At 71.5% G+C, this 57671-nt stretch carries 48 protein-coding genes and 1 pseudogene (2 of these 49 running past the window's edge); 20 read left to right on the forward strand and 29 right to left on the reverse strand.

Annotated elements, in window-relative coordinates:
• The 4 genes from PGH47_RS15565 to PGH47_RS15580 form a co-directional block, all read right to left on the reverse strand.
• Positions 1–148, reverse strand: the beginning of a protein-coding gene (locus PGH47_RS15565; protein WP_271663936.1) for an AMP-dependent synthetase/ligase. 1778 nt of this gene lie to the left of the window's left edge; the window shows 148 of its 1926 coding nt (coding positions 1–148); the start codon lies at positions 146–148; the stop codon falls past the left edge of the window.
• Positions 149–245: 97 nt separating this feature from the next.
• Positions 246–1808, reverse strand: a complete 1563-nt coding sequence (locus PGH47_RS15570; RefSeq protein WP_271663937.1) for a vWA domain-containing protein — start codon at positions 1806–1808, stop codon at positions 246–248.
• A gap of 148 nt (positions 1809–1956) precedes the next feature.
• A complete protein-coding gene (locus PGH47_RS15575) occupies positions 1957–2820 on the reverse strand; it encodes an ABC transporter permease (protein WP_269645904.1) in 864 nt (287 codons plus the stop codon).
• Complete coding sequence (locus PGH47_RS15580; RefSeq protein ID WP_271663938.1) at positions 2817–5468, reverse strand: CocE/NonD family hydrolase; 2652 nt, start codon at positions 5466–5468, stop codon at positions 2817–2819. Before PGH47_RS15580 ends, PGH47_RS15575 begins: the two co-directional genes overlap by 4 nt.
• A 116-nt stretch (positions 5469–5584) precedes the next feature.
• Between PGH47_RS15580 and PGH47_RS15585 the strand changes: the two genes are divergently transcribed.
• Positions 5585–5995, forward strand: a complete 411-nt coding sequence (locus tag PGH47_RS15585) for a GNAT family N-acetyltransferase (RefSeq protein WP_271663939.1) — start codon at positions 5585–5587, stop codon at positions 5993–5995.
• A 13-nt stretch (positions 5996–6008) separates the two neighbouring features.
• Here the strand turns inward: PGH47_RS15585 and PGH47_RS15590 are convergent, their stop codons facing one another.
• The 7 genes and pseudogenes from PGH47_RS15590 to iolC form a co-directional block, all read right to left on the reverse strand.
• On the reverse strand, positions 6009–7406 hold the full coding sequence (locus PGH47_RS15590) for an APC family permease (RefSeq protein ID WP_271663940.1): 1398 nt from the start codon (positions 7404–7406) through the stop codon (positions 6009–6011).
• 200 nt (positions 7407–7606) lie between these two features.
• Positions 7607–8152: a hypothetical protein gene (locus PGH47_RS15595; RefSeq protein ID WP_271663941.1), complete on the reverse strand. Its 546-nt coding sequence runs from the start codon at positions 8150–8152 to the stop codon at positions 7607–7609.
• A 73-nt stretch (positions 8153–8225) separates the two neighbouring features.
• Positions 8226–9728, reverse strand: a complete 1503-nt coding sequence (gene mmsA, locus PGH47_RS15600; protein WP_271663942.1) for a CoA-acylating methylmalonate-semialdehyde dehydrogenase — start codon at positions 9726–9728, stop codon at positions 8226–8228.
• On the reverse strand, positions 9725–11626 hold the full coding sequence (iolD, locus tag PGH47_RS15605) for a 3D-(3,5/4)-trihydroxycyclohexane-1,2-dione acylhydrolase (decyclizing) (RefSeq protein WP_271663943.1): 1902 nt from the start codon (positions 11624–11626) through the stop codon (positions 9725–9727). The genes mmsA and iolD overlap by 4 nt, the downstream gene beginning before the upstream one ends.
• 106 nt (positions 11627–11732) lie before the next feature.
• Positions 11733–11978: pseudogene (locus PGH47_RS15610) on the reverse strand (5-deoxy-glucuronate isomerase); the annotation flags it as partial.
• A gap of 4 nt (positions 11979–11982) precedes the next feature.
• Positions 11983–12864: a Cgl0159 family (beta/alpha)8-fold protein gene (locus tag PGH47_RS15615; protein WP_271663944.1), complete on the reverse strand. Its 882-nt coding sequence runs from the start codon at positions 12862–12864 to the stop codon at positions 11983–11985.
• Positions 12861–13811 carry a 5-dehydro-2-deoxygluconokinase gene (gene iolC, locus PGH47_RS15620; protein WP_271663945.1) on the reverse strand — a complete coding sequence of 317 codons (951 nt, stop codon included), beginning with the start codon at positions 13809–13811 and terminating at the stop codon, positions 12861–12863. Before iolC ends, PGH47_RS15615 begins: the two co-directional genes overlap by 4 nt.
• A gap of 513 nt (positions 13812–14324) precedes the next feature.
• Here iolC and PGH47_RS15625 point away from each other — a divergent pair.
• Positions 14325–14525 carry a helix-turn-helix transcriptional regulator gene (locus PGH47_RS15625; protein WP_030959066.1) on the forward strand — a complete coding sequence of 67 codons (201 nt, stop codon included), beginning with the start codon at positions 14325–14327 and terminating at the stop codon, positions 14523–14525.
• Between the two features lie 67 nt (positions 14526–14592).
• Complete coding sequence (locus PGH47_RS15630) at positions 14593–15186, forward strand: GNAT family N-acetyltransferase (RefSeq protein WP_271663946.1); 594 nt, start codon at positions 14593–14595, stop codon at positions 15184–15186.
• Here the strand turns inward: PGH47_RS15630 and PGH47_RS15635 are convergent.
• On the reverse strand, positions 15167–16210 hold the full coding sequence (locus PGH47_RS15635) for a zinc-dependent alcohol dehydrogenase family protein (protein ID WP_271663947.1): 1044 nt from the start codon (positions 16208–16210) through the stop codon (positions 15167–15169). The two genes, PGH47_RS15630 and PGH47_RS15635, sit on opposite strands and share 20 nt — an antisense overlap.
• A 101-nt stretch (positions 16211–16311) precedes the next feature.
• Positions 16312–18531 carry an MMPL family transporter gene (locus tag PGH47_RS15640; RefSeq protein WP_271663948.1) on the reverse strand — a complete coding sequence of 740 codons (2220 nt, stop codon included), beginning with the start codon at positions 18529–18531 and terminating at the stop codon, positions 16312–16314.
• A 160-nt stretch (positions 18532–18691) separates the two neighbouring features.
• Here PGH47_RS15640 and PGH47_RS15645 point away from each other — a divergent pair, with 160 nt between their 5' ends.
• From PGH47_RS15645 to PGH47_RS15655, 3 genes are all read left to right on the forward strand, one after another.
• The gene (locus PGH47_RS15645) at positions 18692–19375 is read left to right on the forward strand and encodes a TetR/AcrR family transcriptional regulator (RefSeq protein WP_271663949.1); all 684 of its coding nucleotides are present in this window, start codon (positions 18692–18694) and stop codon (positions 19373–19375) included.
• A 239-nt stretch (positions 19376–19614) separates the two neighbouring features.
• A complete protein-coding gene (locus PGH47_RS15650; protein ID WP_030955126.1) occupies positions 19615–19854 on the forward strand; it encodes a heavy-metal-associated domain-containing protein in 240 nt (79 codons plus the stop codon).
• 8 nt (positions 19855–19862) lie between these two features.
• The gene (locus tag PGH47_RS15655; protein ID WP_271663950.1) at positions 19863–22160 is read left to right on the forward strand and encodes a heavy metal translocating P-type ATPase; all 2298 of its coding nucleotides are present in this window, start codon (positions 19863–19865) and stop codon (positions 22158–22160) included.
• A 577-nt stretch (positions 22161–22737) separates the two neighbouring features.
• Here PGH47_RS15655 and PGH47_RS15660 read toward each other — a convergent pair.
• The 4 genes from PGH47_RS15660 to PGH47_RS15675 form a co-directional block, all read right to left on the reverse strand.
• A complete protein-coding gene (locus PGH47_RS15660; RefSeq protein ID WP_126899815.1) occupies positions 22738–24027 on the reverse strand; it encodes a citrate synthase in 1290 nt (429 codons plus the stop codon).
• Between the two features lie 266 nt (positions 24028–24293).
• The gene (recD2, locus tag PGH47_RS15665) at positions 24294–26543 is read right to left on the reverse strand and encodes an SF1B family DNA helicase RecD2 (RefSeq protein WP_271663951.1); all 2250 of its coding nucleotides are present in this window, start codon (positions 26541–26543) and stop codon (positions 24294–24296) included.
• A gap of 64 nt (positions 26544–26607) precedes the next feature.
• Positions 26608–26973 carry a hypothetical protein gene (locus PGH47_RS15670; RefSeq protein WP_271663952.1) on the reverse strand — a complete coding sequence of 122 codons (366 nt, stop codon included), beginning with the start codon at positions 26971–26973 and terminating at the stop codon, positions 26608–26610.
• Positions 26974–27096: 123 nt separating this feature from the next.
• On the reverse strand, positions 27097–27687 hold the full coding sequence (locus PGH47_RS15675) for a TetR/AcrR family transcriptional regulator (RefSeq protein ID WP_271663953.1): 591 nt from the start codon (positions 27685–27687) through the stop codon (positions 27097–27099).
• Between the two features lie 116 nt (positions 27688–27803).
• Here PGH47_RS15675 and PGH47_RS15680 point away from each other — a divergent pair, with 116 nt between their 5' ends.
• The 6 genes from PGH47_RS15680 to rbsD all read left to right on the forward strand — a co-directional run bounded on the left by PGH47_RS15680 (position 27804) and on the right by rbsD (position 34517).
• A complete protein-coding gene (locus PGH47_RS15680) occupies positions 27804–28367 on the forward strand; it encodes a hypothetical protein (protein ID WP_271663954.1) in 564 nt (187 codons plus the stop codon).
• 161 nt (positions 28368–28528) lie between these two features.
• Entirely contained in the window at positions 28529–29548 is a 1020-nt protein-coding gene (locus PGH47_RS15685) for a LacI family DNA-binding transcriptional regulator (RefSeq protein ID WP_271663955.1), read from the forward strand.
• Positions 29545–31077, forward strand: coding sequence for a sugar ABC transporter ATP-binding protein (locus tag PGH47_RS15690; protein WP_271663956.1), 1533 nt, complete (start codon positions 29545–29547; stop codon positions 31075–31077). Before PGH47_RS15685 ends, PGH47_RS15690 begins: the two co-directional genes overlap by 4 nt.
• The gene (locus tag PGH47_RS15695) at positions 31067–33019 is read left to right on the forward strand and encodes an ABC transporter permease/substrate-binding protein (RefSeq protein ID WP_271663957.1); all 1953 of its coding nucleotides are present in this window, start codon (positions 31067–31069) and stop codon (positions 33017–33019) included. The genes PGH47_RS15690 and PGH47_RS15695 overlap by 11 nt, the downstream gene beginning before the upstream one ends.
• A gap of 122 nt (positions 33020–33141) precedes the next feature.
• Complete coding sequence (locus PGH47_RS15700) at positions 33142–34131, forward strand: ribokinase (RefSeq protein ID WP_271663958.1); 990 nt, start codon at positions 33142–33144, stop codon at positions 34129–34131.
• Positions 34128–34517 carry a D-ribose pyranase gene (gene rbsD / locus PGH47_RS15705; protein WP_126899806.1) on the forward strand — a complete coding sequence of 130 codons (390 nt, stop codon included), beginning with the start codon at positions 34128–34130 and terminating at the stop codon, positions 34515–34517. The genes PGH47_RS15700 and rbsD overlap by 4 nt, the downstream gene beginning before the upstream one ends.
• A 206-nt stretch (positions 34518–34723) precedes the next feature.
• Here the strand turns inward: rbsD and PGH47_RS15710 are convergent, their stop codons facing one another.
• The 3 genes from PGH47_RS15710 to PGH47_RS15720 are packed head-to-tail and all read right to left on the reverse strand — an operon-like array spanning position 34724 to position 37865.
• A complete protein-coding gene (locus PGH47_RS15710; protein ID WP_443048612.1) occupies positions 34724–35524 on the reverse strand; it encodes a sugar phosphate isomerase/epimerase family protein in 801 nt (266 codons plus the stop codon).
• A gap of 35 nt (positions 35525–35559) precedes the next feature.
• A complete protein-coding gene (locus PGH47_RS15715; protein ID WP_271663960.1) occupies positions 35560–36711 on the reverse strand; it encodes a dihydrodipicolinate synthase family protein in 1152 nt (383 codons plus the stop codon).
• Complete coding sequence (locus tag PGH47_RS15720; protein WP_271663961.1) at positions 36708–37865, reverse strand: Gfo/Idh/MocA family protein; 1158 nt, start codon at positions 37863–37865, stop codon at positions 36708–36710. Before PGH47_RS15720 ends, PGH47_RS15715 begins: the two co-directional genes overlap by 4 nt.
• A gap of 335 nt (positions 37866–38200) precedes the next feature.
• Here PGH47_RS15720 and PGH47_RS15725 point away from each other — a divergent pair, with 335 nt between their 5' ends.
• Positions 38201–39247 (forward strand): LacI family DNA-binding transcriptional regulator, encoded by a 1047-nt coding sequence (locus PGH47_RS15725; protein WP_271663962.1) that lies wholly within the window; start codon positions 38201–38203, stop codon positions 39245–39247.
• A 30-nt stretch (positions 39248–39277) separates the two neighbouring features.
• Here the strand turns inward: PGH47_RS15725 and PGH47_RS15730 are convergent, their stop codons facing one another.
• Positions 39278–40345, reverse strand: a complete 1068-nt coding sequence (locus PGH47_RS15730) for a hypothetical protein (protein WP_271663963.1) — start codon at positions 40343–40345, stop codon at positions 39278–39280.
• A 252-nt stretch (positions 40346–40597) separates the two neighbouring features.
• On the opposite strand from PGH47_RS15730, the gene PGH47_RS15735 reads away from it, so the two are divergent.
• The 3 genes from PGH47_RS15735 to PGH47_RS15745 all read left to right on the forward strand — a co-directional run bounded on the left by PGH47_RS15735 (position 40598) and on the right by PGH47_RS15745 (position 43154).
• Positions 40598–41194: a dihydrofolate reductase family protein gene (locus PGH47_RS15735; protein ID WP_271663964.1), complete on the forward strand. Its 597-nt coding sequence runs from the start codon at positions 40598–40600 to the stop codon at positions 41192–41194.
• A gap of 148 nt (positions 41195–41342) precedes the next feature.
• Positions 41343–42275, forward strand: coding sequence for a bifunctional helix-turn-helix transcriptional regulator/GNAT family N-acetyltransferase (locus PGH47_RS15740; protein ID WP_271663965.1), 933 nt, complete (start codon positions 41343–41345; stop codon positions 42273–42275).
• 78 nt (positions 42276–42353) lie between these two features.
• Positions 42354–43154 carry a sugar phosphate isomerase/epimerase family protein gene (locus PGH47_RS15745; protein ID WP_271663966.1) on the forward strand — a complete coding sequence of 267 codons (801 nt, stop codon included), beginning with the start codon at positions 42354–42356 and terminating at the stop codon, positions 43152–43154.
• Here the strand turns inward: PGH47_RS15745 and PGH47_RS15750 are convergent.
• Complete coding sequence (locus tag PGH47_RS15750; RefSeq protein ID WP_271663967.1) at positions 43151–43582, reverse strand: hypothetical protein; 432 nt, start codon at positions 43580–43582, stop codon at positions 43151–43153. The two genes, PGH47_RS15745 and PGH47_RS15750, sit on opposite strands and share 4 nt — an antisense overlap.
• Positions 43572–44042: a copper-binding protein gene (locus PGH47_RS15755; protein WP_269644273.1), complete on the reverse strand. Its 471-nt coding sequence runs from the start codon at positions 44040–44042 to the stop codon at positions 43572–43574. Before PGH47_RS15755 ends, PGH47_RS15750 begins: the two co-directional genes overlap by 11 nt.
• A 153-nt stretch (positions 44043–44195) precedes the next feature.
• Here PGH47_RS15755 and PGH47_RS15760 point away from each other — a divergent pair, with 153 nt between their 5' ends.
• Positions 44196–44771 carry an RNA polymerase sigma factor gene (locus tag PGH47_RS15760; protein ID WP_271668069.1) on the forward strand — a complete coding sequence of 192 codons (576 nt, stop codon included), beginning with the start codon at positions 44196–44198 and terminating at the stop codon, positions 44769–44771.
• A gap of 5 nt (positions 44772–44776) precedes the next feature.
• Complete coding sequence (locus PGH47_RS15765; RefSeq protein ID WP_271668070.1) at positions 44777–45439, forward strand: hypothetical protein; 663 nt, start codon at positions 44777–44779, stop codon at positions 45437–45439.
• Here the strand turns inward: PGH47_RS15765 and aroA are convergent.
• On the reverse strand, positions 45436–46680 hold the full coding sequence (gene aroA, locus PGH47_RS15770) for a 3-phosphoshikimate 1-carboxyvinyltransferase (RefSeq protein WP_271663968.1): 1245 nt from the start codon (positions 46678–46680) through the stop codon (positions 45436–45438). The genes PGH47_RS15765 and aroA overlap by 4 nt on opposite strands.
• 435 nt (positions 46681–47115) lie before the next feature.
• Between aroA and PGH47_RS15775 the strand changes: the two genes are divergently transcribed.
• Complete coding sequence (locus tag PGH47_RS15775; protein WP_271663969.1) at positions 47116–48960, forward strand: glycoside hydrolase family 3 protein; 1845 nt, start codon at positions 47116–47118, stop codon at positions 48958–48960.
• A 234-nt stretch (positions 48961–49194) separates the two neighbouring features.
• Positions 49195–49857, forward strand: coding sequence for a hypothetical protein (locus tag PGH47_RS15780; RefSeq protein WP_271663970.1), 663 nt, complete (start codon positions 49195–49197; stop codon positions 49855–49857).
• 34 nt (positions 49858–49891) lie between these two features.
• Here the strand turns inward: PGH47_RS15780 and PGH47_RS15785 are convergent, their stop codons facing one another.
• The 5 genes from PGH47_RS15785 to PGH47_RS15805 all read right to left on the reverse strand — a co-directional run.
• Entirely contained in the window at positions 49892–51301 is a 1410-nt protein-coding gene (locus PGH47_RS15785; RefSeq protein WP_271663971.1) for a S28 family serine protease, read from the reverse strand.
• Positions 51302–51416: 115 nt separating this feature from the next.
• The gene (locus PGH47_RS15790; protein WP_271668071.1) at positions 51417–51809 is read right to left on the reverse strand and encodes a hypothetical protein; all 393 of its coding nucleotides are present in this window, start codon (positions 51807–51809) and stop codon (positions 51417–51419) included.
• Between the two features lie 102 nt (positions 51810–51911).
• Positions 51912–55631: an ABC transporter ATP-binding protein gene (locus PGH47_RS15795; protein ID WP_271663972.1), complete on the reverse strand. Its 3720-nt coding sequence runs from the start codon at positions 55629–55631 to the stop codon at positions 51912–51914.
• Positions 55632–55802: 171 nt separating this feature from the next.
• A complete protein-coding gene (locus PGH47_RS15800; RefSeq protein WP_271663973.1) occupies positions 55803–56840 on the reverse strand; it encodes an esterase-like activity of phytase family protein in 1038 nt (345 codons plus the stop codon).
• 75 nt (positions 56841–56915) lie between these two features.
• Positions 56916–57671, reverse strand: partial view of a serine hydrolase gene (locus PGH47_RS15805; protein ID WP_271663974.1) — the 3' portion only. The gene runs 114 nt beyond the window's last position; only the last 756 of its 870 coding nucleotides appear in the window; its start codon lies off the right edge, out of view; it ends in the stop codon at positions 56916–56918.

Genomic DNA, 57671 nt, shown 5'->3' on the forward strand with positions numbered 1-57671 from the left:
CGGCGGTGCTCCCGGAGGCCGGCGGCGTGAGCGGCGGCGTACGGGCCTCGCGGACGACTCCCCGCTCGTCCTTGACGACCTCGACCGCGGCCCGTGCCATCAGGTCGCCCCGCCGCTTCGCCCGCTTCAGGTCCTTGCGTACGCCCATGTCGGCTCCCGGTGCCCGTCGGACTTACCGGGGAGTCAACTTACTCACGCGTAGCCGAAGGTCAATGCTTGTGACACCGCCCGGGACCGCGGCCCGGCTAGTCCCGCCCCGTCAGCCTGCTCGCCTGATGGATGGCGTCGGCCAGGCCGCGTACGTCCTTGTCCTCCGTCCTGCTCGCCAACCCGTCGGCGCGCTCGGCCAGTTCGCCGAGGTGCGCCGAGCCGGGCAGGGCGCTCCAGCGGTCGTCCCCCAGCCGCAGCGCGTCGGCGAAGTACGCGGCCGTGGCCGTGACCTGGAAGCGGGTGCTCGCGCTCCAGACGGAGTCCTTGAGGGACCCGCTCTCCAGCCGCCCGGACTCCTCGTGCGGGGCCCGCGACTTCGGGTCCAGCCAGCGGACGCTCGCCGTGGCGAGGTGCCCCTCGGTCCCGGGCTTGGTGCGGACGGCGTACAGGGCCGTCACCGTGTGGCCGGGACCGACCTCGCCGCCGTCGACACTGTCGTCGCGGAAGTCCTCGTCGGCGACCTGCCGGTTGTCGTAGCCGATGAGCCGGAACTCGGAGACCGTCGCCGGGTCGAAGGCGATCTGGGCCTTTGCGTCACGGGCGGTGAGGTCGATGTTGCGCGGGAGGTCCTCGCAGAAGACCTCGCGGCCGTCCTCGGAGGAGGAGACGTAGGCCGTGTGCCCGTCGCCCTTGTCGGCGAGGCGCTCCATCAGGGCGTCGCCGTAGTCGCTGCCGACGCCCACGCCGAACAGGGTGATGCCGTGCTCGCGGCGCTCGGAGCCGATGCGTTCGAGGATGGTGTCCGCGTCGGTGTCGCCCGTGTTGGCCAGTGCGTCGGAGACCAGGACGACACGGTTGGTGGCGCCCTCGCGCAGGCCGTCCTGCGCCGTTTCGTAGCCCGTCTCCACGCCCGCGCCGAGGTTGGTGGAGTCCGTGGGTTCCAGGCTGTCGATCGCGTCGTGGATCTCTTCCCGGTTGTCGCCCAGGCGCGTCATCGGCAGCACCCGCTCCGCCTCGTCGCTGAAGGTGACGATCGCGACCGAGTCGTCGTCGCGCAGCCGGTCCGTCATCACGCCGAGGGACTCCTTGGCGAGGTCGAGGCGGCCGGGCTCGGCCATGGAACCGGAGATGTCGATGACGAAGGTCAGCGCGGCGGGCGGGCGTTCGCCGCGGTCGGCGGCGGGCCGGGTGGCCAGGCCCACACGGACCAGCGACCAGTCCTCGCGGTCGGCGCGGGCGCCGTCGACGCTCACCGAGAAGCCGTTGCCGTCGGGACGGTCGTAGTCCTGGCGGAAGCTGTTGACGAACTCCTCGGGGCGGACCGTCGTCGGGTCGGGCAGATGGCCGTCGGCGAGGGTGCGGCGGGCGTAGCCGTAGGAGGCGGTGTCGACGTCCAGGGCGAACGTGGAGAGGTAGTCGGGGGCCGGCGCGAACTCCCGGGACTCCGAGTCGTCGCCGTTCTTCTGCTCGCCCGTGCCGCCGGTGCTGCCGCCGTCGGTGTAGCCGGGGGCGGGGGCCGGGCGGCCGGTGGGGTAGCTGCTGTTGTCCGCGGAGGAGTTGTCGCCGTCGCCCGCGCCGCAGCCGGTGAGCAGCAGACCGGCCGCCGCGGTCAGCGCGAGGAGGGTGCCCCGCAGGTCTCGTATTCGGTGACGCTCCATCTTCCGTGCCCCCTGGGTCCGTTGACGTCGACTTTCTGTGACTGTGACGGGCCAGGGGGCCGGAACGTGCGCTACGGAGCGTTGCGGATGAGTCTCGAATGGGGCACGGGGGACGCCTGTCGAGACCGGTGGGTGATCTTCCGTTGACCTAGGACACGACGTCCTTGCGGGCGAAACCGCGGAAGGCCAGCGCGAACAGCACCAGGGCGTACGTTATGGAAATGGCCGTGCCCTGGATCATGCCGGACCACTCGGGAGTGGGCTGTACGGCGTCCGCCCAGGCGAACTGCCAGTGCGCGGGCAGGAAGTGCCGCCAGTCGCCGAGCGCGGTCACCGCGTCCAGGACGTTGCCGACGATGGTCAGGCCGACCGCGCCGCCGACCGCGCCGAGCGCGGCGTCCGTCTTGGTGGACAGCCAGAACGCAAGGCCCGCGGTGACCAGTTGGGACACGAAGATGAAGGCCACTATCACCACCAGGCGCTGCGCGGCCGTGCCCGTGTCGATCGAACCGCCGGTGGGGATCTGGAGAGGGCCCCAGCCGTAGGCCGCCGTGCCGACGGCCAGCGCGACCACGGGCAGCAGGATCATCGCCGCCAGGCTGAGCCCGAGGCCCACCACCAGTTTGGACCACAGCAGCCGGGCCCTGGGCACGGGCGCCGCGAGCAGATAGCGCAGCGAGGACCAGCCGGCCTCCGAGGCGACCGTGTCCCCGCAGAACAGGGCGACAGGGATGACCAGCAGGAAGCCCGCGGAGACGAACAGGTTCACGGCGGCGAAGTTGGCGCCGGACGCGGTGGCCGTGTCCATCAGGGTGATCCGGTTGCCGCCGCCGTCCGGCTCGCCGCCGATCGCGAACGCGGCGACCAGCACGAAGGGCAGCACGGCCAGGATGCCGAACATGACGAGCGTGCGGCGTCGCTTCAGCTGGCGGATCAGCTCGACCCGCAGCGGCAGCGTGCGGCCCGCCCGGTAGCCGGAGGCGACCTCGGTGCGCTCGGTGAGCGTGCTCATGCGGAGCCTCCGATCAGGGTGAGGAAGGCGTCTTCCAGCCGGCGGTGCGGGCCGACCGACTGGACGGGCACTTCGAGGCGGACGAGTTCGGCGACCAGGCGCGTCGCGCTGCCGTCGGTGTCGAGGCGGACGAGCAGCCCGTCGTCGGTGCGTACGGCCGAGGCCACGCCCGGCAGGGCGGCGACCTTCTCGACGATCGGCTCCTCCACGGCTGCGGGCGTGCCCACGAGCAGCGTGTCGCCGGAGCCGATGATCTCGCTGACCGGACCGGCCTGCACGAGGCGGCCGCGGTCCATCACCACGAGGTGGGTGCAGGACTGCTCGACCTCCGCGAGGAGATGGCTGGAGACGATGACCGTGCGGCCGGCCGCCGCGTAGCGGATCATCACCTGGCGCATCTCGCGGATCTGCGGCGGGTCGAGGCCGTTGGTCGGCTCGTCCAGGATCAGCAGGTCCGGCAGGCCGAGCATGGCCTGCGCGATGGCCAGGCGCTGGCGCATGCCCTGGGAGTACGTGCGCACCGCACGGGCCAGGGCGTCGCCGAGACCGGCGATCTCCAGGGCCTCGTCGAGGTGGGCGTCCTCGGCCGGGCGGCCGGTGGCCCGCCAGTACAGCTCCAGGTTCTCCCGGCCCGACAGGTGCGGCAGGAAGCCCGCGCCCTCGACGAAGGCGCCGACCCGGGACAGGACGGGCGCGCCGGGGCGGATGGCGTGGCCGAAGACCCGGATCTCACCGGCGTCCGGCTTGATCAGGCCCATCAGCATGCGCAGGGTCGTCGTCTTGCCGGCGCCGTTCGGCCCGAGCAGACCGAGGACCTGGCCCTTCTCCACGCGGAACGACAGGTCCCGTACCGCGTACCGGTCCTGGGAGCCGGCGTATCGCTTGCTCAGGTCGGTGATCTGGAGCGGGACCTCGGCCAGCGCGGGGTCGGGCGCGGGGGTGGCGGTGCGGCGGCGGGCGGTCAGCAGCAGGGCGAGGGCGACGCCCGCACCCGCGAGCGGCAGCCACCACACCCAGGACGGCAGCGGGGCGGCGGCGGTGTCCACGCCGGGCGCCGTCGGGACCGTCAGATCGCCCTTCAGGGACACGGTGTACGTCGCCGGGGAGAGAGGCGATGCGTAGCCGAGGTCCGTGGAGGAGACGACCAGGCGCAGCCGGTGGCCGCTCTCGATGTCGTGGTCGATGGCGGGGAGCGTGATCGTCACGTCCTTGCCGGCCTCGGCGTCCTCGACGCGCAGGGGCGTGACCAGCTGGGACGGCAGCACCTGCTGCCTGCCGCCGGGGCCGACGTCGTAGACCTTGGCGAAGAGGACCGCGTCCTCGCTGGTCGACTTCACGTGCACGGTCGCCTTCGGGGAGCCGGTGATGCGCAGGTCGCCGGTGACCGGTGCCGACTCGAAGGCGGCGAACTGGCCCGGGAAGTCCAGGGACACCCCGACGCCGAGCGAGGACAGCTGGGAGAGACCACCCGAGCCGCCGAGGCCCGGCAGGGCGGAGACGGCGGGCGGGCTGGCGCCGGCCGGGTTGGCGAAGCTCTGCTCGCCGCCGCTGAGGCGGAAGGACTTCGGGCCGCTCTCCAGGCCGGGGTAGGAGTCGGCGCTCGCGCCCCGCAGCAGGGCCTGGCCGTCGGTGGAGTCGACGCCTCCGGTGCGGGTGACGCGGAAGGCCGGGCCGGTGTCGGCTCCCTTGTCGTCCTTGAGGTAGCGGTCGAACCAGGACTGGACGCGGGCCTGGACGCGGCCGGTCTCCATGTCGCCGCCGTCGTGGCCGCCGGAGATCCAGTCGACGTCGACGGGGGCGCCGTTGGCCTTGATCGCCTTGGCGGCCTGGTCGGCCTGGCCGAGCGGGAAGAGGGAGTCGGACTGGCCCTGCATCAGCAGGGTCGGCACCTTGATGCGGTCGCCGACGGCCGACGGCGAGCGTTCTTCGAGCATGCTGCGGGCCTGCGCGTCCGGGACGCCGGACTCGGCGACCCGGTCGTACATCTCGCAGACCTGCTTCTCGAACTTCTCGCAGCCGCCCGCCGAGTTGACGAAGATGCCGGCCCAGAGCTTCTTGAACACGCCGTTCGGGAACAGCGCGTCCGCGAGGTTCCAGTAGGTGATCGCCGGGGCGATGGCGTCCACGCGGTCGTCGTGTCCTGCGGCCAGCAGGGAGATCGCGCCGCCGTAGGAGCCGCCCGCCATGCCGACGCGCGGGTCGCCGGTCTTGTCGAGCTCGACCTGCGGCTGCTTCGCCAGCCAGTCGAGCAGCCGGGAGACGTCGGCGACCTCGCCCTTCGGATCGTTCAGCCCGACCTTGCCGGTGGACTTGCCGAAGCCGCGGGCGGACCAGGTCAGCACGGCGTATCCGTCGCGGGCGAGGTTCTCGGCCTGCTGCCGTACGTCGTCCTTGCTGCCGCCGAAGCCGTGCGCGAGGAGGACGGCGGGGCGACGGCCGCTCTCGGCGGCCGTGAAGTACGAGGTGTCGACCCGCACCCCGTCGCCCATGTCCATGACCCGGTCGGCGCGGCGCACCGCGGGCGCGTCGTCGTCGGCCGACGCGACAGTCCACGTACCGGCACCGGCTATGACGACGACAGCGGCCGCGGCGGCGAACAGCCGCCGCGGCCCCCGTAGCGCGCGGAGCCCGGGCAATCGAAGATCCATGGTTCAACGGTACGGGGCGAACCTGTCGGCAAGTTATCTACCGGAGGCCGAACCGCCACCCCTCCCACGGAAGTACGAGCCCCCTCCCGCGTACACCAGCCGTGGTACGAAGGCACATGGACATCCGCCGGGCCACGACCCCCGCCGAAGTCGCCGCCGCAGAGCACCTTTTCGATCACCCGGTGCGCCCCGAGTGGGCCGAGCGCTTCCTCGGGACCGGGGGCCACCACCTCCTCGTGGCCTACGTCGACGGCGAACCGGTGGGTTTCGTCAGCGGCGTCGAGACCGTGCACCCCGACAAGGGCGCCGAGATGTTCCTGTACGAGCTGGGGGTGGCCGGGCCCTACCGGCGGCGGGGCATCGGGCGGGCGCTGGTGCTGCGGCTCGACGCGCTGGGCCGGCGGCTGGGGTGCTACGGGATGTGGGTGCTGATCGAGGCCGGGGACGAGGTCGCCCTCGCCACCTACCGCAGTGCGGGTGGCAAGGGCGACGGGGCGTGCTCGGTGATCACGTGGGACTTCGGCTGAGGTCGGGCGGCGGTCAGTCCCGCTCGTCCTCCGGGAGGGTCACCAGCCAGCGGGTGTCGCGGCGCGGGCGCAGGTACAGGGCCCAGTAGAGGGTGGCGGCGGCGGTGATGCCGCCGGTCCACAGCAGATGCGCGGTCTCCTGCTGGGTGAGGATGTAGCCGAGGACCACGATCAGCAGGACCGGCATCGCGGGCCACAGCGGCATCCGCCAGGCACGGGTGTGCCGGTGCGAGCCGCGCCGGGCGAGCAGCGCGGCGACCGCGACGAGCAGGTACATGCCGGTCACCGAGACGCCCGTGACGCCGTACAGGGTGTCGAGGTTGACGAAGCACAGGGCCGCGCCGGGCACGCCGACCGCGAGGGTGGCGACCCATGGGGAGCCGAAGCGGCCGAGCCTGGCGAGGACGTCGTTGACCGGCTGGGGCCAGGCCTTGTCGCGGGCGGAGGCGAACAGCACGCGGGAGTTCTGGATGACCATGACGATGCCCGCGTTGATGATCGCGAGGGCCACGCAGAGGCTGACGAAGGTGCCGACCGCGGAGTTGGACCAGGCGGTGACCATGGCGGAGAGGTCGCCGCCGGTCAGCTCCTTGAGGTCCGAGGCGCCGAGGGTGATGGCGACGACCGGGACCAGGATGATCACGGCGGAGATGCCGAGGGTGGCCAGCACCGTGCGGGCGACGTTGCGGCGCGGGTTCTCCAGCTCCTCGGAGAGGTAGACGGCGGTGGAGAAGCCCTGGGTGACGAACAGGGCGATGGCGAGCCCGGAGACGACCAGCAGGGCCGTCACGGTGTCGGCGTGCCCGTCGGCGCCGGCCACCTCCATCGAGACCAGGCTCGCGGGGCCGCGCTCGGCGTGGGCGAAGCCCAGCACCGCCACGACGGCCGCGGCGATGACCTCCAGGACCAGGAAGACGCCGGTGATCCAGGCGTTCGCGCGCAGGTCCAGCAGGCCGGCGAGGGTGGCGAGCAGCATGACGCCGGCGCCGGTCATCGCGGGGTCGAGGTGGACGATCGGGGCGAGGTAGTCGGCGGTGCCCATCGCGATCACCGGCGGGACGACCATGACGACCAGCAGGGAGAGCACGAACACGAGCCAGCCGGCGAGCCGTCCGGCCAGCGTGGAGACCATCGCGTACTCGCCGCCCGCGCTGGGGATGAGGGTGCCCAGCTCCGAGTAGCAGAACGCCACGGCGATGCAGAGCAGCGAGCCGATGGCGATGGTGAGGGCGGTGGCGGTGCCGAGCGAGCCGAACAGGTCGGGGACGACCACGAAGAGGGTGGAGGCCGGGGTCACGCAGGAAAGCGTGAGCAGGGTGCCGCCGACCACGCCGATGGAGCGCTTGAGCTTCTGGGGGCCGTCCGGCGCCTCGACTGCGGCGCCCTCGACGGGGGTGAGGGTGTCGGTCACGAGGGGGATGCAACATCGACGGAAACCATCGCGTCAATGGCTGTTCACCTACGGAATCCGTGGCCCCGGCGCCCTCTTTCGCGCGTTAACGTCGCGTCAAGGCCGCATATAGGGCGGCTTCCACGGGTGCGGGAACCGCAGCACGGGGGCACAAAAAAGTGGGGCCGTCCGCGATGCGGACGGCCCCGTAACAGCGGGTGTCAGTGGTTGCGCGGGATCTCCGGACCGTCCGTGCTCGGTGGGGAGACCCGGCGAGTCGCTTGCCCGAGCCTCCGCTCCAGCCACACTTCTGCCAGTGGGCCGAGGGGCGAGTACATCACGCGGACGATCGGCACCGCAGCGACGACGACGGCACCGGCGGCCACGATCCCGACCAGCGCCCTGGCTATCCCGACGTCCTTCGGCCCCTCCGGGTCCGCCAGCCAAAGCAGGCACATGAGGATCGCCACGGCCTGCGCGACCATGAGCACACCCCAAAGGAGGCCGAGAGCCAGGAAGAAGAGCGACTTCGCGGCCCCCAAGCCGTACTTCGGCAGCCATTCGGCCTTGAACGCCCGCGAGGCCACCTGGCGTTCCGCCGGCGTCATGGCCGCCAGTTCCACGCCCTTGTCCACGAAGTTGTCGACCGCTGTGCGTGTCCAGCCCTGAACTGCCTTGCCGAAGGCGGCTGCCTCCAACGTGCCGGCGATGAGAATCGCCGACGACACAGAGGCAACGGTCGTCGCGAAGGCTTCTGTCATCTGCACGCGGACAGACTGCCACCTCACCATTCCCGCTGAACAGGAACCGACAGCTCAGCGGGCATGGTGAGGGGTGTGCTCAGTGGTTGCGCGGGAAGCCCAGGTCGACGCCGGTGGGGGCGTCGGCCGGGTCGGGCCAGCGGGTGGTGACGACCTTGCCGCGGGTGTAGAAGTGCGTGCCGTCGTTGCCGTAGATGTGGTGGTCGCCGAAGAGCGAGTCCTTCCAGCCGCCGAAGCTGTGGTAGCCGACGGGGACCGGGATCGGGACGTTCACGCCGACCATGCCGGCCTCGATCTCCAGCTGGAAGCGGCGGGCGGCGCCGCCGTCCCGGGTGAAGATCGCGGTGCCGTTGCCGAACGGCGAGGCGTTGATGAGGGCCACGCCCTCCTCGTACGTCTCGGCGCGCAGTACGCACAGGACGGGGCCGAAGATCTCGTCCTGGTACGCCTTCGCAGACGTGGGCACCTTGTCGAGCAGCGAGATGCCGATCCAGTGGCCGTCCTCGAAGCCGTCGACCGTGTAGCCGGTGCCGTCGAGGACCACCTCGGCGCCCTCGGCCGCGGCGCCGGTGACGTAGGAGGCCACCTTGTCGCGGTGGACCGCGGTGATCAGCGGGCCCATCTCGGAGGTCGGGTCGTTGCCGGGGCCGATCTTGATCTTCTCGGCGCGCTCGCGGATCTTCTCCACCAGCTCGTCGCCGATCGCCCCGACCGCGACGACCGCGGAGATGGCCATGCAGCGCTCGCCCGCGGAGCCGTAGGCCGCGCTCACGGCGGCGTCGGCGGCCGCGTCCAGGTCGGCGTCCGGCAGGACCAGCATGTGGTTCTTGGCGCCGCCGAGCGCCTGGACGCGCTTGTGGTTGGCGGAGGCGGTGGTGTGGATGTAGCGGGCGATCGGCGTCGAGCCGACGAACGAGATCGCCTTGACGTCCGGGTGCTCCAGGAGGCGGTCGACGGCCACCTTGTCGCCGTGCACGACGTTGAAGACGCCGCCCGGCAGGCCGGCCTCCGCCAGCAGCTCGGCGATCCTGATCGACGCCGACGGGTCCTTCTCGGACGGCTTGAGCACGAAGGTGTTGCCGCACGCGATGGCGATCGGGAACATCCACATCGGCACCATCGCCGGGAAGTTGAACGGCGTGATGCCCGCGACGACACCCAGCGGCTGCCGGATCGACGACACGTCGACGCGGCTGGCGACCTGCGTCGACAGCTCGCCCTTCAGCTGCACGCTGATGCCGCACGCCAGGTCGACGATCTCCAGGCCGCGCGCGACCTCGCCGAGGGCGTCGGAGTGCACCTTGCCGTGCTCGGCGGTGATCAGCTCGGCGATCTCGTCGCGGTGGGCGTCCAGCAGGGCGCGGAACTTGAACAGGATCGAGGTGCGCTGGGCCAGCGAGGACTGGCCCCAGGTCAGGTACGCCTCCTTGGCGGCCGCGACGGCCGCGTCCACCTCGTCCACCGAGGCGAAGGCGACGTTCGTGGTGACCGCGCCGGTGGCCGGGTCGGTGACCGGCCCGTACGTGCCCGACGCGCCTTCGGCGGTCTTGCCGCCGATCCAGTGGTTGACGATCTTCGTCATGACCGGTTACTCCTTCGCAGATGGCGGCGTCGGGTCGAGACGTGCCGTTCGTACAGCTCACGTGCCTTGACCGCCGACGGTCGGGTCGCGGTCTCGGCCACGGGAACATCCCACCAGGCCTGCGCGGGCGGCGGGCCCGACACTGTGTCTGCCGTTTGGGTCTCGACGTAGACACATGTGGGAGTGTCGGCGTCACGGGCCTCGGCGAGCGCCTCACGAAGATCGCTGACGGTCTTCGCGCGCAGCACCCGCATGCCCAGGCTCGCGGCGTTGGCGGCCAGGTCGACGGGGAGCGGGGCACCGGTGAAGGTGCCGTCGGCCGCCCGGTGGCGGTAGGCGGTGCCGAAGCGCTCGGCGCCCGTCTCCTCCGACAGTCCGCCGATGGACGCGTACCCGTGGTTCTGCACGAGCAACACCTTGATCGCGACACCTTCCTGCACGGCGGTCACGATCTCCGTCGGCATCATCAGATACGTGCCGTCGCCGACCAGCGCCCAGACGCGGCGCTCCGGCGCGGCCAGCTTCACGCCGATCGCTGCCGGGATCTCGTAGCCCATGCAGGAGTAGCCGTACTCCAGGTGGTACTGGTCCCGGGAGCGTGCCCGCCACAGTTTGTGCAGGTCCCCGGGGAGGGAGCCGGCCGCGTTGATGATCACGTCCGACTCGTCGACGAGCGTGTCCAGGACACCGAGCACCTGCGGCTGCGTCGGCCGTACGTCGGGCTCGTCGGCCTCGTAGCAGGCGTCGACGCGCTGCTCCCAGCGCTCCTTGTCCTCGGTGTACTCGGCGACGTACGAGGCGCCGACCCGGTAGGCGTGCATGTCGAGGGCCGCGGTCAGCTCCGTCAGGCCGCTGCGGGCATCCGCGATCAGCGGCATCCCGGCGAGCTTGTGGCCGTCGTAGGGCGCGATGTTGAGGTTGAGGAAGCGGACGTCCGGGTGCGCGAAGAGGGTGCCGGAGGCGGTGGTGAAGTCGGTGTAGCGGGTGCCGACGCCGATCACCAGGTCTGCGGTGCGGGCGAGCTCGTCGGCGGTGGCGGTGCCGGTGTGGCCGACGCCGCCGACGTCCTGGGGGTGGTCGAAGCGCAGGGAGCCCTTGCCGGCCTGGGTGGAGGCGACGGGGATGCGGGTGACCGCGGCGAACTCTGCGAGGGCCTCCTCGGCGCGGCTGTGGTGGACGCCGCCGCCCGCGACGAGCAGGGGACGGCGGGCGCCGCGGATCGCCCGTACTGCCTCGGCGAGTTCGGTCGGGTCGGCGCCCGGCCGGCGTACCACCCAGGTGCGCTCGGCGAAGAACTCCTCGGGCCAGTCGTACGCCTCGGCCTGCACGTCCTGCGGGAGCGCCAGCGTCACGGCGCCGGTCTCCACGGGGTCGGTGAGCACGCGCATGGCCTGGAGGGCCGACGGGATCAGGGCCTCCGGACGTGTGATCCGGTCGAAGTACCTGGACACCGGGCGCAGACAGTCGTTGACGGACACATCGCCCGCGTACGGCACTTCGAGCTGCTGGAGGACCGGGTCGGACGGGTGGGCGGCGAAGACGTCGCCGGGCAGGAGCAGCACCGGGAGGTGGTTGATGGTCGCGAGGGCGGCGCCGGTGACGAGGTTGGTCGCGCCGGGGCCGATGGAGGTGGTGACGGCGTGGGTGGACAGCCGGCCCGACTGACGGGCGTAGCCGACCGCCGCGTGCACCATCGCCTGTTCGTTGCGGCCCTGGTGGTACGGCATGACATCGCCGTACTCGACGAGGGCCTGGCCGATCCCGGCGACGTTGCCGTGGCCGAAGATGCCCCAGGTGGCGCCGATCAGGCGGTGCCGCGTCCCGTCGCGCTCGGTGTACTGGGCGGACAGGAAGCGGACGAGTGCCTGTGCGACCGTGAGCCTCGTCGTTGAGGTCATCGGTAACCCTCCGTAGGTGCCGGATGGAAGCGGATCAGCGATCCTGCGCGAGGGCGACGGATCCGCCCTCACGCGAGGGGAATACGCGCTGCTGACCGAAACCGTTCGGGACCTCCGGCGCGGGGCCGTAGCGGGCGGGGAGTCTTCGCTCGCACTTCGCTCCTGCCAAAGCAAAGCGGCCTTCCGCGCCGGAGGCGATCTGTGCCCGGGCGGCACGGGGCACGTGGGCGAAGTCGGAGACTCCACTCAATACGCTTTCCCTGCCCGGGAGTTGGTACTTCTCGTTCTCGACGTCCACGGTGCATCCGCCGTTCAGCGGAGGCACGGTCCATTCACTGTCGCCGGTCATCAGGCCCTCACAGCAGTCCTACGGCGGTGTCGACGGCGGCGGCCACGTCCCCGTCCGCCGGGTAGAGCAACGACCGTCCCACCACCAGGCCCCGCACGGTGGGAAGTTGCAGAGCACCCCGCCACTTCTCATATGCCCCGTCCTGGTCGTCGCCGACCTCGCCGCCGAGAAGGACGGCCGGGAGGGTGGAGGTCCGCATGACCTCGGCCATGTCGTCGGGGTTCTCGGTGACCGGGAGCTTGAGCCAGGTGTAGGCCGAGGTGCCGCCGAGCCCGGAGGCGATGGCGATGGACTTGGTGACGGCCTCGGCGGACAGGTCGTTCCTGACCCTGCCCTCGGGGGTGCGGCTGCTGAGGAACGGCTCGACGAAGACGGGCAGCCGGCGGGCGGCCATGTCGTCGATGGCGCGGGCGGTGGACTCCAGCGTGGTGAGGGAGCCCGGGTCGTCGTAGTCGACGCGCAGCAGCAGCTTGCCCGCGTCGAAGCGCAGCCGCTCGATGTCCTCGGCGCGGTGGCCGGTGAAGCGGTCGTCGAGCTCGAAGCTCGCGCCCTGGAGGCCGCCGCGGTTCATCGAGCCCATGACGACCTTGTTGTCGAGGGCGCCGAGGAGCAGCAGGTCGTCGAGGATGTCGGCGGTGGCGAGGACGCCGTCGACGCCGGGCCGGTCGAGTGCCAGGCAGAGCCGTTCCAGGAGGTCGGCGCGGTTGGCCATGGCGAGCTTGCGGTCTCCGACGCCGAGGGCGCCGCGGGCCGGGTGGTCGGCGGCGACGATCATCAGCCGGCCGTTGTCGTTGAGCAGCGGCCGGCGCCTGCGCCGGGCGGCGGCCTCGGCCACGGCCTCCGGGTGCCGGGTGCGCAGGCGGACCAGTTCGGAGATGTCGACGTTCACTTGACGGCCCCCGCGGCGATCGCGGCCTCGATCTCGTCGGGCGTCGGCATCGCGGAGGAGCACTCCAGGCGGGAGGCGACGATGGCGCCGGCGGCGTTGGCGTGCCGCATGGTCCGCTCCAGGTCCCAGCCTTCAAGGAGGCCGTGACAGAGGGAGCCGCCGAAGGCGTCGCCGGCGCCGAGGCCGTTGAGGACGTTCACGGGCAGCGGCGGGACCTCGGCCGCTGCGCCGTCGCTGTTGACGGCGAGGACGCCCTTGGGGCCCTGCTTGACGACCGCGACCTGTACGCCCGCGTCCAGCAGCGCGCGGGCGGCGGCGTGCGGTTCGCGTACGCCGGTCGCGACCTCCACCTCGTCGAGGTTGCCGACGGCGACGGTGGTGTGGCGCAGCGCCTCCTTGTAGAAGGGGCGGGCGGCGGCCGGGTCGCTCCAGAACATGGGTCGCCAGTCCAGGTCGAAGACCGTCGTGCCGGCCTTGGCGCGATGAGCGAGGGCCGCGAGCGTCGCGGTGCGGCTGGGCTCCTCGCTCAGTCCGGTGCCGGTGACCCAGAAGATGCGGGCGTCGCGGATGGCGTCGAGGTCGAGCTCGTGGGCGTCGATCTCCAGGTCGGGTGCCTTGGGCAGGCGGTAGAAGTACAGCGGGAAGTCGTCCGGCGGGAAGACCTCGCAGAAGGTGACCGGGGTGGGCAGTCCGGGAACCGGGGTGACCCAGCGGTCGTCGACGCCGAAGCCCTTCAGTGCCTCGTGGAGGTAGGTGCCGAAGGGGTCGTCCCCGGTGCGGGTGATCACCGCGGTGCTGCGGCCGAGGCGGGCGGCGGCGACCGCGACGTTCGTCGCCGAGCCGCCGAGGAACTTGCCGAAGGAGGTGACCTGCGGCAGCGGGACGCCGGTCTGCAAGGGGTAGAGGTCCACTCCGATCCGCCCCATGGTGATCAGGTCGTACGCCATCGGCTTCCCTCGGTCTCCCTGTGTCGCGGCACCCGTGCCGACGCCGACGCGCGTGCTCGTGGCGCGTCGGGCCTCTCCGGCTTTGTAGCCCTGGTCGGGGAGGCCTGTCAATGTTTTGTCCAGACATTCGAACCATACGCTTTGGGAGGGGGCCGGGCGCCTTCACGTCTGCCGGGTTCGGTTCGGCGGCGGGTGCGGGTTGTGGGGGCTTGTCGCGCAGTTCCCCGCGCCCCTGACGGGGTTGCTGCGGGACTACGGCCGAGCCGTCCGTTGTCAACGCGCCACGCCCTTGTGCCCGCGCACGCCTTTGCGTCACTCGTGTCACAAAGGCCCCTCCCCTGTCACACATGTCCCGTGCACGCGGGCCCTGCGTCACACCCGCGCACGGGCCCTGTCGCGTCCTCACTCTGTGTCGTTGTCCGGACACAGGCTTTGTGATCGCCAGCGCAGCGCACGGTCCCCCCGACGACCGGTCCCCGGTCGCCACCGCGGCGCGCGCGGGGAGGTGCACCGATGACCGACCGAAGGCTCTGGTCCTACAAGGAGATCGCCGCGCACATCAAGGTGCAGCCGGACACCGTGCGGTCGTACCGCAAGCACGGGCTGCTGCCGCCGCCCGACCATGTCGAGGGCGGCAAGCCCTTCTGGTACGCGGACACCGTACGGCTGTGGGTCGCCTCCCGGCCCGGTAACCGCGGCCGAAGGCCGGACTGACCGCCCGCGGGCCGAGGGCGACGAAAACCACCTGTGCCCCACCCCATGTGTGGGGCACAGTCGTGGCATGAGCGACTTCTCCGTCAAGCCCGTACTCACCGGCGATCGGACCGTGCTGCGGCCCTTCACCGAGGACGACGCCGCCGTCATGGCGGAGATCATCGAGGACCCCGAGGTCGTCCGCTTCACCGGCGACCCCTCCGAGGAGTTCTCCCTGGAGCGGCTGCGCTCCTGGTACGGCTCGCGTACCGCGCAGAACGACCGTCTCGACCTCGCCGTCACCGACCGCGCCACCGGCGAACTCGTCGGCGAGGTCGTCCTGTACGAGTGGGACGCCACAGCACGCAGCTGTACGTTCCGCACGCTCGTCGGCCCCCGGGGGCGCGGCCGGGGCATCGGCACCGAGGCCACCCGGCTCATCGTCGGCCATGGCTTCGAGCAACTCGGACTGCACCGGATCCAGTTGGAGGCCTACGGCCACAATCCGCGTGCCCTGCGCGTCTACGAGAAGGTCGGATTCCTGGTGGAGGGCGTCCGGCGGGAGGCCGACTTCAGGGACGGGCAGTGGCTGGACTGGGTGATGATGGCCGTCCTGGACCACGAGTGGGCCGCCCACCACGGCCGCCCCGACATCGGTGCCGTCAGCTCCAGGGCTCGATGACCGTCACCCCCGCACCCGGCGCCGACCCCATCGCCGCCAGCGCCGCCGGCACCGCGTCCAGCGGGATCGTCGACGTCACCAGCAGATCCGGCCGCAGCACCCCGGCCCGCACGAGCTCCAGCATCGGCGGGTAGGTGTGCGCCGCCATCCCGTGGCTGCCGAGGAGTTCGAGCTCCAGGGCGATGGCGCGGGCCATGGGGACCGGCGTCGTGCCGGACTCCGAGGGCAGCAGACCGACCTGGATGTGCCGGCCCCGGCGGCGCAGGCCGTTGACGGAGGCGGCGCAGGTGGCGGGCGAGCCGAGGGCGTCCAGGGAGAGATGGGCACCGCCACCGGTCACGGCGTGGATCGCCGCCGCGGTGTCCGGCACCTCGGACGCGTCCACGCATTCGGCCGCACCGAACTTCCGCGCCAGGTCCAGGGCCCGCGGAGAGACGTCCACCGCGACGACCCGCGCGCCCGAGGCCGCCGCGATCATCACCGCCGACAGACCCACCCCGCCGCAGCCGTGCACCGCGACCCACTCCCCCGCGGCCACCCGCCCCTGCTGCACGACGGCCCGGAACGCGGTGGCGAACCGGCAGCCCAGCGAGGCGGCCGTCGCGAAGGACATCTCCTCCGGCACGGCGACGAGGTTGACGTCCGCGTGGTCCAGCGCCACGTACTGGGCGAAGGATCCCCAGTGGGTGAAGCCGGGCTGGGTCTGGCGCTCGCACACCTGCTGGTCGCCCGCCGCGCATGCCGGGCAGCTGCCGCAGGCGCACACGAAGGGCACGGTGACCCGGTCGCCGGGCCGCCGGCCGGTCACCCGGTCTCCCACCGCCTCGACGACCCCGGCGAGTTCATGGCCGGGAACATGCGGCAGCGTGATGTCCGGGTCGTGCCCCTGCCAGCCGTGCCAGTCGCTGCGGCAGAGCCCCGTCGCCTCGACCCGGACCACCACCCCGTGCTCCTTCGGCTCCGGATCGGCCACCTCCCGTACCCCGGCCGGCTCCCCGAACCGCTCGAACACGACGGCCCGCATCCGCCCCACCTCGCCTTCCGTCCCGGCCCGGTGATCCCCGCACCGCCCGGGACCCAATCCCTGAACGGCACGGCGCGGAGATCACCCCGTCCGGCGGAACGCTAGCCGGGCACCGCCACCTTGTCCCGCTCCTCGGCGTCGGCATGCTCGGGCGCTGCGTCCGACTCGCTGAGTCCGAACCTGTCGTGGAGCCGCCTGAGGGGCCCCGGCGCCCACCAGGTCGCCCGCCCCGTCAGTCGCATGACCGCCGGGACCAGCAGGCTGCGGACGATCATCGCGTCCATGAGGACCGCGAGTGCGATGCCGAGGCCGAGCATCTTGGTGTTGGTCACCCGGGAGGTGCCGATCGCGACCATCACCACCGCGAGGATCACGGCGGCCGCGGTGATCAGACCGCCCGTGCGCTGAAGCCCGTGCCGCACGGCCTCCTCGTGGTCGCCCGTCGTGTCGTACTCCTCCTTGATGCGGGAGAGGAGGAACACGCCGTAGTCCATCGACAGTCCGAAGGCGACGCAGAACATCAGCACCGGGAGGGTCGTCTCGATCGAGCCGGGGCTGGTGAAGCCGAGCAGGCCGGACAGATGGCCGTCCTGGAAGACCCAGACCACCGCGCCGAACATCGCCGTGAGGCTGAGCGCGTTGAGCACCACCGCCTGGATCGGGATCAGCACGCTGCCGGTCAGCAGGAACACCAGCAGCAGGGTGACTATCGCGATGAAGGCGGCCGCCAGTGGGAGGCGTTCGGCGATGGCGTCCTTGGAGTCGACCAGGACCGCCGCCGCGCCGGTCACCTTGGTGTCGAACGGCGCCTCGGTGGCGCGCAGGTCGCCGACCAGGCCCTGGGCCGGGTCGTCCACCGCCTCGCCCTTCGGCAGCACCGTGAAGTACGCCGACTCCCCCTTCACGAGCGGTCCGTCGACCCGCAGCACCTCCGGGAGTGCGCCGATGCGCTGCTTGTACTCGGCGTACTGCGCCTGGGTGGCCCGCCCCTCGGCGAGCACCTCCAGGCCGCCGCCGGGGCTGCCCGGGAAGCCGTCGCGGATGTGCTGCTGGACGACATGGGACTCGGCGCTCGACGGCAGCTGGCGGTCGTCGGCGGTGCCGAACTTCACTCCGAGGAAGGGCAGTCCGAGCAGGACCAGGACGGCGGTGGTGCCGAGGGCGAAGAAGGGGGCGCGGCGCATGACGAGGTTCGCCGTACGCGCCCAGCCCTTGCCCTCACTGGCTGCGGCCGCCCCGTCGGACTCCTTCGCCCGCCCGCGCCGCAGCAGCTTGCGCAGGTCCAGTGCGTTGACCCGGTGGCCGAGCAGGACCAGCGCCGCCGGGAGCAGGATCAGGGCGGCCGCGGCGGCCAGCAGCACCACCGCGATGCCGGCGTAGGCGAAGGACCGCAGGAAGTACTGCGGGAAGAGCAGCATCGCCGCCAAAGACACCGCGACGGTGAGGGCGGAGAAGAGGACCGTGCGTCCGGCGGTTCGCAGGGTGGTGCCGACCGCCGCCAGTGGTTCGGCGCCGCCGGTGAGTTCCTCGCGGAAGCGGCGGACGATGAACAGGGCGTAGTCGACGGCGAGGCCGAGGCCGAGGGCGGTGGTGAGGTTCATCGCGAAGACCGACACATCGGTGAACTCGGTCAGGCCGCGCAGCACCGCGTTCGTGCCGAGGATGGCGACGATGCCGATGCCGAGCGGCAGCAGGGCGGCGACCGCGCTGCCGAAGACCATGACCAGCAGCACGAGGGTGACCGGCAGGGCGATCACCTCGGCGCGCAGCAGGTCCTCCTGGATGGTGGTCTGCATCTCGTGCCGCACCGCGACCGGGCCGCCGACGCTCACCTCCACCGGGCCGTGCGCGCCCCGGAACTCGGGCGCGATGCGGTCCAGGGTCTCCCCCATCTGCTTCTCTTCGCCGGTGATCCGGGCGGCGATCAGCGCCTCGTGGCCGTCTTCGGCGCGCAGGGCGGGTGACTTGCTCTGCCAGTAGGAGCCGACGCCCACGACGCCCTTCTCGCCGGTCAGGCGGGACACGAGGCGCTGTGCCTCCGCGGCGACCGCGGGGTCGTCCACCGAGGCGTCGCCCGCGTCCACGAGGAGCAGGAGGTTGGGCTGGGAGGCGGGGAACTCACGCTCCAGCGCCTTGGTCGCGTAGGTCGACTCGGCGTCCGGGTCCTCCCAGCCGCCGCTGCCCAGCCGGTCGGCGACGCCGCTGCCGGCCAGCACGGCGAGCGCGGTGATCACCAGGGCCACGAGCAGCGACAACCGGGGGCGTGCCGTCACGAAGCGGGTCCAGCCGCCGACTCGGGGTGGCCTGTTGACTTCGTTCATTGTGCGGTGTCCCCTTCACCCTGATCCATGCTGTGCACGGCAGGCAGCATGGAGCTGTCACTGCCATAGACTGGCAAACACGAGACATCGCTCGCGTTTCTCAAGAATGCGAGCGACCGCTCGCGTTTGTCAATCGCGTTCGGAGAGCTGGGGATAACGCGTGTCCGCGAACCGGGACAAGGACGACCAGGTCCACCAGGAGAAGGAGCAGCCGCGCCGCCGCCAGGCCCGCGGCGAGCGCCGTATCGCCCAGCTGCTGGAGGCCGCGGCCACCGTCTTCACCACCACCGGTTACACGGCCGCCAGCACCAACGCCATCGCCCGCGAGGCCGGCGTCTCACCCGGCACGCTGTACCAGTTCTTCCCGAACAAGGAAGCGATCGCCATAGAGCTCGGCGACCGGTTGATCCACGAGATGCGCGAGATGTACGGCGAGGCGCTCGCCCCGGTCGATCCCGCCACTCCGCTGGAGGAGGCCGTCGCCTCGGCCGTCGACCGCTTCATCGCCTTCAACTGCGCCCATCCGGCGTTCTTCGCGCTGATGCACGGCCCCGACATCCCCGGCCGCATGGCCGAGGAGCACGACGCCCTGCACGCGACCCTGCTGTCCCGGATCGAGGGCCTGCTCTCCTCGTTCCTGCCCGACGCCGCCCCGGCCGACCTGGCCAGGACCGCCCATATGTGCCTGGGCTTGTACAAGGCCGGACTGGAGTTGGTGCTCGCCCACGAGGGCGCCGAACGCGACGCCTACGTCCAGGAGCTGAAGTACGTCCTGATCCGCTACCTCGACCCGCTGGTGGGCGACAGGCTCGGCCGGGCCGAGGCGGCCCGCACCGCGACATAGCGGGCCGGTACCGACAGGTGTGCATGGATCAGCTCCCGGATTCGGGGGACCCCGCGACCCACTCTCTCCCGCACCGGCCCCACTCGCATCCCGGAGCGATCACGCGGTACACACCGAACGCCCGTGCGGTACCGACAGGCGCCACCCCTCTTTGAGCAGTACCCCGTAGGGGTATACCGTGGAAGAGAGGGGACCCCCTGGGTCCCCTCGGCCCCACATGCCTCGACGAGGAGAACCACATGACCGCCCAGACCGACACCCCCGGCTCCGTCACCGCCGTCTACAAGGTGAGCGGCATGAGCTGCGGACACTGCGAGGGGGCCGTCTCCGGCGAGATCTCCGAACTGCCCGGCGTCAGCTCGGTGAAGGCCGTCGCCTCGACCGGCGAGGTCACCGTCGTGTCGGCCGCCGCGCTGGACGAGGAGGCCGTGCGCGCCGCCGTCGACGAGGCCGGCTTTGAGCTGGTCGGCAGGGTCTGAGTCCGGCCATGACCCGTACCACCGATGAACCGCCGATAGCCGGGCCGGCCGGCGCGACCGGCACGGCCCGGGCCACGCCCGCGTCCGGGCCGGCCGACCGCGCCGCCGCCTCGGACGTCGAGCTGCTCATCGGTGGAATGACCTGCGCCTCCTGCGCGGCCCGCGTCGAGAAGAAGCTCAACCGCATGGACGGCGTGACCGCCACGGTGAACTACGCGACCGAGAAGGCCAAGGTCAGCTACCCCGCGGGCATCGAGGTCGCCGACCTCGTCGCCGTGGTGGAGAAGACCGGGTACACCGCCGAGGAGCCTGCTCCCCCACGACCCGCGCCGGGGCAGGAGCAGGCACCGGAAGACCCGGAACTGGCCGCGTACCGCGGGCGCCTCGCCGTCTCCGCCCTGCTCGCCGTGCCGGTGATCGCGCTGTCGATGATCCCGGCCCTCCAGTTCGACAACTGGCAGTGGCTCGCGCTCACCCTCGCCTCGCCGGTCGTCGTCTGGGGCGGACTGCCCTTCCACCGGGCCGCGTTCACCAACGCGAGGCACGGTGCGGCGACCATGGACACGCTGATCTCGATGGGCACGCTGGCGGCGTTCGGCTGGTCGCTGTGGGCGCTGTTCCTGGGCGACGCGGGCATGCCCGGCATGCACGACACCTTCGAGTTCACCGCCTCGCGGGTCGACGGCGCCTCGCAGATCTACCTCGAAGTGGCCTCCGGAGTCGTCACGTTCATCCTCCTCGGCCGCTATCTGGAGGCCCGCTCCAAGCGCCGCGCGGGTGCGGCGCTGCGGGCCCTGATGGAACTCGGCGCGAAGGACGTCGCCGTACTGCGCGACGGGCGCGAGGTGCGCGTGCCGGTCGAGGGACTGGCGGTCGGCGACCGGTTCGTCGTACGGCCCGGCGAGAAGATCGCCACCGACGGCACCGTCGTGGAGGGCGCCTCCGCGGTGGACGCCGCCCTGCTGACCGGCGAGTCGGTACCGGTGGACGTCACGGTCGGGGACGCGGTCACCGGCGCGACGGTCAACGCGGGCGGGCGGCTCGTCGTCGAGGCGACCCGGGTCGGCGCGGACACCCGGCTCGCGCGGATGGCACGGCTGGTGGAGGACGCGCAGAACGGCAAGGCCGAGGTACAGCGGCTCGCCGACCGGATCTCCGCGGTGTTCGTGCCGGCGGTCATCGTCCTCGCGGTCGCCACCTTCGGGGCCTGGCTCGGCCTCACCGACGACGCGGTCGCCGCCTTCACCGCCGCGGTCGCGGTCCTGATCATCGCCTGCCCGTGCGCCCTCGGTCTGGCCACCCCGACGGCCCTCATGGTCGGCACCGGACGCGGGGCGCAGCTCGGCATCCTCATCAAGGGCCCCGAGGTGCTGGAGTCCACGCGTCGCGTCGACACCGTCGTCCTGGACAAGACCGGGACGGTCACCACGGGCCGCATGACCCTCCAGAAGGTGTACGTCGCCGACGGCATCGACGAGGAGCAGGTGCTGCGGCTCGCGGGCGCCGTGGAGCACGCCTCGGAGCATCCCGTGGCCCGCGCGGTCGCCGCCGGCGCGGAAGCGCGGGTCGGACGGCTGCCGCAGGTCGAGGAGTTCCGGAACATCCCCGGGCGAGGCGTGCGCGGCCGCGTGGAGGGCCGTGACGTGGCCGTGGGGCGCCTTTTCGACGCCCTGCCCACCGAGCTGGACCGCGCCCGGGAAGAGGCCGAGAGGGACGGCCGCACGGCCGTCGTCGTCGGGTGGGACGGAGCGGCGCGCGGCGTGATCGCCGTCGCGGACGCGGTGAAGGAGACCAGCGCCGAGGCGGTGCGCGAGCTGCGCGCGCTGGGGCTGACCCCGGTGCTGCTGACCGGGGACAACCGGGCGGTCGCCGAGGCGGTGGCGGACGCGGTCGGCATCGACCAGGTGATCGCGGAGGTCCTGCCCGAGGAGAAGGTCGAGGCGGTACGGCGGCTGCGGCGCGAGGGGCGCCGTGTGGCCATGGTGGGCGACGGCGTCAACGACGCGGCCGCGCTCGCCACCGCCGATCTGGGTCTGGCCATGGGCACGGGGACGGACGCGGCGATCGAGGCGAGCGATCTGACGCTGGTACGCGGCGACCTTCGGGTCGCGGCGGACGCCATCCGGCTGTCCCGGCGGACGCTGGCCACGATCAAGGGCAACCTCGTGTGGGCCTTCGGTTACAACGTCGCCGCGTTGCCGCTGGCCGCGGCGGGGTTGCTGAACCCGATGATCGCGGGCGCCGCGATGGCGTTCTCCTCGGCGTTCGTGGTGTCGAACAGCTTGCGGCTGCGGACGTTCCGGTGAATTCGTAGTAAGAACCCCGCTGGGTCCCTCTGGAGTCCGGCGCCCGGCTCACATAAGCTCTTCACAAGGCTCGCGCATCATCCTTACGCTTGGGCCTCGATCGCCATATCGGGGCTCTTGCGTATCTAACGGACATATGCAAGAGACGCAGATCACAGTGATGTGAACGTAACCATCGAAGGGGTTCGAAGGTCTAAGTTGACGATGTCAGGCAGCGTCTTGGGGGGCGCTTACTGGCATCTGAGGATGTCTTGGGGGACTTCCTCAGAGTTGCGTTGCCGGGGCACGTACATCGGGAAGCTTTGAGCGGCCCTCCCGACCGTGCGCTGTCCCGGCAGATCGCACTCAACCATGAGTACGACGAGTCCGCTCGTTCCGCTCAAACGGCAACACCGAAAGACAGCGATTTCAGGCGCTGGTCTCTCAGACGCCCGGCCGGATCCCGTGGGGGGAATCCGCACCGGGACATGGGAAGGCGCCCTGGACGTCGGCCCGTGGGGGGACCGCCGCCAGGGCGCCTTCTTCTTTTTGCCTGCGGAGGTGCGGCGCCCCGAAGGGCGCCTCCTCGGCGGAGCGTCTAGCGCTCTTCCACCGGCACGAAGTCGCGCTCGACCACGCCCGTGTAGATCTGGCGCGGGCGGCCGATGCGGGAACCCGGCTCCTTGATCATCTCGTGCCACTGGGCGATCCAGCCCGGCAGGCGGCCGAGGGCGAACAGGACCGTGAACATCTCGGTCGGGAAGCCCATGGCCCGGTAGATCAGACCGGTGTAGAAGTCGACGTTCGGGTAGAGGTTGCGCGAGACGAAGTACTCGTCGGAAAGCGCGTGCTCCTCCAGCTTCAGGGCGATGTCCAGCAGCTCGTCGGACTTGCCGAGAGCGGAGAGGACGTCGTGCGCGGCGGCCTTGATGATCTTCGCGCGCGGGTCGAAGGACTTGTACACCCGGTGGCCGAAGCCCATCAGGCGGACGCCGTCCTCCTTGTTCTTCACCTTGCGGATGAAGGAGTCGACGTCGCCGCCGCCTGCCTGGATGCCCTCGAGCATCTCCAGGACGGACTGGTTGGCGCCGCCGTGCAGCGGGCCCCAGAGGGCGGAGATGCCGGCCGAGATCGACGCGAACATGTTCGCCTGCGACGAGCCCACCAGGCGGACCGTCGACGTCGAACAGTTCTGCTCGTGGTCGGCGTGCAGGATCAGCAGCTTGTCGAGGGCGGAGACCACGACCGGGTCCAGCTCGAACTCCTGCGCCGGGACCGAGAACGTCATGCGCAGGAAGTTCTCGACGTAACCGAGGTCGTTGCGCGGGTAGACGAACGGGTGGCCGATCGACTTCTTGTACGCGTACGCCGCGATCGTCGGAAGCTTGGCGAGCAGGCGGATCGTGGAGAGGTTGCGCTGCCGCTCGTCGAAGGGGTTGTGGCTGTCCTGGTAGAACGTGGACAGCGCCGAGACCACAGACGACAGCATGGCCATCGGGTGGGCGTCGCGCGGGAAGCCCTTGTAGAAGTTCTTGACGTCCTCGTGCAGCAGCGTGTGCTGGGTGATCTCGTTCTTGAACGTCGAGAGCTCGTCGACGGTCGGCAGCTCACCGTTGATCAGCAGGTAGGCCACCTCCAGGAAGGTGGAGCGCTCGGCCAGCTGCTCGATCGGGTAGCCGCGGTACCGGAGGATCCCCTGCTCGCCGTCGAGGTAGGTGATGGCGGATTTATAGGCGGCGGTGTTGCCATATCCGCTGTCCAGCGTCACCAGACCGGTCTGGGCGCGGAGTTTGCCGATGTCAAAGCCCTTGTCGCCGACGGTGCTGTCAATCACCGGGTAGGTGTACTCGCCGTCGCCGTACCGCAGTACTACAGAGTTGTCGCTCACGTCTTCCCTCACCGACGTTGTGCCTCATCTTCGAGGTTGCCCTGACTGTCTCTACCCTCCCCCATTCGGCTCAGGAGAGTGCACTCGGGGTCGACCATTGGGCCTATTGGCGGCACTGAGTGCCGCCAACCTGCCATCCTGCCCGCTGTTTTCCCCATCTGGAAGTGGTCTGTGACCTTCACGACTCGTTTGATCGATCATTTTTTTCACTGCCTCACGAATCGGCAGGTCAGAAGGGGGTCCGACAGGGGCGGGAAAGCGGTGTTTCAGGAGCCCGCGAGCCGGAAGTCGAGTGCCGTGCAGCGGCGCCCGGCCGAGACCGTGCGCACCGCCTGACCGATGGCCTTGCGCGAACCCACGAGGACGACCAACTGCTTTGCCCTGGTGACCGCCGTGTAGAGCAGGTTCCGCTGAAGCATCATCCATGCTCCCGTCGTGACGGGGATCACCACTGCGGGATATTCACTTCCCTGTGAACGGTGGATCGTCACCGCGTACGCGTGCGCGAGTTCGTCCAGTTCGTCGAATTCGTACGGAACCTCCTCGTCCTCGTCCGTCAGCACCGTCAGGCGCTGGTCGACCGGGTCGAGCGAGGTGACCACGCCCACGGTGCCGTTGAAGACACCGTTCTCCCCCTTCTCGTAATTGTTGCGAATCTGGGTGACCTTGTCGCCGACACGGAAGACCCGGCCGCCGAACCGCTTCTCCGGCAGCTCGGGGCGCCCGGGTGTGATGGCCTGCTGGAGCAGGCCGTTCAGCGTTCCCGCGCCGGCCGGGCCGCGGTGCATGGGGGCCAGCACCTGGATGTCCCGGCGCGGGTCGAGCCCGAACTTGGCCGGAATCCGACGCGCCGCCACATCCACGGTGAGCCTGCCGGCCTCCTCCGTCTCGTCCTCGACGAAGAGGAAGAAGTCCTTCATGCCGTCGGTGACGGGGTGCTGTCCGGCGTTGATCCGGTGCGCGTTGGTCACCACGCCGGACTGCTGGGCCTGCCGGAACACACGGGTCAGGCGCACGGCGGGGATCGGGCTGCCGACGGCGAGGAGGTCCCTGAGCACCTCGCCCGCGCCGACGCTCGGCAACTGGTCGACGTCCCCGACGAACAGCAGGTGCGCGCCCGGCGGCACGGCCTTCACCAGCTTGTTGGCGAGCAACAGGTCCAGCATGGACGCCTCGTCGACCACCACCAGGTCGGCCTGGAGCGGGCGGTCCCTGTCGTAGGCAGCGTCGCCGCCGGGCTTGAGCTCCAGCAGGCGGTGGACGGTGGATGCCTCGGCGCCGGTCAGTTCGGCGAGGCGCTTGGCGGCGCGGCCGGTGGGGGCGGCGAGGACGACGCGTGCCTTCTTCGCCCGCGCCAGCTCGACGATCGAGCGGACCGTGAAGGACTTGCCGCAGCCGGGACCGCCGGTCAGCACGGCGACCTTCTCGGTCAGGGCCAGCCTGACGGCCGCCTCCTGCTCGGGGGCGAGCTCCGCGCCAGTACGGCCCTTCAGCCAGCCCAGCGCCTTGTCCCAGGCGACGTCGTGGAACCCCGGCATCCGGTCCTCGTCGGTACGCAGCAGCCGCAACAGCTGGGCGGCGAGGGAGAGTTCGGCCCGGTGGAAGGGGACGAGATAGACGGCCGTCACGGGCTCCGCGCCGCCGTCGGGACCGGGCACCTTCTCCCGTACGACTCCCGGGTCCGAGCCGTCCTCGGGGATCTGCGCGAGCTCGGCGAGGCACTCGATGACGAGCCCGGTGTCGACCTGGAGGAGCTTGACCGCGTCGGCGATCAGCTGTTCCTCGGGGAGGTAGCAGTTGCCCTGGTCGGTGGCCTGCGACAGGGCGTACTGCAGGCCCGCCTTGACGCGCTCCGGGCTGTCGTGCGGGATGCCGACGGACTGGGCGATCTTGTCGGCGGTGAGGAAGCCGATGCCCCAGACGTCGGAGGCGAGCCGGTAGGGCTGGTTCTTCACGACGGAGATGGAGGCGTCGCCGTACTTCTTGTAGATCCGCACGGCGATGGAGGTGGACACCTCGACGGTCTGGAGGAAGAGCATGACCTCCTTGATCGCCTTCTGCTCCTCCCAGGCGTCGGCGATCTTCTTCGTGCGCTTGGGGCCGAGTCCGGGGACCTCGATGAGCCGCTTGGGCTCCTCCTCGATGATCTTCAGGGTGTCCAGCCCGAAGTGCTGGGTGATGCGGTCGGCGAAGACCGGCCCGATGCCCTTGACCAGCCCGGAGCCCAGGTAGCGGCGGATGCCCTGGACGGTGGCCGGGAGCAGGGTCGTGTAGTTCTCGACGGTGAACTGCTTCCCGTATTGCGGGTGCGAGCCCCAACGCCCCTCCATCCGCAGGGACTCGCCGACCTGGGCGCCGAGCAGCGCGCCGACGACCGTGAGCAGATCGCCCCCGCCTCTTCCGGTGTCGACCCGGGCGACCGTGTAGCCGTTCTCCTCGTTGGCGTACGTGATCCGTTCCAGGACGCCTTCGAGCACCGCAAGTCGGCGCTCGCCGCTCCCCGCCTGATTGGACATGATCCGACGCTACCGGTCGGGTCCGACAACGCCTGCGGACTGTGGGCAGGACGACCGGTGGCCGTCAGCCGGCCTGCGCGGTCACGTGGTCGACGACCGCCTGGAATTCCGCGGCCGGCGAGAACTCCACGAACTCGCAGTCCTCCAGCGCGACGGGCACGTGGCCGGGCTCCCAGTAGTACGCCTGGCCCGCCTCGTAGTACTCCTCGCCCGTCGGCGTCAGCATCCGCAGCCGGCCCTTCAGCAGGTAACCCCAGTGCGGGCACGGGCAGGCGTCGCCTTCGAGACCCTTGAGAGCGGGGCCCATGTCCGTGCCCTCGGGCAGGCTGATGTAGCCGACGGACATGCCGCCACCGATGATCTTGGTGCGGACCTCCACGCCGTCGCCGCCCAGGGTGACGGGTACCTCGTCGCGTGTCGCCGCCGTCATGGCTCCTCCGCTCCGGCCCTTGAGGACCTGCCTTGAAGAGACGGCCCCATAGTCCTTTCAGTGTGGACCGCCCCGGAGTGCCCCGCGACATCCACGAGGAGGCGGGGCGGCGATGGCGCGGGCCTAGGACTCAAGCATCGCGTCCACGGCTTGCAGGAAGGTCTCGCAGACCAGTTCGGCATCGGAGAGGCAGCCGGCGGCCATGGCGCCGTCCCGGAGCATGACGAGGTGCCGGCCGGCCGCGTCGGCGGGCGTGCGGCCGGTCCGGGCCAGCAGTTCCGTGACGGTTTCGAGGAACCACTGCCGGTGGGCCAGCACGGCCTGGTGGATGGGGTGGGCCGGGTCGGGGTATTCGGCCGCCGCGTTGAGGAAGGCGCAGCCGCGGAAGCCCTGGGACCGGATGCCCTCGGCGATGGACCGGGCGACGGCCCTGACCTTGCCGGCCGCCGATTCCTCGCTCGCAGCCGCGGCCTCGACCTGCGCCCGGATTCCCTTGTCGGCCAAGTCGAGGTACGCGAGGACGAGTTCGTCCTTGCCCGAGAAGTGCCGGTACAGCGTCGCCCGGGTGACCTGTGCCTCCGCGACGATCCGGTCGACTCCGACGGAGTGGATCCCCTCGGCGTAGAAGATCCGCGTCGCCGTGCCGAGCAGCCTCGCTCGTGCCTCGGATGTGCTGCCGCCCGCCGTGCTCCGGCTCGTTGTGCCCCGACTCATGGACCCGAGGCTATCAAAGTCATGAGGGAGAACGTTCGGTCTTGACACCGGCCGCGGCAGCCCTCTTTGATACCCAGAGAGACCGAACGTTCTCCCTCACACTCCGGAAGGCCCCCATGGACACCCTCGTCGACGCATCCCCCGGCACCGGCGTCACCGCAGCCCTGCGCAAGCTGTACTTCCTGCGCTTCGCGTTCGCCGCCGTCTGGGCGGGCCTGCTGTTCGCCACCGCCGACTCACTGACCCCGCTGAGCGGGGCGCTCCTGGTGATCTACCCCCTGTTCGACGTGGCGTGTGCCGTCGTCGACGTCCGGTCCGCCAAGGCCGACGGCGGCCCGGTGCGCCACCTGTACCTGAACATCGCGCTCAGCGCCCTCACCGGCGTCGCCCTCGCCGTCGCCGCCACGTCCGGGATCCCGGCGGTACTGCGCGTCTGGGGCGTCTGGGCCGTCACCGCGGGCGTCGTCCAGCTGCTCGTCGGCGCCGCCCGGCGCCGGCTGGGAGGGCAGTGGGCGATGATCGCCAGCGGCGGCATCTCCACCCTCGCCGGCGCCTCCTTCTTCGCCCAGGCAGGCAAGGACGACGCCTCCCTGGGCTCCCTCGCCGGGTACGCCTTCCTCGGCGGGATCTTCTTCCTCGTCTCCGCCCTCCGCCTGGGGCGGGCCGGCAAGCACGCATGAACCAGCGGGGCGGCCCGGGACCCCCCCGGGCCGCCCCGCTGGTCACGATTGAGTTTCGGCCACCCTTCACCCCCTTGCCTTCGCCCCGTGTAATCGATTCCAATCCTTCGTGCAGGTCGATGTAATCGATTCCATGAGTTCCACGAGGAGGTGGAGCGACGATGGCGAGCATCAAGGACGTCGCTGCCGAGGCGGGGGTTTCCGTCGCCACGGTCTCGCGGGTCCTGAACGACCATCCGTCGGTCAGTGCCGAGGCACGCGCACGCGTGCTGGCCGCCGTCCAGAGCCTGGGCTACCGCCCGAACGCCGTCGCCCGCTCTCTGCGCACCGACCAGACCCACACCCTCGGTCTGGTCATCAGCGACGTGATGAACCCCTACTTCACCGAACTGGCCCGCTCCGTCGAGGAGGAGGCCCGCGCGCTCGGCTACAGCGTCATCATCGGCAACGCCGACGAGCGGCCGGACCTCCAGGACCATCACGTACGGAACCTGCTGGACCGCCGGATCGACGGCCTCCTCGTCTCCCCCACCGACGGCGGCTCCCCGCTGATGCTGGACGCGGTCCGCGCGGGGACGCCGATGGTGTTCGTGGACCGGTGGATCCCGGGCCTGGACGTGCCGGTCGTACGGGCTGACGGGCGGGCCGCCGTACAGGACCTGGTGGCTCATCTGCACGGCCTCGGGCACCGGCGGCTCGCGATCATCGCGGGCCCGGCGGCGACCACGACCGGGCGTGAGCGGGTCGAGGCGTTCCGGGAGGCGCTCGCCGCGTACGGCCTCGAACTCCCCGACGTCTACATAGGGCAGGGCGACTTCCAGGCCGAGAGCGGCCGGCGGGTCACCGAGGGCTTCCTCGACCTGCCCGAGCCGCCCGAGGTCGTCTTCGCGGCCGACAACCTGATGGCGCTCGGCGCCCTGGACGCCGTACGCGCGCGTGGCCTGCGCATCCCGGACGACATCGCGCTCGCGGCGTTCGACGACATCCGCTGGTTCGTGCACACCGATCCGCCGATCACCGCGGTCGCCCAGCCGACGGGCGAGCTGGGCCGGGCCGCCGTACGGGCCCTGGTGGACCGCATCGAGGGACGGCCAGGCGAGTCCGTCACCCTGCCCGCCCGTCTCGTCGTACGCCGCTCCTGCGGAGCGGACCCCACTTCAGTGCAAAGGAGCACGTCGTGAGCAACCAGGACGAGTTGCTGCGCATCGAGGGCATCCGGAAGACCTTCCCGGGCGTGGTCGCGCTGGACGGCGTCGACTTCGATCTGCGCCGCGGGGAGGTGCACGTCCTCCTCGGTGAGAACGGCGCCGGCAAGAGCACCCTCATCAAGATGCTGTCCGGTGCCTATACGCCCGACGCCGGGCGGATCCTGGTCGGTGGCGAGGAGACGCGCATCCACGGTGCGCAGGACTCCGAGCGCCTCGGGATCGCCACCATCTACCAGGAGTTCAACCTGGTGCCCGACCTCACGGTCGCCGAGAACATCTTCCTGGGCCGCCAACCGCGCCGCTTCGGGATGATCGACCGGAGGCGGATGGAGGCCGACGCCGAGGTCCTGCTGGAGCGGGTCGGTGTCCAGGTGTCGCCACGCGCGCGTGTGCGTGAACTCGGCATCGCGCGCCTCCAGATGGTCGAGATCGCCAAGGCGCTCAGCCTGGACGCGCGCGTGCTGATCATGGACGAGCCGACCGCCGTGCTCACCTCCGAGGAGGTGGAGAAGCTCTTCCGAATCGTGCGCAAGCTGCGCGAGGACGGCGTCGGGATCGTCTTCATCACCCATCACCTGGAGGAGATCGCCGCCCTGGGCGACCGGGTCACGGTCATCCGGGACGGAAAGAGCGTCGGGCAGGTCCCCGCCGCCACGCCGGAGGACGAGCTCGTCCGGCTGATGGTGGGCCGCTCCATCGAGCAGCAGTACCCGCGCGAACGGGCCGACAAGGGCTCCGCGTTGCTCACGGTCGAGGGCCTGACCCGCGACGGCGTCTTCCACGACGTCGGCTTCGAGGTGCACGCCGGTGAGGTAGTCGGCATCGCAGGGCTCGTCGGCGCCGGACGCACCGAGGTGGTGCGAGCGGTGTTCGGGGCGGACCCGTACGACAAGGGCGCCGTCAAGGTCGCCGGCACGGCCCTGAAGGGGCACGACGTGGTCGCCGCCATGGCGGCCGGCATCGGACTGATCCCGGAGGACCGCAAGGGCCAGGGCCTGGTGCTCGACCAGTCCGTGGAGGAGAACCTCGGCCTGGTGACCATGCGGGCCGCCACGCGCGCGGGGCTCGTCGACCTCAGGGGCCAGCGGGAGGCGGCCGCGCGGATCGCGGGGCAACTGGGCGTGCGGATGGCCGGACTCGGCCAGCATGTGCGCACCCTGTCCGGCGGCAACCAGCAGAAGGTCGTCATCGGCAAGTGGCTGCTCGCGAACACCAAGGTGCTGATCCTCGACGAGCCGACGCGCGGCATCGACGTCGGCGCCAAGGTCGAGATCTACCAGCTGATCAATGAACTCACCGCAGCCGGCGCGGCCGTACTGATGATCTCCAGCGATCTGCCGGAGGTGCTCGGCATGAGCGACCGCGTGCTGGTGATGGCCCAGGGCCGTATCGCGGGCGAGCTCTCCGCCGACGAGGCGACCCAGGACTCCGTGATGGCACTCGCCGTCAGCAACCCCACCCACGACTTCAAGACCGGCAAGGAGGCCGCTCGTGGCCACTGACACGCTCAAGAGGACACCGGGCGCCGGTGGCGCCACCGGCGGACTGCGCCGCCTGCTGCTGGAGAACGGCGCGCTCACCGCGCTGATCGTCCTCGTCATCGCCATGTCGGCGCTGTCCGGCGACTTCCTGACCACCGACAACCTGCTCAACGTCGGCGTCCAGGCGGCCGTGACCGCCGTCCTCGCCTTCGGCGTCACCTTCGTCATCGTCTCGGCGGGCATCGACCTGTCGGTCGGTTCGGTGGCGGCACTGTCGGCCACCGTCCTCGCCTGGACCGCGACCTCGCACGGCGTACCGGTCTTCATAGCGGTGCTGCTGGCCGTCACGACCGGCATCGCGGCCGGACTCGTCAACGGCTTCCTCATCGCGTACGGCAAGCTCCCGCCGTTCATCGCGACGCTCGCCATGCTCTCGGTGGCCCGCGGTCTGTCGCTGGTGATCTCCGAGGGCTCCCCGATTCCCTTCCCGGACTCCGTCTCGCACCTCGGCGACACGCTCGGCGGCTGGCTGCCGGTGCCGGTCCTCGTGATGATCGTGATGGGTCTGATCGCCGCCTTCGTGCTCGGCCGGACCTACATCGGCCGCTCGATGTACGCGATCGGCGGCAACGAGGAGGCCGCGCGCCTGTCCGGCCTGCGGGTGAAGAAGCAGAAGCTCGCCATCTACGCCCTGTCCGGCGTGTTCGCCGCCGTCGCCGGCATCGTGCTGGCCTCGCGGCTGTCCTCCGCGCAGCCCCAGGCCGCCGACGGCTACGAGCTGGACGCGATCGCCGCGGTCGTCATCGGCGGAGCGTCCCTCGCGGGCGGCACCGGCAAGGCGTCCGGCACCCTGATCGGCGCACTGATCCTCGCGGTGCTGCGCAACGGCCTGAACCTGCTGAACGTGTCCGCCTTCTGGCAGCAGGTCGTCATCGGCGTCGTGATCGCGCTGGCGGTGCTCTTCGACACGCTGCGCCGCAAGGCGGGCGCGACCCCGTCGGCGGCCGGTGCCTCGCCGGGCGGCAAGGGCAAGCAGGCCGGGACGTACGCGCTCGCGGCGGTCGTCACCGTGGCGATCGTCGGCGCGACCTCCTTCCTGCACAACGGCTCCTCCGCGTCGGCCGACCGGAAGATGGGCCTGTCCCTGTCGACCCTCAACAACCCCTTCTTCGTGCAGATCCGGGCCGGGGCCATGGCCGAGGCGAAGAAGCAGGGCGTGGACCTGACCGTCACCGACGCCCAGAACGACGCCTCTCAGCAGGCCAACCAGCTCCAGAACTTCATCAGTTCCGGCGTCGGCGCGATCATCGTCAACCCGGTGGACTCGGACGCGGCGAGCAACTCCGTGAAGGCCGCCGACAAGGCGGACATCCCGGTGATCGCCGTCGACCGCGGGGTCAACAACGCGAAGACGGCGGCCCTGGTCGCCTCCGACAACGTCGCCGGCGGTGAGCTCGCGGCCAAGTCGATCGCCGAGAAGCTCGGCGGCAAGGGCAAGATCGTGATCCTCCAGGGCCAGGCCGGCACGTCCGCCGCCCGCGAGCGCGCCCAGGGCTTCGAGAACGGCCTCAAGGCCTTCCCCGGCATCCGTGTCGTCGCCCAGCAGCCCGCCGACTTCGACCGCACCAAGGGCCTCGACGTGATGTCGAACCTGCTCCAGGCACACCCGGACGTGCAGGGCGTCATCGCCGCCAACGACGAGATGGCGCTCGGCGCGATCAAGGCGCTGGGCTCCAAGGCCGGCAAGTCGGTCTCGGTGGTCGGCTTCGACGGCACGCCGGACGGCCTGAAGGCGGTGGAGGGCGGCTCGCTGTACGCGTCCGTCGCCCAGCAGCCCACCCAGCTCGGCAGGATCGCCGTGGACAACGCCCTGAAGGCACTGGACGGCGAGAAGGTCCGGCAGACGGTGAAGGTGCCGGTGAAGGTGGTCACGAAGGAGAACGTGGCGGGCTTCAGCGGCTGACATCGGCCGGTATCCGCCGACATCGGCGAACGGCGAACGGACGGGCGGCCGTTGCAGGAGCATGGACCTCGGGGCGGCCGCCCGCCGCACGTCACCACGGGGACTATCAGGGGAGCGATCTCATGTACGACTACGACCTTCTGGTCGTAGGGTCGGCCAACGCCGACCTGGTGATCGGCGTCGAGCGTCGGCCGGGTGCCGGCGAGACCGTGCTCGGCTCCGATCTGGCCGTCCACCCGGGCGGCAAGGGTGCGAACCAGGCGGTGGCGGCCGCCCGGCTCGGCGCCCGCACGGCCCTGCTGGCCCGCGTCGGCGACGACGCGCACGGCCGGCTGCTGCTCGACTCGCAGCGGGCGTCCGGCGTCGACACGGTGGGCGTCCTCGTCGGCGGCGCGCCGACCGGCGTCGCACTGATCACGGTGGACCCGTCCGGGGACAACAGCATCGTGGTGTCGCCGGGCGCGAACGGCCGGCTCACCCCGGGCGACGTCCACGCCGCCGCGAGCCTCTTCCAGGCGTCGCGGGTGGTGTCGGCGCAGCTGGAGATCCCGCTGGAGACGGTCGTCGAGGTGGTTCGCAGCCTCGCGGAGGACAGCCGGTTCGTCCTGAACCCGTCTCCGCCGCGCCCGCTGCCCACCGAGGTGCTGGCGGCCTGCGACCCGCTGATCGTGAACGAGCACGAGGCGAAGGTGATCCTCGGCGACTCCGCGGTGGGCGACACCCCCGAGGACTGGGCGCGAATCCTGCTGGCCAAGGGCCCGCGTTCGGTGGTCGTGACGCTCGGCGCCGAGGGCGCGCTGGTGGCGTCCGCGCAGGGCGTCGCCCGGATCCCGGCCGTCAAGGTGGACGCGGTGGACACGACGGGCGCGGGCGACGCGTTCACGGCCGCGCTGGCCTGGCGGCTCGGCACCGGCGCGTCCCTCCCGGAGGCGGCGGCGTACGCGGCCCGGGTCGGTGCGGTGGCCGTGACCCGGCAGGGCGCGCAGGTGTCCTTCCCGACGGCGGCGGAGGTGCAAGCCCTGTGCTGTGCCGATCCGGGGGACGACCCCCGGACCCCCGGCAGAGGGTCGGACAGCGCCGCCGGTATGCCGTCGCGAGGTGAGGTTCAGTGAAGCGCGCCGGAATCCTGAACCGCCATCTCGCCGGCGCCCTCGCCGAGCTGGGCCACGGCGACGGTGTCCTGGTCTGCGACGCGGGCATGCCGATACCCGACGGTCCCCGGGTCGTGGACCTGGCCTTCCGGGCCGGGGTGCCGTCGTTCGCCGAGGTGCTGGACGGGCTGCTGGCCGAGCTGGTGGTGGAGGGCGCGACGGCCGCGAAGGAGGTCCGCGACGCCAACCCCGCGGCGGCCGCGCTGCTGGAGGGCGAGTTCCCCGAGCTGGAGCTGGTCCCGCACGAGCGGCTCAAGGAGCTGTCGGCGGGGGCGCGGCTGATCGTCCGGACCGGCGAGGCACGGCCGTACGCGAACGTGCTGCTGCGCTGCGGCGTCTTCTTCTGACACCACGGCTCACGGCGGTCTTCTGACACCACGGTTCCCCGGCGGGCCGGAGACGTTTCGAGGGGCTCGGTCTGCAGACCGAGCCCCTCGGGTTTTCCCCTCCTGTCAGAACCCCCGCGATCCCCCCAGATCCCCCTCCAAGAGTCCTGATGCCAAGTACGACCGGCGAGGTGGGGGGAGGGTTGTACGGGTGCCGCAGATTTTTTTCAGCGGATCACGTGCTCCACGAAACGCCGGGCCGTCTCCGCCAGCACCTCCCGGCCGTCCCGGGCCCACAGCCCGTCGTTGAAGAGCTCGACCTCGATGGCGCCGTCGTATCCGGCCGCCTCGACGTACCCCTTCCACTCCCGCATGTCGATCGCCCCGTCACCGATCTGTCCGCGTCCGTTGAGCACGCCCTCGGGGAGCGGGGTCGTCCAGTCGGCGAGCTGGAAGGTGTGGATACGGCCGCCCGCGCCCGCCCTGGCGATCTGCGCCGGGGCCGTGTCGTCCCACCAGATGTGGTACGTGTCCACCGTGACGCCGACCTGGTGGGCAGGGAAGCGTTCCGCGAGGTCGAGGGCCTGGGCCAGGGTCGACACCACGCAGCGGTCGGCGGCGTACATCGGGTGCAGCGGCTCGATGGCCAGTTTCACGCCCCGCTCCTCGGCGTACGGGCCGAGTTCGCCGAGCGCGTCTGCGATCCGCTCCCGTGCCCCGTGCAGGTCCCTGGACCCGGCGGGCAGCCCGCCGGAGACCAGCACCAGGACGTCGGTGCCCAGCGCGGCCGCCTCGTCGACGGCCAGCCGGTTGTCGTACAGCGCCTTCGCCCGTTCGCCCGGCTCGATCGCCGTGAGGAAGCCGCCGCGGCACAGGGTGGTGACCGTCAGGCCCGCGTCGCGGACCAGCTCGGCCGTCGCCTCCAGTCCGTACGACTGCACGGGTTCGCGCCACAGGCCGACGTTGCCGACGCCCAACCTGGCGCATTCCTTGACCAGTTCGGGCATCGACAGCTGCTTGACGGTCATCTGGTTGATGGAGAAGCGGGAGAGATCGCCGTTGCTCACTGGGCCACTCCGTACAGGGCGAGCAGGTTCCTCATCCGTTCCTCGGCCTGCTTCGGGTCCGGGAACAGGCCCAGTTGGTCGGCGAGTTCGTAGGCGCGGGCGAAGTGCGGGAGGGAACGGGCCGACTGGAGGCCGCCGACCATGGTGAAGTGGCTCTGGTGGCCTGCCAGCCAGGCCAGGAACACCACGCCCGTCTTGTAGAAGCGGGTCGGGGTCTGGAAGAGGTGGCGGGAGAGTTCGACCGTCGGGTCCAGCAGCTTCCGGAACCCGGCCACGTCTCCCGTGTCCAGGACGCGGACGGCCTCGGCCGCCAGCGGGCCCAGCGGGTCGAAGATGCCGAGCAGGGCGTGGCTGAAGCCCTTCTCGTCACCGGCGATCAGCTCGGGGTAGTTGAAGTCGTCGCCGGTGTAGCAGCGCACGCCCTGCGGGAGCCGGCGGCGGATGTCGATCTCCCGCGCGGCGTCGAGCAGCGACACCTTGATGCCGTCCACCTTGTCGGGGTGCGCGGCGATGACCTCCAGGAAGGTGTCCGTGGCCGTGTCCAGGTCGGACGAGCCCCAGTAGCCCTCCAGCGCCGGGTCGAACATCGGGCCGAGCCAGTGCAGGACCACCGGCTCGCCGGCCTGGCGCAGCAGATGGCCGTAGACCTCCAGATAGTCCTCGGGCCCCGAGGCCGCGGCGCACAGGGCGCGGGAGGCCATCAGGATCGCCTGGGCGCCCGACTCCTCCACGACCGCGAGCTGCTCCTCGTAGGCCGCCCGGACCTCTCCGAGGGACCCGGCGGCGATCTGGTCGGTGCCCACCCCGCAGGCGATCCGCCCGCCGACCGCCTTCGCCTCGGCGGCGCTGCGGCGGATCAGCTCGGCCGCGCCCGCCCAGTCCAGGCCCATCCCGCGCTGGGCGGTGTCCATGGCCTCGGCGACCCCGAGCCCGTGGGACCACAGATGGCGTCGGAAGGCGAGCGTGGCGTCCCAGTCCACGGCGGCGGGCGCGTCGGGGCTCGTGTCGGCGTACGGGTCGGCGACGACGTGCGCCGCCGAGAAGACCGTACGGGAGGCGAGGGGCGCGCCCGGGGTGAGCGCGAGGGGCTCGGCGCGCGGTTCGTACGCCCGCAGGCCGCCCCGCAGGTCGGGCAGTCGGATCGTCACGGCTGGATCTCCGGTACGTCGATACGGCGGCCCTCGGCCGAGGACCTCAGGCCCAGTTCGGCGAGCTGGACGCCGCGGGCGCCGGCGAGGAGGTCCCAGTGGTAGGGGGCGTCGGCGTAGACGTGCCGCAGGAACAGCTCCCACTGCGCCTTGAAGCCGTTGTCGAACTCCTGGTTGTCCGGGATCTCCTGCCACTGGTCGCGGAAGGAGTAGGTGGCCGGGATGTCGGGGTTCCATACCGGCTTGGGTGTCGTGCTGCGGTGCTGGACACGGCAGTTGCGCAGGCCCGCGACGGCCGAGCCCTCGGTGCCGTCGACCTGGAACTCGACGAGCTCGTCGCGGTTGACGCGCACGGCCCAGGACGAGTTGATCTGCGCGATGGCGCCGCCGTCGAGTTCGAAGATGCCGTAGGCGGCGTCGTCGGCGGTGGCGTCATAGGGCTTGTCGTTCTCGTCCCAGCGCTGCGGGATGTGGGTGGTGGCGATGGCCTGGACGGACTTCACGCGCCCGAAGAGCTCGTGCAGCACGTACTCCCAGTGCGGGAACATGTCGACGACGATGCCGCCGCCGTCCTCGGCGCGGTAGTTCCAGGACGGGCGCTGCGCGCTCTGCCAGTCGCCCTCGAAGACCCAGTAGCCGAACTCGCCGCGCACGGACAGGATCCGGCCGAAGAAGCCGCCGTCGATGAGGCGCTTGAGCTTGAGCAGGCCGGGGAGGAAGAGCTTGTCCTGGACGACGCCGTGCTTGATGCCGGCCGCGTCGGCCAGGCGGGCCAGCTCCAGCGCGCCCTCCAGACCGGTGGCGGTGGGCTTCTCGGTGTAGATGTGCTTGCCGGCGGCGATCGCCTTCTTGATCGCCTCCTCGCGGGCGGAGGTGACCTGGGCGTCGAAGTAGATCTCGACGGAAGGGTCGGCGAGGACCGCGTCGACGTCCGTCGAGATGTTCGCCCCGTCCAGGCCGTGCTGCTCGGCGAGCGCCTTCAGGGCGTACTCGCGGCGGCCGACCAGGACCGGCTCCGGCCACAGCAGGGTGCCGTCGCCCAGGTCGAGGCCGCCCTGCTCGCGGATGGCCAGGATGGAGCGGACCAGGTGCTGGCGGTAGCCCATGCGCCCGGTCACGCCGTTCATGGCGATACGCACCGTCTTGCGTGTCACGTCGTTCCCTTCCAGTCGTCGTGCGCAACGTTCGTGCGCGCCTCGTACGCGGTTGTGCGCGCCGCGTACGCCTTACCCTGCCAAGCGTCACAGCAAGCGCTTTCTATCTGATGAGAAGCTAGCCTCTGAGCAGCGGTGTAGACAAGACCGTGACGGGGTTGAGTTGTTCGAGGGGACGAACAACCGGGGTTCTTGGCCTTAAGGTCTGCTCGACATACACGGAACCGTGGTCGCGGATGGCCTGTCTACGAGGGGGCAGGCCTGTCCGTGAACACGTGGTGACCACGCACGTACGACAGGTGGTACGACGAGATGCGCGACCGGAGGACGACGAGATGACGGTGACCCTTGCGGACGTGGCGGCCCGCGCCCAGGTCTCGCCCGCGACGGTGTCGCGCGTGCTGAACGGGAATTATCCCGTGGCGGCCTCCACCCGCGAGCGGGTGCTGCGCGCGGTGGACGAGCTGGACTACGTGCTGAACGGTCCCGCGAGCGCGCTCGCCGCCGCCACCTCCGACCTGGTCGGCATCCTGGTCAACGACATCGCCGACCCCTTCTTCGGGATCATGGCGAGCGCGATCCAGTCGGAGATCGGGGGCCCGGGCGGCCGGGCGGGCGGCGAGCGGCTCGCGGTCGTCTGCAACACCGGGGGTTCGCCGGAGCGCGAACTGACGTATCTGACCCTGCTCCAGCGCCAGCGGGCGGCGGCGGTGGTCCTGACCGGCGGCGCCATGGAGAACGCCCCGCACGCGGCGGCGGTCTCGGCGAAGCTGCGCAAGCTGGCGGAGGCCGGGACGCGGGTGGTGCTGTGCGGGCGGCCGCCGGCGCCTGACACCGGTGCGATCGCGCTGACCTTCGACAACCGCGGCGGCGGACGCGAGCTGACCGAGCACCTGATCGGCCTGGGCCACCGGCGGCTGGGCTACATCGCGGGCCCGGAGGAGCGCACCACGACCCGGCACCGCCTGGAGGGCCACCGGGCCGCGCTGGAGGCACACGGCATCGAGGAGGACGCCGGCTGGACCGTCCACGGCCGCTACGACCGCCAGTCCGGCTACGAGGCGACGCTGGAACTGCTGCGCCGGGACCCGTCCCTGACGGCGGTGGTCGCGGCCAACGACTCGGTCGCGCTGGGCGCGTGCGCGGCCCTGCGGGACTCCGGTCTGCGCATCCCCGAGGACGTCTCGGTGGCCGGCTTCGACGACCTGCCGTTCAGCATCGACGCGGTGCCTTCACTGACGACGGTGCGGTTGCCGCTTTCGGAGGCGGGGGCGCGGGCCGGCCGGATCGCGATGGGCCGCGAGGAGCCGCCGCCCGGGGGGATCGCGACGATTCGGGGCGAGCTGATGGTCCGGGGGTCTTCCGGGGGGCCTCGGGCGTAAGGGGGCGGCCCGATACGGGTTTTCGGCCGGTCAGTGCACGACGGAGACGATCCGGCAGGCGGCTTCGGCCAGTTGGCGGTCGCCTTCGATCTCGGCGCGGGTGAGGGCGTCGGCGGGCTCGATGCCACGGACGCACAGGCGCCAGGCGGTCTCCGCGTCGAGTCGGACGAGGGCGGCGGGATGACCCTCGGCCGGGCCGGCCAACGACCAGTTGCCGCCGTCCGGGGCGGTCGCGGTCCACGTTCCACCCGCGGTCGCCGTCCACGATCCACCCGCAGTCGCCGCCCACGATCCACCCGCAGTCGCCGCCCACGATCCACCCGCGGTCGCCGTCCACGATCCACCCGCGGGCCCGGTGACATGGATCCGCACCTGCGTGCCGGCGGGTGCGGCGATGTCGCGCAGGGTGTGCGGCAGGGCGCGCAGGAAGGTGTCCAGGACTAAGGACAGGAGCCTCGGGTCGAGGTCGGTCCCCTGGCCGGTGGCGTGGCGGATCTGCTGACGGTGGGTCCAGTACTCGGTCAGCTCCCGGGCGCTGTCCAGCCACATCGGCGCCGGATCGGCCCCGGCCCAGGAGACACCGAGCGAGGGCGCCGCCGGGTCGGACTCCGCGAAGAGCCGGGCGACCTGTCCGCCGATCAGCTCCAGGGTGTCGGTGAGGGCGGCGGGGCTGACCCGTGAGTGGGCGTCGACCCACTGCTGGTTGATGCGGTGGATGTACGCGGGAAGGTCCTCGCCGGGTGCGAAGACAGATCCTTCCCGGCGTCCCTCCCGGTGCCCCTCCTGGCCCCCTTCCCGACGCCCCTCCTGGCCCCCTTCCCTGCGCCTCTCCTGGCCCCCTTCCCGACGCCCCTCCCCGCCCCCTTCCCGGTGCCCGTCGCGGTGCCGGGCGAGCCGTCCGTAGCAGTCCCCCAGCACATGTGCGACGACGTCCCGCACACTCCACCCCGGCACGGCCTCCCGCCCCCAGTCGGCCGGCGTCAGGCCGCGCAGGGTGGCGATCAGGGCGGCGTGCTCGGGGACGAAGAGCGGGCGGGCGTCGATCGGCGGACCGAGCCAGGAGTGAGCGGTCGGCGATACGTCGAGCTGAGGATCCATGAACTCAAGCCTGACGCGGGGAAGTCGGGTTCGACCAACGGATATCGCCCGCGCCCGACCGACCGGACGTACGCACGGGCCCGCCACCGTTTCGGGCCCGCCCGGCCACAGTTTCAAGCCCAGCCCCCTCCCGAATCCCGCGTTCCGCGTCTATCTCTCGATCCACCGATGATTTCCGGGCACCGCCCCGGTCTTCTCTGCCGTAACCACCTCGGCGGCACACCGCACGCCCGATATCCAGGAGTGAACCCCATGCGCATCGCGATCACCGAGTTCATCAGCCTCGACGGCGTCGTCCAGGCCCCCGGCGGCGCCGAGGAGGACACCGACGGCGGGTTCGCGCACGGCGGCTGGTCGCACCCGTACTTCGACGCCGAGGTCCTCGGCGGTGCCTTCGACGCGGGGATGCGGAACGCCGACGCGCTGCTCTTCGGGCGCCGTACCTGGCAGACCATGGCGGAGGCGTGGCCGGAGCGGGCCGGGGACCCCTTCGCCGACCGGATGAACTCGATCAAGAAGTACGTCGTCTCCAGCACCCTCACCGAAGCCGATCTGACCTGGAACAACACCACCCTGATCCCCGGCCCCGACGCCGTCGCCCGGGTGCGGGAGCTGCGCGCGGCCGAGGGCGGGGACCTGGCGATGATGGGCAGCCCCACCCTCGTACGCACCCTCATCCAGGAGGGTCTGGTCGACGAGCTCCAGCTCATCGTGATGCCGGTGCTGCTCGGCGGCGGAAAGTCGATCTTCCCGGCCGACGGCGGCAGGCGCCCGCTGGAACTCGTCTCCACGACCACCGCGAAGACCGGCGCGCAGGTGTGCGTGTTCCGGCCGGCCGCGGAGGGATGACGGCCCCGGGACAGCCGACGGGAGGAATCGGCGAAGGGGTGGCCGTCCGGGCGCGGACGTCCTAGGCTCGAACCCAGAACCTCTGACTGAGTCAAACATCCGGCGATACGGAATCGCATCGCCGCAGAGTCCACCGGGGTCGACGATCATGAGCGTCCACGACATCCGCGCCTTCAACCGCTTCTACACGAACGTCATCGGTGCCCTCGACTACAGCCGCCACCTCTACGCGCCGTACACCCTCACCGAGTCCCGCGTCCTGTACGAGCTCGCGCACTCCCCGCGTACCGACGCGGCCGATCTGCGCACCGAGCTCTCGCTGGACGCGGGATATCTGAGCCGGATCCTGAACAAGTTCGAGCAGGACGGGCTCATCGAGCGCACCGCCTCGCAGCAGGACCCGAGGCGCCGGCGCGTCACGCTCACCGCGCGCGGCCGGGAGACCGGCAAGCTGCTGGAGGAGCGGGCGAGTGAATCGGTCGGCTCACTGCTGTCGACCGTGCCGGCCGCCGAACGGCCCCGCCTCGCCGAGGCGATGACGACCGTCCGCACGATCCTGTCCGAGGGCCGCCCTCCCCGCCGCGAGGACGTCCTGCTGCGCGAGCCGGGCCCCGGCGACCTCGGCTGGATCGTGCAGCGCAACGCGGCGCTGTACGCGGCGGAGTACGGCTGGAACGCCGACTACGAGGGGCTGGTGGCGAGGATCGTCGCCGACTTCGCCGAGGACCACGACCCGCATCTGGAGCGGGTGTGGATCGCCGAGCTGGACGGCCGACCGGTGGGCTGCGTGATGTGCGTCCGCGACGAGGCCCCGGCCACGGCCCGGCTACGCCTGTTGCTGGTCGAGCCCGACGCCCGCGGCCTCGGCATCGGCGACCGCCTCGTCACGTCCGTCGTCGACTTCGCCCGCGGCGTCGGCTATCGCGACCTGGTGCTGTGGACCAACGACGTCCTGTCGTCGGCCCGCCGCATCTACCAACGCCACGGCTTCGTCCTGGCCGCCGAAAAACCCCACCGCTCCTTCGGCAAGGACCTGACGGGCCAGGACTGGCGCCTGGACCTGCACGGCACGACGGAGTGAGGCCCGGGGATCCGGTCATCCCGCTCCCGAACGCCCGGCCGGATGGGCGTCCCTCCGTTTCCCTGGCAAGGTGGAGGCATGAAACTGGCGTTCTCCACCCTCGGCGTCCCCGGTCTCCCTCTCCCCGACGTGCTGCGGCTCGCGACCGTGCACGGGTATCACGGGGTCGAGTTGCGTGCGCATCCGGAGGAGCCGGTGCATCCGGGGCTCGGGCCCGGGGAACGGGCCGATGTGGCGGCCGAGTTCAAGGCCGCCGGGATCGAGCCGGTGGGGCTCGCCGGCTACGTCCGGGTCGCCGCGCCGGGTGACGACGGGCCGGTGATCGAGGAGGTCCGCAGGCTCGTCGACCTCGCCCACGACCTCGGCACCCCCTTCGTCCGTGTCTTCCCCGGCGCCGATCCCGAGCAGAGCCGGGAGTCGGCGGACGCGATCGCCGCGCGGCGGCTGGGCACGGCCGCGGAGTACGCCGCCGACATGGGCGTACGGATCCTGCTGGAGACCCACGACTCGCACGCCGCCGCCGGCGACGCCATCCGGGTGCTCGGCCTGGTCGGCCACCGGCACGTCGGCTCGCTCTGGGACGTCATGCACACCTGGCTGGCCGGCGAGCAGCCCTCGGAGAGCTACGCGGCCCTGTCGCCGTACCTCGGCTACGTCCAGGTCAAGGACATCGCCTCCGCCGAGGACACGACCCCGCTGCCGCTCGGTGCCGGCGTGCTGCCGCTCGCCGAGTGCGTGGAGGTCCTCTCCCGGCACGCCTGGGACGGCTGGCTGTGCTGGGAGTACGAGAAGCGCTGGTACGAGGACGCGCCCCCGCTGCCCGAGCTGCTCGGCGCGGGGCGGGAGCACCTCTCGCGGCTGTTGAACGAGTCGGCCTAGCGGCCGGAAGGAGTCGTCCGCCGGTCGCGGTGGCGGTGGGCGTGGCCGAACGCGGTCACGGCCAGGGCGGTCAGCACGACCACGCCCGCCGTCTCGACGTACAGGGTCGGGCGGACCAGCTCCGCGTCGATCGACTCGCCGAATCCGAACAGGGTCGCGTTGAGGCTCAGGAACAGCGCGCCCAGCGTGCCGGCCGTGAACAGCGCGGTGCCCGCCGCGACGAAGCCGAGCAGGCGCACGGGCGTGACCAGCAGGGCCAGCGCGAGCAGGATGCCGACGATGCCGTTGAGCAGGAAGAGCGGCCCGATGGTGGCGAGGTCCCGGTAGCCCTCGGCCCACAGGCGCAGATGGATCGCGGCCATCGTCGCCGTCAGCCCGGCCCCGGCCAGCCGCAGGACGAGCCGGACGGCGGCGCCCTCAGTAGCCATTGCCCGGAGAGGTGTTGTTGTCGGTCGACGGTGCCGGGGCTCCGCCGACGGTGATCTCGGTCTTCATGCCGAGGTCCTTGTGGCCGTCGACCGGGCAGTAGAGCTCGTACGAGCCGTCCTTCAGGTTCACGGTGAGGGTCGTGGACTGCCCCGGCTCCACGTTCTTGCTGCGGTTCTCGCCGCCGGGGCCCTCGACCTCCAGGCCGTGCGTGTGCCCGCCCATGTTCTTCACGGTGAAGGTGTACTCGCCGGGCTGGAACTTCTGCGTCGAGAGCTTGATGTGGAAGTCGGTCATCTCCGCCGTGACCTGGGTACCGGGGCCGGTACCGGCGCTGTTGCTGTTGCTGCTGTCGCCACTGCTGCTGCCGTTGCCGCCGCCTCCGCAGGCGGCGAGCACGGCGGTCAGTCCGCCGGCGGCCACGCCGAGGAGCACGCGGTTTCGGATGTGCGGGATGGTCATGAGTCGGTCCTCCGGAACGTCCCCCCGCAAGGGGTACGGCGCTCCCCGACGGAAGGATTGCTCCCCCGCGGGATCGCACCGGCGGAGAGGAGAATGGACCCACGGCACATCGGCCACGGCAATCCCTTCCGGACGAACGAACGTATCCCTGATATGTGGCGCAAGGGCCTTTCCCACGGACGGGTCCCCGACGAGGCACTGCTCTCCGGCCTGACGACGGGCGATCCCGAGCTCGCCGTCGCCTTCGTGCGCCGTTTCCAGCGCACGGTCTTCGGCGTGGCCGTCGCCGTCCTGGGCGACCCGCAACTCGCCGAGGACGTCGCCCAGCAGACCTTCGAACGGGCCTGGCGGCACGCGCAGGTGTACGACCCCCGGCGGGGTTCGGTACGGGCCTGGCTCACGACCATCGCGCACAACCTGGCGATCGACGCCGTACGGGCCCGGCGGGCCGGCCCCATCGCCCCGGAGGACCTGGAGGGGCTGCTCGGCGTCGTCACCGAGACACCGGAGCGACAGGCGCTCGCCGACGACAGCGCGGAGCGGGTGCGGCGGGCCGTCGCGGAGCTGCCCCGGGAGCAGGCGCGGGCCCTGGTGATGGCCGGGATCTACGGGATGACGGCGCGGGAGGTCGCGGAGTCCGAGGGCGTGCCGCTGGGCACGGCGAAGACCCGGATCCGGACCGGGACGCTCAAGGTACGGGCCCTCCTAGAGGCGGCGGAGAAGCGGTGAGCGGCATGGAGTGCGAGCGGCTGCGGGAGCTGGACGCCGAGCTGGCGCTCGGGGTCCTGCCCGCCCGCGAGCGGGCCGGGGCGGTCGCCCATCTGGACCGCTGCCCGGACTGCCGGGAGCACATCGAGCGGCTGACGACGGTCGGCGACGGCCTTCTAGCCCTGCTGCCGGGTGCTGAGCCGCCGGTCGGTTTCGAGAGCCGGGTCGTACGGGCACTGGGCGCGGCACCCGCGCGAAAGCCCCGCAGGCACCGGCTCCGGCTGGCGGCGGCCGCTGTGGCGACGGCCCTGGCCTGCGCCTTCGGCGGCTGGGCGGTCGGCACGGCGGTCGAGGCCGCGCCACCGCCGCCGGCCCAGCGGGCCCACGACAGCCTGCGCGAGGCGTCCCTGGTGTCCGAAGGCCGCGAGGTCGGCCGCATCTACGCGCACTCCGGCGACGAGGGCTGGGTGTACATGTCCGTCGACCTCGACGGCGCCGGTCGGGGCCCGGTGCGCTGTGTGCTCGTCCACGCCGACGGGTCGACGGCCTCGGCGGGTTCCTTCCCGCTCAAGGAGGGCTACGGCTACTGGGCGACGCCCACCGGGACCGACCCGGCGACCCTGACCGGCGCCCGCCTGGTGGCCGCGGACGGAAGCGTCCTGGCCACGGCGGCCTTCCCGACGGCCTAGGCCCTCTCCAGGCGTGCGCGCAGCGCCCCGAACTCCTCGTGGAAGCCGGGGAAGGTCTTCCGTACGCAGCCGGGGTCGTCGAAGAAGATGCCGGGCACCCGCAGCCCGGTGACCGCGAAGGACATCACGATGCGGTGGTCGCCGTAGGTCTTGATGTCGGTGCCGCCGGCGAGGGGGGCGCCGGGGCGGATCTCGATCCAGTCCGGGCCCGTCGCCACGTCCGCCCCGAGCCGGCGCAGGTTCTCCGCGCAGGCCTCCAGGCGGTCGCACTCCTTGACCCGGGTGTTCGCCACGTCCTCGATGCGCACCGGGCCGGACGCGAACGGCGCGATGGCCGCGAGGGTCGGCATGGTGTCGGAGATGTCGCGCATGTTGACGGTGAGGCCGCGCAGTTCGCCGGTGCCGCGGACGGTCGTGGCGTCCCGGCCGACCGTCACCCGCGCGCCCATCCGCCGCAGCACCTCGACGAAGCCCAGGTCGCCCTGGAGCGCGCCCTCGCCCAGGCCCGGCACCGTGACCTCGCCGCCCGTGACGGCGGCCGCCGCGAAGAAGTAGCTCGCGGTCGAGGCGTCCGGTTCCACCGAGTAGGTCGTGGCGCGGTAGCCGCCGGGCGGGACGACGAAGGTGTCGCCCTCGCGGCGCACCTCCACGCCGAAGGCCCGCATCATCGCGATCGTGATCTCGACGTACGGCACCGAGACCAGGTCGGTGACGGTGATCCTGAGGCCCTCGCGGGTCAGCGGGCCGAGCAGCAGCAGCGCCGTCAGGTACTGCGACGACTGCCCCGCGTCCAGCGTCACCTCCCCGCCCTCGACGCCGGCCGCCCGCACGGTCAGCGGGTGGTGGCCCTCCTGCTCCTCGTGCCGCAGGTCCACGCCGAGGTCGCGCAGGGCGCGGGTCAGCGGGAGCAGCGGGCGGCGGCGCATCTGCGGCGAGGCGTCGAAGCGGTAGGTGCCGTGGCCGGCGGCGGCCAGCGTGGGCAGGAAGCGGGCAGTGGTCGCGCCGTCGCGGCAGTAGACGTCCGCCTCGGCGGCCGCGGGGCCCTGCGGGCGGCCGTCGACCTGCCAGGTGTCCGGGGTCCGCCCGACCCGGTAGCCGAGCCGGGTCAGCCCCTCGGCGAAGCCCTCGGTGTCGTCCGAGCGCAGCGGCCGCTGCAGGGTGGTGACACCGTCGGCCGCGGCCGCCAGGAACAGGGCGCGGGCGGTGATGGACTTGGAGCCGGGAACGGCGACTTCGGGCATGCGCACATGATCGCCCGGCCGGCTGTGCGTGTGCCCGGACGTCCACGGGATGGACCCGCGGAGGTCGCCGGCCGTCGCCCTTCCGTCTGCTCATCCGTCACGCCCGCCTCCCGCTCACCGACTTCGCCGTTTCCGGCCGTCGCCGGGAACCCAGCCCCATGCCCGCTCGTCCAACACGCAAGCTGCCGGAGAGTCACCGTGGTGCGGTGTCGGCCCTCGCTGCTGGCTGCGATCGCTGACCAACCCTCTCCGCCGTGCCGCGGCCGGCAGCACGCCGTCATCGGCGCGCCCCCCTCCAACTGCGCCGATGGCGGCCCCTTTCCGGTCGCCGTCCGCCTTCCGGTTACGGCCGATTCCCTTGACTGGCAGAAACTTCCCGGTTATTGGTGACTCCTGGAAGTTTCCTTCAGCGCACCACCTCCGGAAGGAGCGCACGTGCCCGACACCAGCACGGGAAGCAGGGGAAGCACCGCACCACCGTCCAGACGTACGGTCCTCGCGGCCGGCGCGGGCGTCACCACCGCGCTGGCCCTGGGCGGCACCGCCCACGCCGCCGCCCCCGACGACCGGAAACTGCGCGCCCTCATCGCCCGGATGACCCTGCCGGAGAAGGTCGGCCAGCTCTTCGTCATGCGGGTCTACGGCCACTCCGCGACCGCCCCCGACCAGGCCGACATCGACGCCAACCTGAAGGAGATCGGCGTCCGCACGGCCGCCGAGCTGGTCGCCAAGTACCGCGTGGGCGGCATCATCTACTTCACCTGGGCGCACAACACCCGCGACCCGCACCAGATGGCCGACCTGTCGAACGGCATCCAGCGCGCGTCCCTGACCCAGCCCCGCGGGCTGCCCGTGCTCATCTCCACCGACCAGGAGCACGGCATCGTCTGCCGGGTCGGCGAGCCCGCCACCCTGTTCCCGGGCGCGATGGCCATCGGCGCGGGCGGCTCGCGCACCGACGCCCGCACCCTCGGCCGGATCGCCGGCCAGGAGCTCAGGGCGCTCGGCATCCGGCAGAACTACTCCCCCGTGGCCGACGTGAACGTCAACCCGGCGAACCCGGTGATCGGCGTGCGCTCCTTCGGCGCCGACCCGGCCGCCGTGGCCGGCATGGTCGCCGCCGAGGTGGCCGGATACCAGCACGGCAGGCAGGTCGCCTCGACCGCCAAGCACTTCCCGGGACACGGCGACACCGCCGTCGACAGCCACTACGGCTTCCCCGTCATCACCCACACCCGTGAGCAGTGGGAGGCCCTGGACGCGCCGCCCTTCCGGGCCGCCGTCCGCGCCGGCATCGACTCGATCATGACCGCGCACATCATGGTCCCGGCCCTCGACGACTCCGGCGATCCGGCCACCCTCTCCCACCCGATCCTCACCGGCATCCTGCGCGAGGAACTGGGCTACGACGGGCTGGTGGTGACGGACTCGCTGGGCATGGAGGGCGTACGGACGAAGTACGGCGACGACCGCGTCCCCGTCCTCGCGCTCAAGGCGGGCGTGGACCAGCTCCTCAATCCGCCGTCCCTCGACATCGCCTGGAACGCGGTCCTGAAGGCCGTGCGGGACGGCGAGCTGACCGAGGCACGGCTGGACGAGTCGATCCTGCGGGTGCTGCGGCTGAAGGCGAAGCTGCGGCTGTTCGACGCTCCGTACGTCAGCCAGGACGGCGTCGACCGGAACGTCGGGACCCCGGCCCACCTGGCGGTCGCCGACCGTATCGCCGAGCGCACGACGACCCTGCTGGTCAATGAGGGGTCGCTGCTGCCGCTGTCCCGTCGTACCCACCCGAGGGTCCTGGTGGTGGGCGCCGACCCGGCCTCCCCGTCCGGGACGACGGGTCCCCCGACCGGCGTGCTCGCCACCGCCCTCACCGAGCTGGGCTTCACGGCGACGGCCCTGTCGACCGGTACGGCACCGTCCGCGGCGACCGTCGCGCGGGCCGTCGCGGCGGCGGGCGAGGCGGACGCGGTGGTGGTGGGGACGTACAACGTCACGGCGGCCAGTGCGCAGAAGGTGCTGGTCGAGCAGCTCCTCGCGACGGGTCGGCCGGTGGTGGCGGTGGCGATCCGCAACCCGTACGACGTGGCGCAGCTGCCCGGTGTCCGGGCCGTCCTGGCGTCCTACTCCTGGACCGACGTCGAACTGCGGGCGGCGGCGCGGGTGATCGCCGGGCGGGTGGCACCGCGCGGCCGGCTCCCGGTGCCGGTGCAGCGGGCGGACGACCCGACCGAGGTCCTGTATCCGGTCGGCCACGGACTCTCGTACGAGCACCGCTGACGACTCGTAGCACTTTGGGCGTAGAACACGTACGCCGCACAACGGTCACTCTCCCCCTTAACCGACGCAAAGGACCCCAACCGCCTGGCGTGCGCCCGCTACTACGGGCCACGCTGGACCAGGCCCTGTCGTCGTATTCCCGTCATCCCCGTCGTCCGCCCGAAGGGCGGGCCCGGCGCCGCCGGGCAGGCGGGAATGCGGCGACAGGGCCTGGGGGTAGCCGGGGGGAGTGCGATGGGTGGGAGACGTGTTGCCGGGGTGGTGTGTGCGCTGCTTGTGCTGCTCGTCGGGTTGCTGACGGGGTGTCAGGGTCAGTCACCGACGGCCGGGGAGGACGGGCTGCTCGCCGGGAGCGGGAGCGCCACCGCGACCGCGAGCGGGCGGCAGGTGTCGCCGACGCGGCCGGCCGGGTACGGCGCGCTGTTCCTCGGCGTCGACGAGTGCAGTTCCTTCGGCACGACGAGCTTCACCGAGGTGTCCTGCACCAGTGAACGGGCGGCGGCGCGGGTCGTCGCGCGGCACGACGGCACGGTGGGCGACGGCCCGCTGTGCCCCGCGACCACGGACTTCGTCCTGCACATCAGCGAGCAGAGCCGCACCTCCGACGAGGACGGCGACGGCGCGATCCCCCAGGGCTACGCCTGTATGCGCAATCTCGCCGCGCCCCACCCCGGCGACCCGGGCGGCGGAGGCGGCCCCCGCACGATCGTCGGCGACTGCGTCTACGACTCCGGCGACGGCCAGGTCCGCGAGACGTCCTGCGACGGCAGGGCGGAGCAGAAGCCGGAGTACGAGGTGACGAAGGCCGCCGACCGGCGGACCGACTGTCCGCTGTCGACGGCCCTCTACGTCCAGCTGGGCGGCGAGAAACCGGTGGGCTGCGCACGGCCGGTGTGAGGGCGCAGAGCCCGAGTTCACCGGCCGGCGCACGTCACGGCCGCAGCGCGAGCTCCCGTTCCGGCTCCCGGACGTCGAGCCTCGCGTCGAACTTCGCCAACGGCCCCGGCTCGGCCGCGGTGGACGCGACGCCCGCCCAGTCCAGGATGCGGGCCGTGGCCAGGGTGCGCTCCCGCTCCACCAGGCCCGCGACGAGGGCGCCGTGGTTGGCTCCCGGCGCTGCGAAGACGTAGGAGTCGCGTGCGCCCTTGCCGACGCGGAAGCGTTCCGCGCCCCACGGGTCGTTCTGGCCGTAGACGAAGAGCATCTGACGGGCGTTGTGCCGGACCCAGTTGTCCACGTCGCGCATGGCCCGCGGCTGGAACTTCGTCGGGATCTCGCGCGGGACGAAGTCGCGGGGCGGGAGGTAGCCGTAGCGGATCAGCTTGCGCTCGATGTGCGGGAACCCGATCATCGGCGCGCCGAGCTGGGTGGCCGCCTGGTAGTAGTACGGCGTGTACGGCTCCAGGCCCTGGTCCGTGTAGAAGTCGAAGCCGCCGCTCGCGTCGACGGCGTCCCAGATCGCCTGGTCGGTGGCGTGCGCCGCGTCCGCCGGGACGGTCTCGCAGTCCTTGAGCAGGCTGTACTGCCAAAAGCCCCAGACGTAGTCCAGGACGACCGCCTCGTACGCCTTGTCCAGGCTGCCGATCGTGCGGAAGGTGTAGCCGTGCTCGGCCGCGTGGGCGGCGAAGCGTTCCTTCATCGGCTCCCGGCGCACCAGCGCCTCCCGTTGCACCGCGTTCACCCGGTCCCGGCACTCCTTGGTGCCGACGCGGGCGAAGAAGCGGTCGTAGGCCGAGTCCTCGTCGTCGACGACGTCGTTGGGGGCCACGTAGGCGACGACGCCGTCCATGTCGCGGGGGTAGAAGCGCTCGTAGTAGGTGGCGGTCATGCCGCCCTTGGAGACGCCGGTGGAGAGCCACTTGCGGTCGTAGATCGGCTCCAGCGCCTTGAAGATGCGGTGCTGGTCGGAGGCCGCCTGCCAGATGTCCAGCTTGGTCCAGTCGGCCGGTTCGGGCCGGGACGGCGTGAAGAAGCGGTACTCCATGGAGATCTGGTTGCCGTCGACGATCTGCGTCGGCTCGCGGCGGCTGGGCCGCGTGGAGACCTCGTAGCCGCTGGTGTAGAAGACGGTCGGGCGGGAGACGTCCCTGTGCAGCACCGTCAGGCGCTGCTGGAACGTGCCCGCGGACGGGTTCCGGTGGTCGACCGGCTGGGTGTACGACAGGACGAAGAAGCGGTAGCCGGGGTACGGCTTCTCCTCTATGAGGCTCATGCCCGGTATGGACAGCAGCCGTTCCTCGATGTCCGGCTCGGCGGCGGTGGCCGCCCTTGCCGTGGCCGTGCCGAGCGCGCCGGTCAGCAGCGCGAGCGTCAGCAGCCATCTGAGGGTCTTGCGGACCATTCACCCTCCCCTGGGAAGCGGATGTGCGCCGCAAGCTAGCGAGCAACTACCAACCGCACCAGGGGAGATGAGGAATTCGCCACGGGGATGGCCGAACGGCGGCGAGGGGCACCGCTCAGCAGAGGATCCAGCCCTTGCTGACCGAGCCCCGTCCCACCCGGCCCTTCACCCACACACAGCGCTGCCCGGCGTACACGGTGACGGGGCCGGCCCGGCGGGAGCGCCGGCCCTCGTCGGCGACCGGGTGCGCCCGGTACGCCTGGACGCTGGCCTTCATCCACTGCGAGCGGCCGGGGTCCTTGGGCAGGGTGATGACGCAGACGTGACCGCCGCGCTTGTAGACGTAGAGGGTGCCGGTCGAGAACGGGTACGTCTTCACCTTGCGTCCCTCGCAGCGCGTGGGCGCGGCGGCGTGCGCCTGCGCCGGGACCGCCACCGCGAGCGCGCCGGACGCCGTCAGCAACGCCAGGCCGACCGCCAGTCGTCGGCGTATCGCACCTTTGTCCACCGTCTTGTCCTCCCCGTACACCGGCAATGAGCGTACTGATGTACGGACGCACGGCGTATGCCGGATGGTTGCACGACCGTCACGGCGACACGGGGCCGGACGTCACCGGGCCACCCCGACCGGCTCCTCCGGCTCGGCCTCGCCGAGGAAGGTCCGCCACAGCTCGGCGTACTGGCCGCCCAGCGCCAACAGCTCCTCGTGCGTACCGTCCTCCGCGACCCGGCCGTGGTCCATGAGGACGACCCGGTCCGCGCGGGCGGCCGTCGTCAGCCGGTGGGCCACCACGAGGGTCGTACGGCGGCCCGCGAGGCGGTCGGTGGCCTGGTTGACCTGGGCCTCCGTGGCCAGGTCCAGTGCGGCCGTCGCCTCGTCGAGGAGCAGGACGTCCGGGTCGACCAGCTCGGCGCGGGCCAGTGCGATCAGCTGGCGCTGGCCGGCGGAGAGGTTGCGGCCGCGCTCGGCGACCTCGTGGAGGTAGCCGCCCTCCAGCGTCGCGATCATCTCGTGGGCGCCGACCGCCCGGGCCGCGGCCTCGACCTCGGCGTCCGTGGCGTCGGGGCGACCGTAGGCGATGGCGTCGCGGACGGTGCCCTGGAAGAGGTACGCCTCCTGCGGCACGACCCCGAGACGGTGCCGGTACGACGTGATGTCCAGGGCCCGCAGGTCCTGGCCGTCGACGGTGACCCGGCCGCCGGTCGGGTCGTAGAACCGGGCCACCAGCTTGACCAGGGTCGACTTGCCCGCACCGGTCTCGCCGACGAACGCGACCGTCTGCCCGGCGGGGATGCGGACGTCGATCCCGCCGAGCGCCTCCTCCTCGTCGCCGTAGCTGAAGTGCACGTCCTCGAAGGCGATCTCGCCGCGCAGCGACAGCACCTCCAGCGGCTCGGCGGCGGACTTCGTCGAGGTCGGTTCGCGGAGCAGCTCCTGGATGCGGCCGAGCGAGACCGTGGCCTGCTGGTAGCCGTCGAAGACCTGGGAGAGCTGCTGGACCGGGGCGAAGAACAGGTCGATGTAGAGCAGGTACGCCACCAGCGCGCCGGTCGTCAGCGTGGCCGCGTCGATCCGGGTGCCGCCCACGATCAGCACCGACGCCGCGGCCGCCGACGAAAGGAACTGCACGAAGGGGAAGTAGATCGAGATCAGCCACTGGCCCCGGATGCGGGCCTGGCGGTAGCTGTCGCTGCGCTCGGCGAACCGTGCGCCGCCGTCCTGCTCGCGCCGGAACGCCTGCACGATCCGCAGCCCGGACACCGACTCCTGGAGGTCGGCGTTGACCACCGACACCCGCTCACGGGCGAGTTCGTACGCCTTCACGCTCGCCCGGCGGAAGTAGTAGGTGGCGACGATCAGCGGCGGCAGCGTCGCGAAGACGACGAGCGCGAGTTCGATGTCGATGACCAGCAGGGCGACCATGATGCCGAAGAAGGTGACGACCGAGACGAACGCGGTGACCAGGCCGGTCTGGAGGAACGTCGACAGCGCGTCGACGTCCGTGGTCATCCGGGTCATGATCCGGCCGGTCAGCTCACGCTCGTAGTAGTCGAGGCCGAGCCGCTGGAGCTGGGCGAAGATCTTCAGCCGCAGCGAGTACAGCACGCGTTCGCCGGTGCGCCCGGTCATCCGGGTCTCGGCGATCTGCGCGGCCCACTGGACGATCACCGCGACCAGGCCGAGCAGGGCCGCCGCCCAGACCGCGCCGAGCGCCGCCGCCGTGACACCGTCGTCGATGCCGTGCCGGATCAGCACGGGCAGCAGCAGCCCCATGCCGGCGTCCATGGCGACCAGGCCGAGGCTGATCAGCAGCGGCGGCCCGAATCCGCGCAGCAGCCGCTTGAGTCCGTAGCTCTCCTCCGGGCGCACCGCGCGCGCCTCGTCGATGTCGGGGACGTCGGTGGCCGGGGGCAGCGCCTCGACCTGGGCGAGGAGCTCGGGAGTCGCCGGGGACTGAGCGAGCGCCAGGTCCTTGGGCTCCCGGTCCCCGGTCCACAGCCGCGGCGTCACCCCGCGTTCGGCGTCGAACTCCGCGTCGAGTTCGTCGCGTACGGAGGTGTCCTCGCGCGGACAGGCGGGCTGGGCGTGGCCGGGTGAGACGCCGCCGAGTTCGTCGGGGTCGGTGAGCAGGCGCCGGTAGAGGGCGGAGCGTTCCTGGAGCTCGTCCTGGGTGCCGATGTCGGCGAGACGGCCGGCGTCCAGGACCGCGATGCGGTCGGCGAGGCCCAGGGTGGAGCGACGGTGGGCGATGAGGAGGGTCGTGCGGCCCTCCATCACGTGCTTGAGGGCCTCGTGGATCTCGTGCTCGACACGGGCGTCCACCGCCGAGGTCGCGTCGTCGAGGACGAGCAGCCGCGGGTCGGTGAGGATCGCGCGGGCGAGCGCTACGCGCTGGCGCTGGCCGCCGGAGAGGGTGAGGCCGTGCTCGCCGACCTTGGTGTCGTAGCCCTCCGGCAGCTCGGCGATGAAACGGTCCGCCTGGGCGGCGCTCGCGGCTGCGGCGATCTCCTCGTCGGTGGCGTCGGGGCGGCCGTAGGCGATGTTGTTGCGGACGGTGTCCGAGAAGAGGAAGGAGTCCTCCGGCACCAGTCCGATCGCGGCCCGCAGCGAGTCCGTGGTCAGCTCGCGCACGTCGTGGCCGCCGATCAGGACGGCGCCGCGCGTGACGTCGTAGAAGCGCGGGAGGAGGAGGGAGACGGTGGACTTGCCGGAGCCGGAGGAGCCGACGACGGCGAGGGTCTCGCCGGGCCGGATCTCGAAGCTCAGCCCGTCGAGGACGGGGCGCTCGTCGGCGTAGCCGAAGGCCACATCGTCGAACTCGACGGTCGCGGGCGCGTCGGCGGGCAGGGTCTTGGTGCCGTCCTTGATGGACGGCTCGGTGTCGATCAGCTCGAGGACCCGCTCGGTGCCGGCGCGGGCCTGCTGGGCGACCGTGAGCACCATCGCGAGCATCCGGACCGGGCCGACGAGCTGGGCGAGATAGGCGGAGAAGGCGACGAACGTACCGAGGGTGATGTGCCCGCGCACCGCCAGCCAGCCGCCGAGCGCGAGCATCGCGACCTGGCCGAGGGCCGGGACGGCCTGGAGCGCCGGGGTGTACCTGGAATTGAAGCGGATGGTGCGCAGCCGGCCCGCGAACAGCCGCCGGCCGACCTCCCGCAGCTTGCCGGTCTCCTGGTCCTCCTGCCCGAAGCCCTTCACCACGCGGACGCCGCTGACGGCCCCGTCGACCACGCCCGCCACGGCGGCGGCCTGCGCCTGGGCGTACCAGGTGGAGGGGTGCAGCCTGGCCCGGCTGCGCCGCGCGATCCACCACACGGCGGGGGCCACCGCGAGGGCGACCAGCGTCAGGGGCAGTGACAGCCAGGCCATGACGACCAGGGAGATCAGGAACAGGGCGAAGTTCCCGATGGTCATCGGGAGCATGAAGAGCAGGCCCTGGATCAGCTGGAGGTCGCTGGTGGCCCGGCCGACGACCTGCCCGGTGGACAGCTCGTCCTGGCGCCGACCGTCGAGCCGGGTGATCGTCCCGAACATGTCGGTCCGCAGGTCGTGCTGGACGTCGAGGGCGAGACGGCCGCCGTAGTAGCGGCGGATGTAGGTGAGGACGTAGACGATCAGGGCGGCGCCGACCATCAGGCCCGCCCATACGGCCATGCCCCGGCTCTTGTCGCCGATCACGTCGTCGATGATCACCTTGGTGATCAGCGGCACGATCGCCATGACCGCCATACCGGCCAGGGACGAGCCGAGTGCGAGGACCACGTCCTTGGGGTGACGCCAGGCGTAACCCCACAGCCGTCGTGCCCATCCCCGTTGCGCTGCCACGCGGTGCCCTCCGTCCGTCCTGATCTGCCGGAAGGCACCAACGCCGACGAGCCCGGATTTCATCCCGCCGCAACAGTTCGCTCCGCGGGTGGGGCCATTTTTCGGCTGCGGGTCCGTCGTGGCTAGTCGCGCCCGCGCGGCGGAGCCGCACATCGATACAGCCCCGCGCCCCTAGGGGGTTGTCCGTACCCGCAACGAGTAGAACCGTGTCGTCTGAGCCGCGTTCTGGTTGTCGTCGCTGACCAGCAGTACCTTCAGGCGGCCCTTCGAGTACCCCGTGATCGCCATGCCCTCGATGTTGTCGAGGAGCGGGTTCGGCTGGGGCTGCTTGGCGGTCGCTCCCAGTGACGGGCAGTTCACGATGTCGGCGAGGAGGGTCTTCCCGATCAGGCGTACGCCGTCCTGGCCGGTGAGGTTCTCGACACCGCTCGTGTCCGTCGCGCGGCGCGGGTCGGCCAGGTAGAGGCGGACGGTGTTGCCGACGCCGGCGGTGAAGCCGCGCTCCAGGACGAGGAGGCGGCCGTCGGGGGTGGCCTGGACCTCGGGGACGCCGAGTCCGGTGTCGGTGCGGTAGGCGTACTGCCGGCCGAGCTCGAAGCGGTCGCCCTTGGTCCGGTTCCAGGTCTGGAAGCGGACGATGCCCGCGCTGTCGCCGGCGAGCGCGTACTCCATCGAGGCGAGCAGGGTGCGGCCGCCCGGGAGCAGGGTCAGGCCCTCGAAGGTGCCGTTGGAGACGGCCCGGCCGGCCGGGGCGACCCGCAGCGCGTCCGGGACGGGGAGCCGGTCGAGGATCCTGCCGTCGCGGGAGTAGCGGCGCACGGACGGCTCGGTCTCGCTGGAGACCAGCCGGGTGCCGTCCCGGTCCACGACGAGGCCCTCGGAGTCGAGGGCGGCGCCGCTCTCGTCGGCGAGCGGGACGACACTCTCGGGCGCGAGGGTCCTGCCGTCCAGGCCGAAGAGGGCGGAGCGGTCGGAGACGGCGGCGAGCGAGCCGTCCCGTTCCACGGCGAGCGCGGAGAAGTTGCCGACGAAGGTGCCCTCGTAGGTCGTCTTGTCGAGCGCGTCGGAGAAGCGGTCGATGGAGACGGTGGGCGAACAGGCGTGGCCGGCCGACGAGTCGGGGCGGGCGTTCGCCGGGCCGGCGGCGGTCAGACAGGTGGCCGCCGCCAGGCCCGCCGTGGCGGTCGCGAGTACGGTTCTCAGGCGCATGGAGATCACCGTAGGGCGGGTCGGTGACGCAGGGGAGACCGGCTCATGAAGCGTCGTCCTCGGCTCCCCGGGCCGTCAGCTCGCGGCGAGGTCCTTGTGGATGGCCTTGGCCACGCCCTGGATCGTCGCGATGCCGTAGTTCATGGTGCTGTTGTCGTGGGTCAGCACCGTGATCATGTAGTCGTGGCCGCCGCCCTTGAACGCGCCGACGCTGTGCACCCGCCAGCCGTGCGTCGAGCGGGACAGCCAGCCGTTCTTCACGGCCACGGAGACACCGGACGGCACGCCGTACGGGGTGCCCCAGCGCTGCGAGGAGACGACCTGGCCCATCAGCTTCAGGATGTAGGCGCGGGCGTTGTCGCTGAGCACCGTGTTCTTGGCGGTGATGAGCTTCAGCAGCTTCTGCTCGTCGGTGACGGTGATCTGCGTCAGACCCCAGTAGCCGTCCGCGCCGGGCTTGGTCTGGGTCATGCCGGCCGCCGCGAGGAAGCCCTTGACCTTCGTCAGGCCGAGCTGCTTCCAGAGCGTGCTGGTCGCGGCGTTGTCCGACTTGGTGATCATGTCCTTGCTGAGCTTTGCCTCACGGTCGGTGAGGTAGCGGTTGTGCTTCTTCGCGTCCCACAGCAGCGTGGCCAGCACGGTGACCTTGACGACGCTGGCCGAGTCGTAGGCGCTGGAGGCCCGCAGGCTGCAGTTGGTGTTCGTCGAACGGTCGTACAGACCGACGGCGATCGTGCCCTTGCGGCCCGCGAGGGCCGCCGTGATGTCCTTCTTCAGCTTGTCGGCGAGGCCCGCCTTGGCGGACGTACAGCTGACGGTGGGCGCCGCGGC

It is taken from the genome of Streptomyces sp. HUAS 31 (assembly GCF_028198125.1).
Taxonomy (GTDB): domain Bacteria; phylum Actinomycetota; class Actinomycetes; order Streptomycetales; family Streptomycetaceae; genus Streptomyces; species Streptomyces chartreusis.

Bases quoted from the DNA above. Each gene is read 5' to 3' on its own strand.
- PGH47_RS15570 (WP_271663937.1), bottom strand. From the start codon at position 1,808: ATGGAGCGTCACCGAATACGAGACCTGCGGGGCACCCTCCTCGCGCTG.
- PGH47_RS15575 (WP_269645904.1), bottom strand. From the start codon at position 2,820: ATGAGCACGCTCACCGAGCGCACCGAGGTCGCCTCCGGCTACCGGGCG.
- PGH47_RS15580 (WP_271663938.1), bottom strand. From the start codon at position 5,468: ATGGATCTTCGATTGCCCGGGCTCCGCGCGCTACGGGGGCCGCGGCGG.
- PGH47_RS15585 (WP_271663939.1), top strand. From the start codon at position 5,585: ATGGACATCCGCCGGGCCACGACCCCCGCCGAAGTCGCCGCCGCAGAG.
- mmsA (WP_271663942.1), bottom strand. From the start codon at position 9,728: ATGACGAAGATCGTCAACCACTGGATCGGCGGCAAGACCGCCGAAGGC.
- iolD (WP_271663943.1), bottom strand. From the start codon at position 11,626: ATGACCTCAACGACGAGGCTCACGGTCGCACAGGCACTCGTCCGCTTC.
- iolC (WP_271663945.1), bottom strand. From the start codon at position 13,811: ATGGCGTACGACCTGATCACCATGGGGCGGATCGGAGTGGACCTCTAC.
- PGH47_RS15625 (WP_030959066.1), top strand. From the start codon at position 14,325: ATGACCGACCGAAGGCTCTGGTCCTACAAGGAGATCGCCGCGCACATC.
- PGH47_RS15630 (WP_271663946.1), top strand. From the start codon at position 14,593: ATGAGCGACTTCTCCGTCAAGCCCGTACTCACCGGCGATCGGACCGTG.
- PGH47_RS15635 (WP_271663947.1), bottom strand. From the start codon at position 16,210: ATGCGGGCCGTCGTGTTCGAGCGGTTCGGGGAGCCGGCCGGGGTACGG.
- PGH47_RS15640 (WP_271663948.1), bottom strand. From the start codon at position 18,531: ATGAACGAAGTCAACAGGCCACCCCGAGTCGGCGGCTGGACCCGCTTC.
- PGH47_RS15650 (WP_030955126.1), top strand. From the start codon at position 19,615: ATGACCGCCCAGACCGACACCCCCGGCTCCGTCACCGCCGTCTACAAG.
- PGH47_RS15655 (WP_271663950.1), top strand. From the start codon at position 19,863: ATGACCCGTACCACCGATGAACCGCCGATAGCCGGGCCGGCCGGCGCG.
- recD2 (WP_271663951.1), bottom strand. From the start codon at position 26,543: ATGTCCAATCAGGCGGGGAGCGGCGAGCGCCGACTTGCGGTGCTCGAA.
- PGH47_RS15670 (WP_271663952.1), bottom strand. From the start codon at position 26,973: ATGACGGCGGCGACACGCGACGAGGTACCCGTCACCCTGGGCGGCGAC.
- PGH47_RS15675 (WP_271663953.1), bottom strand. From the start codon at position 27,687: ATGAGTCGGGGCACAACGAGCCGGAGCACGGCGGGCGGCAGCACATCC.
- PGH47_RS15680 (WP_271663954.1), top strand. From the start codon at position 27,804: ATGGACACCCTCGTCGACGCATCCCCCGGCACCGGCGTCACCGCAGCC.
- PGH47_RS15685 (WP_271663955.1), top strand. From the start codon at position 28,529: ATGGCGAGCATCAAGGACGTCGCTGCCGAGGCGGGGGTTTCCGTCGCC.
- PGH47_RS15700 (WP_271663958.1), top strand. From the start codon at position 33,142: ATGTACGACTACGACCTTCTGGTCGTAGGGTCGGCCAACGCCGACCTG.
- PGH47_RS15710 (WP_443048612.1), bottom strand. From the start codon at position 35,524: ATGACCGTCAAGCAGCTGTCGATGCCCGAACTGGTCAAGGAATGCGCC.
- PGH47_RS15725 (WP_271663962.1), top strand. From the start codon at position 38,201: ATGACGGTGACCCTTGCGGACGTGGCGGCCCGCGCCCAGGTCTCGCCC.
- PGH47_RS15730 (WP_271663963.1), bottom strand. From the start codon at position 40,345: ATGGATCCTCAGCTCGACGTATCGCCGACCGCTCACTCCTGGCTCGGT.
- PGH47_RS15735 (WP_271663964.1), top strand. From the start codon at position 40,598: ATGCGCATCGCGATCACCGAGTTCATCAGCCTCGACGGCGTCGTCCAG.
- PGH47_RS15740 (WP_271663965.1), top strand. From the start codon at position 41,343: ATGAGCGTCCACGACATCCGCGCCTTCAACCGCTTCTACACGAACGTC.
- PGH47_RS15745 (WP_271663966.1), top strand. From the start codon at position 42,354: ATGAAACTGGCGTTCTCCACCCTCGGCGTCCCCGGTCTCCCTCTCCCC.
- PGH47_RS15750 (WP_271663967.1), bottom strand. From the start codon at position 43,582: ATGGCTACTGAGGGCGCCGCCGTCCGGCTCGTCCTGCGGCTGGCCGGG.
- PGH47_RS15755 (WP_269644273.1), bottom strand. From the start codon at position 44,042: ATGACCATCCCGCACATCCGAAACCGCGTGCTCCTCGGCGTGGCCGCC.
- PGH47_RS15760 (WP_271668069.1), top strand. From the start codon at position 44,196: ATGTGGCGCAAGGGCCTTTCCCACGGACGGGTCCCCGACGAGGCACTG.
- PGH47_RS15765 (WP_271668070.1), top strand. From the start codon at position 44,777: ATGGAGTGCGAGCGGCTGCGGGAGCTGGACGCCGAGCTGGCGCTCGGG.
- aroA (WP_271663968.1), bottom strand. From the start codon at position 46,680: ATGCCCGAAGTCGCCGTTCCCGGCTCCAAGTCCATCACCGCCCGCGCC.
- PGH47_RS15780 (WP_271663970.1), top strand. From the start codon at position 49,195: ATGGGTGGGAGACGTGTTGCCGGGGTGGTGTGTGCGCTGCTTGTGCTG.
- PGH47_RS15785 (WP_271663971.1), bottom strand. From the start codon at position 51,301: ATGGTCCGCAAGACCCTCAGATGGCTGCTGACGCTCGCGCTGCTGACC.
- PGH47_RS15800 (WP_271663973.1), bottom strand. From the start codon at position 56,840: ATGCGCCTGAGAACCGTACTCGCGACCGCCACGGCGGGCCTGGCGGCG.